56 protein-coding genes and 1 riboswitch (2 of these 57 running past the window's edge) are annotated in these 57,671 nt (G+C 63.8%); of the genes, 31 read left to right on the forward strand and 25 right to left on the reverse strand.

The genetic code is table 11. The features are described from left to right. On the reverse strand, window positions 1-702 hold the 5' end (the start) of the coding sequence (locus I7X09_RS20020) for a leucyl aminopeptidase (RefSeq protein WP_095969848.1). The gene continues 816 nt to the left of window position 1, outside the view; the window shows 702 of its 1,518 coding nt (coding positions 1-702); it begins with the start codon at window positions 700-702; its stop codon lies off the left edge, out of view. A 158-nt stretch (window positions 703-860) separates the two neighbouring features. Between I7X09_RS20020 and gcvT the strand changes: the two genes are divergently transcribed. Together gcvT and I7X09_RS20030 are read left to right on the forward strand one after the other, a co-directional pair. Beyond that, the gene (gene gcvT / locus I7X09_RS20025) at window positions 861-1,961 is read left to right on the forward strand and encodes a glycine cleavage system aminomethyltransferase GcvT (protein WP_200313365.1); all 1,101 of its coding nucleotides are present in this window, start codon (window positions 861-863) and stop codon (window positions 1,959-1,961) included. Between the two features lie 32 nt (window positions 1,962-1,993). Then, complete coding sequence (locus I7X09_RS20030) at window positions 1,994-3,097, forward strand: branched-chain amino acid aminotransferase (RefSeq protein ID WP_095969850.1); 1,104 nt, start codon at window positions 1,994-1,996, stop codon at window positions 3,095-3,097. Here I7X09_RS20030 and I7X09_RS20035 read toward each other — a convergent pair. From I7X09_RS20035 to I7X09_RS20060, 6 genes are all read right to left on the reverse strand, one after another. Then, window positions 3,091-3,912: a dienelactone hydrolase family protein gene (locus I7X09_RS20035; RefSeq protein ID WP_200317944.1), complete on the reverse strand. Its 822-nt coding sequence runs from the start codon at window positions 3,910-3,912 to the stop codon at window positions 3,091-3,093. The two genes, I7X09_RS20030 and I7X09_RS20035, sit on opposite strands and share 7 nt — an antisense overlap. 127 nt (window positions 3,913-4,039) lie before the next feature. Continuing rightward, window positions 4,040-5,014, reverse strand: coding sequence for a GlxA family transcriptional regulator (locus I7X09_RS20040; RefSeq protein WP_200313366.1), 975 nt, complete (start codon window positions 5,012-5,014; stop codon window positions 4,040-4,042). Between the two features lie 9 nt (window positions 5,015-5,023). Next, complete coding sequence (locus I7X09_RS20045) at window positions 5,024-5,791, reverse strand: adenosylcobinamide-GDP ribazoletransferase (RefSeq protein WP_234036641.1); 768 nt, start codon at window positions 5,789-5,791, stop codon at window positions 5,024-5,026. Between the two features lie 2 nt (window positions 5,792-5,793). Beyond that, entirely contained in the window at window positions 5,794-6,942 is a 1,149-nt protein-coding gene (gene cobT / locus I7X09_RS20050) for a nicotinate-nucleotide--dimethylbenzimidazole phosphoribosyltransferase (RefSeq protein ID WP_200313367.1), read from the reverse strand. Then, complete coding sequence (gene cobU, locus I7X09_RS20055; protein WP_234036642.1) at window positions 6,939-7,526, reverse strand: bifunctional adenosylcobinamide kinase/adenosylcobinamide-phosphate guanylyltransferase; 588 nt, start codon at window positions 7,524-7,526, stop codon at window positions 6,939-6,941. The genes cobT and cobU overlap by 4 nt, the downstream gene beginning before the upstream one ends. A 2-nt stretch (window positions 7,527-7,528) precedes the next feature. Continuing rightward, window positions 7,529-8,185, reverse strand: coding sequence for a DUF3043 domain-containing protein (locus I7X09_RS20060; protein WP_007730051.1), 657 nt, complete (start codon window positions 8,183-8,185; stop codon window positions 7,529-7,531). A gap of 134 nt (window positions 8,186-8,319) precedes the next feature. Here I7X09_RS20060 and I7X09_RS20065 point away from each other — a divergent pair, with 134 nt between their 5' ends. The 3 genes from I7X09_RS20065 (at window position 8,320) to I7X09_RS20075 (ending at window position 11,061) form a co-directional block, all read left to right on the forward strand. Beyond that, window positions 8,320-9,387 carry a glycerate kinase family protein gene (locus I7X09_RS20065; RefSeq protein WP_200313368.1) on the forward strand — a complete coding sequence of 356 codons (1,068 nt, stop codon included), beginning with the start codon at window positions 8,320-8,322 and terminating at the stop codon, window positions 9,385-9,387. Window positions 9,388-9,536: 149 nt separating this feature from the next. Beyond that, window positions 9,537-9,887 carry a HesB/IscA family protein gene (locus I7X09_RS20070; RefSeq protein WP_007730053.1) on the forward strand — a complete coding sequence of 117 codons (351 nt, stop codon included), beginning with the start codon at window positions 9,537-9,539 and terminating at the stop codon, window positions 9,885-9,887. Between the two features lie 196 nt (window positions 9,888-10,083). Continuing rightward, window positions 10,084-11,061 (forward strand): carbohydrate kinase family protein, encoded by a 978-nt coding sequence (locus I7X09_RS20075; RefSeq protein WP_095969856.1) that lies wholly within the window; start codon window positions 10,084-10,086, stop codon window positions 11,059-11,061. Between the two features lie 63 nt (window positions 11,062-11,124). Here I7X09_RS20075 and asnB read toward each other — a convergent pair whose 3' ends face one another. Continuing rightward, the gene (gene asnB, locus I7X09_RS20080) at window positions 11,125-13,050 is read right to left on the reverse strand and encodes an asparagine synthase (glutamine-hydrolyzing) (protein WP_019748911.1); all 1,926 of its coding nucleotides are present in this window, start codon (window positions 13,048-13,050) and stop codon (window positions 11,125-11,127) included. Between the two features lie 319 nt (window positions 13,051-13,369). Here asnB and ctaC point away from each other — a divergent pair, with 319 nt between their 5' ends. Continuing rightward, the gene (gene ctaC / locus I7X09_RS20085) at window positions 13,370-14,434 is read left to right on the forward strand and encodes an aa3-type cytochrome oxidase subunit II (RefSeq protein WP_007730054.1); all 1,065 of its coding nucleotides are present in this window, start codon (window positions 13,370-13,372) and stop codon (window positions 14,432-14,434) included. A 39-nt stretch (window positions 14,435-14,473) separates the two neighbouring features. Next, window positions 14,474-14,890 (forward strand): cytochrome c oxidase subunit 4, encoded by a 417-nt coding sequence (locus tag I7X09_RS20090; protein ID WP_003941723.1) that lies wholly within the window; start codon window positions 14,474-14,476, stop codon window positions 14,888-14,890. 102 nt (window positions 14,891-14,992) lie between these two features. Here I7X09_RS20090 and I7X09_RS20095 read toward each other — a convergent pair whose 3' ends face one another. Beyond that, window positions 14,993-15,382, reverse strand: a complete 390-nt coding sequence (locus tag I7X09_RS20095; protein WP_095969857.1) for a DUF3224 domain-containing protein — start codon at window positions 15,380-15,382, stop codon at window positions 14,993-14,995. 66 nt (window positions 15,383-15,448) lie between these two features. Here I7X09_RS20095 and I7X09_RS20100 point away from each other — a divergent pair, with 66 nt between their 5' ends. After that, window positions 15,449-15,745 carry an antibiotic biosynthesis monooxygenase family protein gene (locus tag I7X09_RS20100; protein WP_166810517.1) on the forward strand — a complete coding sequence of 99 codons (297 nt, stop codon included), beginning with the start codon at window positions 15,449-15,451 and terminating at the stop codon, window positions 15,743-15,745. 149 nt (window positions 15,746-15,894) lie between these two features. On the opposite strand, the gene qcrB is transcribed toward I7X09_RS20100, so the two are convergent. From qcrB to ctaE, 4 genes are all read right to left on the reverse strand, one after another. After that, a complete protein-coding gene (gene qcrB, locus I7X09_RS20105) occupies window positions 15,895-17,499 on the reverse strand; it encodes a cytochrome bc1 complex cytochrome b subunit (RefSeq protein ID WP_007730057.1) in 1,605 nt (534 codons plus the stop codon). Window positions 17,500-17,558: 59 nt separating this feature from the next. After that, window positions 17,559-18,701, reverse strand: coding sequence for a cytochrome bc1 complex Rieske iron-sulfur subunit (gene qcrA, locus I7X09_RS20110; protein ID WP_007730058.1), 1,143 nt, complete (start codon window positions 18,699-18,701; stop codon window positions 17,559-17,561). Then, entirely contained in the window at window positions 18,698-19,549 is an 852-nt protein-coding gene (qcrC, locus tag I7X09_RS20115; protein WP_003941682.1) for a cytochrome bc1 complex diheme cytochrome c subunit, read from the reverse strand. Before qcrC ends, qcrA begins: the two co-directional genes overlap by 4 nt. Before the next feature lie 64 nt (window positions 19,550-19,613). After that, entirely contained in the window at window positions 19,614-20,225 is a 612-nt protein-coding gene (ctaE, locus tag I7X09_RS20120; RefSeq protein ID WP_095969859.1) for an aa3-type cytochrome oxidase subunit III, read from the reverse strand. A gap of 127 nt (window positions 20,226-20,352) precedes the next feature. Between ctaE and I7X09_RS20125 the strand changes: the two genes are divergently transcribed. Together I7X09_RS20125 and trpD are read left to right on the forward strand one after the other, a co-directional pair. Continuing rightward, window positions 20,353-20,841 carry a hypothetical protein gene (locus tag I7X09_RS20125; RefSeq protein ID WP_200313369.1) on the forward strand — a complete coding sequence of 163 codons (489 nt, stop codon included), beginning with the start codon at window positions 20,353-20,355 and terminating at the stop codon, window positions 20,839-20,841. Window positions 20,842-20,953: 112 nt separating this feature from the next. Further along, entirely contained in the window at window positions 20,954-22,045 is a 1,092-nt protein-coding gene (gene trpD / locus I7X09_RS20130) for an anthranilate phosphoribosyltransferase (protein WP_200313370.1), read from the forward strand. An 8-nt stretch (window positions 22,046-22,053) separates the two neighbouring features. Here trpD and I7X09_RS20135 read toward each other — a convergent pair whose 3' ends face one another. Both I7X09_RS20135 and I7X09_RS20140 read right to left on the reverse strand, forming a co-directional pair. Then, on the reverse strand, window positions 22,054-22,329 hold the full coding sequence (locus tag I7X09_RS20135; RefSeq protein ID WP_003941677.1) for an Lrp/AsnC family transcriptional regulator: 276 nt from the start codon (window positions 22,327-22,329) through the stop codon (window positions 22,054-22,056). A gap of 78 nt (window positions 22,330-22,407) precedes the next feature. Then, the gene (locus tag I7X09_RS20140) at window positions 22,408-24,090 is read right to left on the reverse strand and encodes a DEDD exonuclease domain-containing protein (protein WP_234036965.1); all 1,683 of its coding nucleotides are present in this window, start codon (window positions 24,088-24,090) and stop codon (window positions 22,408-22,410) included. A gap of 599 nt (window positions 24,091-24,689) precedes the next feature. Further along, window positions 24,690-24,868, forward strand: a riboswitch (cyclic di-AMP (ydaO/yuaA leader). A gap of 14 nt (window positions 24,869-24,882) precedes the next feature. Here I7X09_RS20140 and I7X09_RS20145 point away from each other — a divergent pair. The 4 genes from I7X09_RS20145 (at window position 24,883) to I7X09_RS20160 (ending at window position 29,512) form a co-directional block, all read left to right on the forward strand. Next, entirely contained in the window at window positions 24,883-25,440 is a 558-nt protein-coding gene (locus I7X09_RS20145; protein ID WP_003941754.1) for a C40 family peptidase, read from the forward strand. Window positions 25,441-25,764: 324 nt separating this feature from the next. Beyond that, a complete protein-coding gene (locus tag I7X09_RS20150) occupies window positions 25,765-26,817 on the forward strand; it encodes a C40 family peptidase (protein ID WP_095969862.1) in 1,053 nt (350 codons plus the stop codon). Window positions 26,818-26,891: 74 nt separating this feature from the next. Next, window positions 26,892-28,250, forward strand: a complete 1,359-nt coding sequence (locus I7X09_RS20155; protein WP_234036643.1) for a hypothetical protein — start codon at window positions 26,892-26,894, stop codon at window positions 28,248-28,250. 134 nt (window positions 28,251-28,384) lie between these two features. Beyond that, complete coding sequence (locus I7X09_RS20160) at window positions 28,385-29,512, forward strand: glycosyltransferase family 4 protein (RefSeq protein WP_200313372.1); 1,128 nt, start codon at window positions 28,385-28,387, stop codon at window positions 29,510-29,512. Window positions 29,513-29,594: 82 nt separating this feature from the next. On the opposite strand, the gene I7X09_RS20165 is transcribed toward I7X09_RS20160, so the two are convergent. Next, complete coding sequence (locus I7X09_RS20165) at window positions 29,595-31,406, reverse strand: AMP-dependent synthetase/ligase (protein ID WP_200313373.1); 1,812 nt, start codon at window positions 31,404-31,406, stop codon at window positions 29,595-29,597. Between the two features lie 159 nt (window positions 31,407-31,565). Between I7X09_RS20165 and I7X09_RS20170 the strand changes: the two genes are divergently transcribed. The 8 genes from I7X09_RS20170 (at window position 31,566) to I7X09_RS20205 (ending at window position 38,196) form a co-directional block, all read left to right on the forward strand. Then, on the forward strand, window positions 31,566-31,952 hold the full coding sequence (locus I7X09_RS20170; RefSeq protein ID WP_095969865.1) for a polyketide cyclase / dehydrase and lipid transport: 387 nt from the start codon (window positions 31,566-31,568) through the stop codon (window positions 31,950-31,952). 63 nt (window positions 31,953-32,015) lie between these two features. Further along, the gene (locus I7X09_RS20175; protein ID WP_003941701.1) at window positions 32,016-32,453 is read left to right on the forward strand and encodes an SRPBCC family protein; all 438 of its coding nucleotides are present in this window, start codon (window positions 32,016-32,018) and stop codon (window positions 32,451-32,453) included. Then, on the forward strand, window positions 32,454-33,704 hold the full coding sequence (locus I7X09_RS20180; RefSeq protein WP_200313374.1) for an ArsA family ATPase: 1,251 nt from the start codon (window positions 32,454-32,456) through the stop codon (window positions 33,702-33,704). Beyond that, window positions 33,701-34,096: a hypothetical protein gene (locus I7X09_RS20185; protein ID WP_200313375.1), complete on the forward strand. Its 396-nt coding sequence runs from the start codon at window positions 33,701-33,703 to the stop codon at window positions 34,094-34,096. The genes I7X09_RS20180 and I7X09_RS20185 overlap by 4 nt, the downstream gene beginning before the upstream one ends. A gap of 124 nt (window positions 34,097-34,220) precedes the next feature. Further along, window positions 34,221-35,261 (forward strand): ROK family protein, encoded by a 1,041-nt coding sequence (locus I7X09_RS20190; RefSeq protein WP_200317948.1) that lies wholly within the window; start codon window positions 34,221-34,223, stop codon window positions 35,259-35,261. Between the two features lie 94 nt (window positions 35,262-35,355). After that, complete coding sequence (locus tag I7X09_RS20195; protein ID WP_095969868.1) at window positions 35,356-36,162, forward strand: lysophospholipid acyltransferase family protein; 807 nt, start codon at window positions 35,356-35,358, stop codon at window positions 36,160-36,162. A gap of 66 nt (window positions 36,163-36,228) precedes the next feature. Next, window positions 36,229-36,720, forward strand: coding sequence for a polyadenylate-specific 3'-exoribonuclease AS (locus I7X09_RS20200; RefSeq protein WP_003941683.1), 492 nt, complete (start codon window positions 36,229-36,231; stop codon window positions 36,718-36,720). A gap of 90 nt (window positions 36,721-36,810) precedes the next feature. Next, window positions 36,811-38,196, forward strand: coding sequence for a class II 3-deoxy-7-phosphoheptulonate synthase (locus tag I7X09_RS20205; RefSeq protein WP_200313376.1), 1,386 nt, complete (start codon window positions 36,811-36,813; stop codon window positions 38,194-38,196). Between the two features lie 81 nt (window positions 38,197-38,277). Here the strand turns inward: I7X09_RS20205 and I7X09_RS20210 are convergent, their stop codons facing one another. Both I7X09_RS20210 and pknB read right to left on the reverse strand, forming a co-directional pair. Next, window positions 38,278-38,706, reverse strand: a complete 429-nt coding sequence (locus I7X09_RS20210) for a protein-tyrosine phosphatase family protein (protein WP_200313377.1) — start codon at window positions 38,704-38,706, stop codon at window positions 38,278-38,280. Between the two features lie 27 nt (window positions 38,707-38,733). Next, window positions 38,734-40,797, reverse strand: a complete 2,064-nt coding sequence (pknB, locus tag I7X09_RS20215) for a Stk1 family PASTA domain-containing Ser/Thr kinase (protein WP_124569350.1) — start codon at window positions 40,795-40,797, stop codon at window positions 38,734-38,736. A 318-nt stretch (window positions 40,798-41,115) separates the two neighbouring features. On the opposite strand from pknB, the gene I7X09_RS20220 reads away from it, so the two are divergent. Then, window positions 41,116-41,484, forward strand: coding sequence for an Rv2175c family DNA-binding protein (locus I7X09_RS20220; RefSeq protein WP_095969872.1), 369 nt, complete (start codon window positions 41,116-41,118; stop codon window positions 41,482-41,484). Between the two features lie 20 nt (window positions 41,485-41,504). Here the strand turns inward: I7X09_RS20220 and I7X09_RS20225 are convergent, their stop codons facing one another. The 4 genes from I7X09_RS20225 to I7X09_RS20240 all read right to left on the reverse strand — a co-directional run bounded on the left by I7X09_RS20225 (window position 41,505) and on the right by I7X09_RS20240 (window position 46,876). Beyond that, window positions 41,505-42,449: a phytoene/squalene synthase family protein gene (locus I7X09_RS20225; protein ID WP_200313378.1), complete on the reverse strand. Its 945-nt coding sequence runs from the start codon at window positions 42,447-42,449 to the stop codon at window positions 41,505-41,507. A gap of 19 nt (window positions 42,450-42,468) precedes the next feature. Then, on the reverse strand, window positions 42,469-44,043 hold the full coding sequence (locus I7X09_RS20230) for an alpha-(1->6)-mannopyranosyltransferase A (protein ID WP_200313379.1): 1,575 nt from the start codon (window positions 44,041-44,043) through the stop codon (window positions 42,469-42,471). Window positions 44,044-44,141: 98 nt separating this feature from the next. Continuing rightward, window positions 44,142-45,734 (reverse strand): phytoene desaturase family protein, encoded by a 1,593-nt coding sequence (crtI, locus tag I7X09_RS20235; protein WP_200313380.1) that lies wholly within the window; start codon window positions 45,732-45,734, stop codon window positions 44,142-44,144. 2 nt (window positions 45,735-45,736) lie between these two features. After that, complete coding sequence (locus I7X09_RS20240; RefSeq protein WP_200313381.1) at window positions 45,737-46,876, reverse strand: polyprenyl synthetase family protein; 1,140 nt, start codon at window positions 46,874-46,876, stop codon at window positions 45,737-45,739. Window positions 46,877-47,046: 170 nt separating this feature from the next. Here I7X09_RS20240 and I7X09_RS20245 point away from each other — a divergent pair, with 170 nt between their 5' ends. Further along, window positions 47,047-48,036 (forward strand): methylenetetrahydrofolate reductase, encoded by a 990-nt coding sequence (locus I7X09_RS20245; RefSeq protein WP_020908084.1) that lies wholly within the window; start codon window positions 47,047-47,049, stop codon window positions 48,034-48,036. Between the two features lie 43 nt (window positions 48,037-48,079). On the opposite strand, the gene I7X09_RS20250 is transcribed toward I7X09_RS20245, so the two are convergent. The 3 genes from I7X09_RS20250 to I7X09_RS20260 all read right to left on the reverse strand — a co-directional run bounded on the left by I7X09_RS20250 (window position 48,080) and on the right by I7X09_RS20260 (window position 51,130). Further along, complete coding sequence (locus I7X09_RS20250; RefSeq protein WP_234036644.1) at window positions 48,080-48,859, reverse strand: LppM family (lipo)protein; 780 nt, start codon at window positions 48,857-48,859, stop codon at window positions 48,080-48,082. Window positions 48,860-48,929: 70 nt separating this feature from the next. Further along, window positions 48,930-50,528 (reverse strand): phytoene desaturase family protein, encoded by a 1,599-nt coding sequence (locus I7X09_RS20255; protein ID WP_200313382.1) that lies wholly within the window; start codon window positions 50,526-50,528, stop codon window positions 48,930-48,932. After that, the gene (locus I7X09_RS20260; RefSeq protein WP_200313383.1) at window positions 50,525-51,130 is read right to left on the reverse strand and encodes a GNAT family N-acetyltransferase; all 606 of its coding nucleotides are present in this window, start codon (window positions 51,128-51,130) and stop codon (window positions 50,525-50,527) included. The genes I7X09_RS20255 and I7X09_RS20260 overlap by 4 nt, the downstream gene beginning before the upstream one ends. Window positions 51,131-51,277: 147 nt before the next feature. On the opposite strand from I7X09_RS20260, the gene I7X09_RS20265 reads away from it, so the two are divergent. The 7 genes from I7X09_RS20265 to I7X09_RS20295 all read left to right on the forward strand — a co-directional run. Beyond that, window positions 51,278-51,829 (forward strand): SAV_6107 family HEPN domain-containing protein, encoded by a 552-nt coding sequence (locus I7X09_RS20265; protein ID WP_234036645.1) that lies wholly within the window; start codon window positions 51,278-51,280, stop codon window positions 51,827-51,829. A 237-nt stretch (window positions 51,830-52,066) separates the two neighbouring features. Then, window positions 52,067-52,513, forward strand: a complete 447-nt coding sequence (locus I7X09_RS20270; protein WP_003941660.1) for a DUF3040 domain-containing protein — start codon at window positions 52,067-52,069, stop codon at window positions 52,511-52,513. A 595-nt stretch (window positions 52,514-53,108) separates the two neighbouring features. Next, window positions 53,109-53,540, forward strand: coding sequence for a division/cell wall cluster transcriptional repressor MraZ (gene mraZ, locus I7X09_RS20275; RefSeq protein WP_003941779.1), 432 nt, complete (start codon window positions 53,109-53,111; stop codon window positions 53,538-53,540). Window positions 53,541-53,730: 190 nt separating this feature from the next. Further along, entirely contained in the window at window positions 53,731-54,744 is a 1,014-nt protein-coding gene (gene rsmH / locus I7X09_RS20280) for a 16S rRNA (cytosine(1402)-N(4))-methyltransferase RsmH (protein ID WP_007730079.1), read from the forward strand. Next, window positions 54,741-55,385 (forward strand): hypothetical protein, encoded by a 645-nt coding sequence (locus tag I7X09_RS20285; RefSeq protein WP_095969880.1) that lies wholly within the window; start codon window positions 54,741-54,743, stop codon window positions 55,383-55,385. The genes rsmH and I7X09_RS20285 overlap by 4 nt, the downstream gene beginning before the upstream one ends. Next, window positions 55,382-57,256: a peptidoglycan D,D-transpeptidase FtsI family protein gene (locus tag I7X09_RS20290; RefSeq protein ID WP_095969881.1), complete on the forward strand. Its 1,875-nt coding sequence runs from the start codon at window positions 55,382-55,384 to the stop codon at window positions 57,254-57,256. The genes I7X09_RS20285 and I7X09_RS20290 overlap by 4 nt, the downstream gene beginning before the upstream one ends. A 202-nt stretch (window positions 57,257-57,458) precedes the next feature. After that, window positions 57,459-57,671, forward strand: partial view of a UDP-N-acetylmuramoyl-L-alanyl-D-glutamate--2,6-diaminopimelate ligase gene (locus I7X09_RS20295; protein ID WP_124569357.1) — the beginning only. 1,422 nt of this gene lie beyond the right edge of the window; 213 of the gene's 1,635 nt are visible here — the first part of the coding sequence; it begins with the start codon at window positions 57,459-57,461; the stop codon falls past the right edge of the window.

Genomic DNA, 57,671 nt, shown 5'->3' on the forward strand with positions numbered 1-57,671 from the left:
GCCGTAGCCACCCTTCTCGAGTGCTTTCTCGTCGAGAACCTGGACGGTGAGCCCGGCTTCGACGCCCAGTGCCTTCGCGCGAGCGGCGAACTCGGCGGGGTAGAGGTGGCTGGGGGGAGTGTTGACGAACTCGCGTGCGGTGGCGACGGCTTCGGCGATGGCAGCCGACCGTGCCAGCGTTGCCTTGGTCTCCTTCGTGCGCGGCGAGGGCACCAGGAGTTCGACGCGAGCGAGTGGCTGCGAATCAGGCCCGGGAGCCGTCATCGAGGACTTGAATTCGGTGAAGCTGTACGCGCCCAACGCAAATCCCTCGGCAGCGGCACCGAGGTCGAGGATCGAGAGCGTGGTTGCGACGGTGTCGATGCCGGACAGCGAGCGAGCTGCAGCGCCGGCGGACTTGCGGATCTGCTCACTGCCGAGCCTGTCGGCGGAGCCGAGTCCGACGGCGAGGACGCTGGTGACCGACAGCGCGCTCGGTGCCGGGACGCGAGTGAGCTGCTCGGGCTTGCCGGTGGCGCCGACGGCGATGAGGCTGTCGAGGATCTCGGCAAGCACGTCCTCGTCGACGATGCCTTCGCTGAGTGCGATTTCGGGGCCGTCCGGACCCGACGTCAGGCCGACGACCAATATCTCTGCGCGCTTGGCGACTGTGCCGGCGAGAACGAGGTCGGGTCCCAACGATCGGGCTGTGCGAGTGCTCAAGGTGTCTCCTGTGAGGTGAGTGTGCGATGCGTCCGGTTCTGGCGGATGCCTGAGTCGATGTTAGGCCCTTTGCAGTTTGCGGACGGGCGATCGTCTCGGCCGGGTGAGCTCTCGCTGCGGACATGTTTCGATCGGCGAAGTCCGATAGGTTGTGGGCCATGACCGACGAACAACTGTTGCAGGGCCCGATCCACCCCGTCCACGTCGAACTCGGTGCGACGTTCGCGCCGTTCGGGGGGTGGCAGATGCCGGTTTCCTACGCCGGCGTCGTGGCCGAACACACCTCTGTGCGTGAGAATGTCGGACTCTTCGACGTCAGTCACCTCGGCAAGGCCGTCGTGCGTGGCGCGGGCGCCGCAGAATTCGTGAACTCCGCACTGACCAACGATCTGAACAAGATCGGGCCGGGCAAGGCTCAGTACACGTTGTGCTGCAACGAGTCCGGTGGCGTCATCGACGACCTCATCGCGTACTACGTCAGCGACGACGAGATCTTCCTCGTCCCGAATGCTGCCAATACCGCGGACGTCGTTGCGGCGCTGGTCGCTGTGGCACCGGACGGAATCACCGTCGAGGATCAGCATCGTGCCTACGGTGTGCTTGCTGTTCAGGGTCCGAAATCGGTGGCTGTTCTGATGGCGCTGGGACTGCCCACCGAGATCGAGTACATGGCGTACGAAGATGCGGAATGGAACGGCGTGCCCGTGCGTGTGTGCCGCAGCGGTTACACCGGTGAGGTCGGCTACGAACTCCTGCCGCGGTGGGAGGACAGCGAGCCGTTGTTCCGCGCGCTTGTCGAGGCAGTGCGCGCCGAGGGTGGGCAGGCCGCCGGACTCGGCGCCCGTGACACTCTTCGTACCGAGATGGGTTATCCGCTGCACGGGCATGAGCTTTCGCTCGAGATTTCTCCGCTCGAAGCGCGCTGCGGATGGGCGATCGGTTGGAAGAAGCCGACATTCTGGGGCAAAGAGACCTTGACCGACGAGAAGGCTGCCGGCCCGGCTCGCAAACTCTGGGGGATCAAGGCTCTCGATCGCGGTGTGCTGCGGGCCGGCCTCGGTGTTCTGCGTGACGGCGAGGCAATCGGCGAGACCACCTCGGGAACGTTTTCACCGTCCCTCAAAGTGGGAATTGCGTTGGCGCTCCTGGATTCCGGAGCCAATGTCGCGGCCGGTGACGAGATCGAAGTCGACGTCCGTGGTCGCGCTCTTCGGTGCGTCGTGGTCTCTCCTCCGTTCGTGGAGACCAACACCAAGTAGAGAGCTTTTTCACGTTCGATAGGATTGCGCCCATGACAGGTGCCGCCGATTTCGTTCGTGTTCAGAGCTCGTCCCCGAAGTCCGACGCCGAGCGCCGCGACATTTTGGCGGCGCCCGGCTTCGGGCGGCACTTCACCGACCACATGGTCTCGATCGACTACACCGCGGGCAAGGGCTGGCACGACGCCCAGGTGTTGCCGTACGGAAACATCGAGCTCGATCCAGCCGCAATGGTTTTGCACTACGGACAGGCCATCTTCGAGGGCCTCAAGGCATACCGCCAGCCGGGTGGCGAGATCAGCTCGTTCCGCGTCGAGGCCAACGCCGAGCGTTTCGCAGCATCTGCGCGCCGTCTCGCCATGCCCGAACTGCCGGCGCAGATGTTCATCGATTCCATCACCGAACTGATCGACGTCGATCTCGACTGGGTTCCCGCTGCCGGCGGCGAGGACGCGCTCTACCTCCGTCCGTTCATGTTCTCCACCGAAGCCGGACTCGGCGTCCGTCCCGCCGACGAGTACCGCTACCTGCTGATCGCCTCGCCCGCCGGGGCGTACTTCCCGCGTGGGGTGAAGCCGGTCAGTGTGTGGCTGTCCACCGAATACGTTCGCGCAGCCCCCGGCGGGACCGGCGCAGCCAAGTTCGCAGGCAACTACGCCGCTTCGCTCCTCGCCCAGGCGCAAGCTGCCGACGAGGGTTGCGACCAGGTGGTCTGGCTCGACGCGATCGAGCGCACGTACGTCGAGGAAATGGGTGGAATGAACCTGTTCTTCGTCTTCGGTTCCGGTCCCGACGCTCGCCTCGTGACGCCGTCGCTGTCCGGTTCGTTGCTGCCCGGCATCACGCGCAACTCGCTGCTCGCCCTCGCTGCCGATTCCGGCTTTGCCGTCGAAGAGCGCAAGATCAGCACCGACGAATGGCGGACCAAGTGCAAGAGCGGAGAAATCACCGAGGTCTTCGCTTGTGGCACAGCAGCAGTCATCACCCCCGTCGGACGCGTGAAGTCCGCCGAGGGTGAGTTCACCATCGCCGACGGCGAGCCGGGTGAAGTGACGATGGCACTGCGCGACACCCTCACGGGTATTCAGCGCGGCACCTTCGCCGACACTCACGGCTGGATGACCAAGCTTCACTGATCGCTGGTTCGTTCCGCGAGCAATCGCTCGCGGAAGAACAGCAGAATCTCGTCTCGAGCGACGGTGGTGGGCGACCCTGCCTCGTCGACGAGATGAGCCGTCACCACGCTGTGTGGATTGGCGATGACGTGTTCGAAGAACGGTGACGTTGTCGCGTTGGCCGCTTCGTCGGGGAGCACCGTCCCGACGAAGCGCTCGCCCAAGGCCTTCGAGTAGGCCGCGAATCGTTGTGCGCGGCAGAACGGGTCACCTTGAAAGCGGTATGCCAGCACCGTGAGGTCTTCGGCCTCGAGTCTGGAGCGCACGGCTTCGAGTTCTTCTGGCCCGCTGTCGGTTTCGTCCGGTCGATCGAGCGGTAACGACGGTTGGGCGAGAACCGGTGCAACGACCGAAGGTTCTAGCATCATCGACAACGCGAAGTTACCGGTGAAGCACATCCCGATCACGCCGACGCCAGGGCCTCCGCATTCCGCATGGGCCGAAGCGGCGAGTGAACGCAGCCAACGGACCGCCGGGCTCGGTTCGTCGGCAGCGAGGGCGCGAAACTCCGCACTGACGCAGGCCCTCTTGAATACCGTCAGACCCTCGTCCACTGTGGGGACTGCTCCGTCGCGGCCGAACAGTGACGGAACAAAGACAGTGAAGCCGGCGTCGCGCACCCAGCGGGCGAATCGTGCAACATGCGGGCTGATGCCTGGCATTTCCGGCATGACGATTACTGCGGGACCGGTGCCGGCCACGTACACGGACTTCGACACTGCGCCGATCGTGATCGTTCGACGGTCGAAGTCTTCGAGTGGATCATCTTTTGTCATACTTCGGTTCGGCACGATGAGCCCTCCCAAGTAGTCGAAGTAATTCCTCTGCACAGTCTTTCGGTGCGGGATCAACTACAGAAGAGGGCGGTTCGCCACGTTTTCGGGCGGGCTCGCCACGCAAGGCCTATCCGGCGCCGCCGTTGCGGAATCGCTTTCGATAGTCGGCCGGGCTGATGCCGACGCGGTCGGTGAACAGGCGACGGAAGGTTCCAGGATCCTGATAGCCGATGTGCCTCAGGATCTTTCCGAGAGACCAGTCGGTCGATTCCAACAACCGTTTCGCTTTTCGGATCCGTGCACGCTGCAGATAACTGCGCGGCGATTCCCCGGTCTCGTCCTTGAACTTCCGAAGCATGGTTCGGGTGCTGAGGTGAAAAGCATCCGACAGCAGATCCAAGTCGTATGGCTCCGCGATCCGTTCGACCAACCAACTTCCGACGTCGTCGGCGAACTGTGTGTGATTGACGGGCAGCATCGAGTCGACGATGTACGGAGATTGACTGGTTCGATTTTCCGGCGCCAGAGTGATTCTTGCAGTCGTTCGCGCAATCTTGTCGCCGAGAAGCTCGCGCACGAGTGCTGTTGCGAGGTCGAGCGCGGCAGTGAACGCCGCAGTGGTGGTGACGCCGTCGTCCTGGACGATCAACGAGTCGGTTCGAACCGTCGCACCGGGGTACCGACTCGCGAGGTCGGTACCGTACAGCCACGACGTCGTACATCGGCGTCCGTCGAGCAGTCCGGCCTCACCCAGGAGATACGCGCCGACGCAGACCGACGACACCCGAACGCCGCGAGCCTCGCTGGCACGGATGAACTCGATTTCTCTGTCCCACAGGGACAAACGCGTCGCGGGGTCTTCGGACGGTACGAGCTCGAACCCTGGCACCACCAGGTGATCGAAGTCGTGATGCCACTCCTGTGCGCCGATCGAAAATCCGCCTGCCGCAACGACGGACGTGCCGGACGCCGAGATGACCGATACCGCGAAGGGGTCCGTGGACGCTCCGTCAGCGACGCGATTGGCGATCAGGAGAAGGTCGGTGAGAACGAAGATCTCGGCCGCCAGGCAACCTTCGTACGCAAGGACTCCGACTCGCACGACGTCGGATCACAGTCCGAGAGTGAGGCCGACGGCCGTCAGCGTCACCGTGAGTTCGAGCGCGAATCCGAGAACATCTCCGTTGAGTCCGCCGAATCTGCGGACGCAGTGACGCACGCACAGCACACTGACCAGCAGCGCCGACGCGGTCACGAGAGGGCCGAGCCACCACCGGTCGGTGGCAAAGGCAGAAGCGGCGATCAGCGGAACCGACCATACGATTGCGACCCACAGCGGTTGCGAATTGGCGACGAGCGCACCGAATCCGCTCGGGCTCGACGCGAGAATGCCTCGGCGGCAGGCGAACACGACGGCCACACGACCCGCGGCGACAGATACGAGCACCGCGATCCACTGCGTGGGGGAGTCGGCAACAGCGAGGACGCCGAAGGAGACCGATTGCAGCCCGAGGAAGATGAACAGTGCCGCGACCCCGAACGGTCCGGCACCGCCGCTGTGCATGACCTCGCGGGCGCGCTCCGGGGGACCGTAACAACCCAGTCCGTCGACGGAGTCTGCCAGTCCGTCCACGTGCATCCCGCGGGTACCGAGAGCGAGCGCACCTACCGTCAGCAAGCCTGCGAGATAGGGATTCAGGCCGATACTTGTTGTGCCCCAGAGGACAAACGCCGCGGCAATGCCGAGAGCGATTCCGGTGAGCGGAGCTGCCGCGATGGCGCGACGACCGGCCGTGCGATCGATGTCGGAGGGGCCGCGAACCGGAAGAACCGTCAGCCACGAGAATGCGAGCGGCACTCCGGACAGCGGGCCCGCCACGCTCACTCCGCCGTATCGGTCTTGGTCAGGTCGATCGACTCGGATTCGTCGGCAGGTGCGCTGCCCTGAGTGCTGACACCGGCTTCGGAGAATGTCGCCATCTTGCTCAGGATTGCCACGGCGCCCTGAAGAATCGGGAGCGCAGTCACTGCACCTGAACCCTCGCCGAGTCGCATGTCGAACTCGACGATCGGGTCGAGACCCATTCGCGTCAATGCGATGGTGTGTGCGGGTTCGGTGGAGCGATGCCCGGCAACCCACCATTCACGTGCGCCGAAAGCCAACTCGTCGGCGACCATGGCGGCTGCGGTGACGACAACACCGTCGAGGATCACCGGTGTACGACGCGAAGCTGCCTGGGCCAGGAAGCCGGCCATTGCAGCGAGGTCCGCACCCGAAGACGTGCGCAGCAGCGCGACTGTGTCGCGAACGTGCGGACGGGCGCGCCGGAGAGCGTCGCGAATTGCGGCGGTCTTGCGGATCCAGCTGGCGTCGTCGATACCGGTACCTCGACCCACGACCGCGACAGGTTCGCTGTCCGTGAGGGCGGCGATGAGTACGGTGGCGGGCGTCGTGTTGCCGATGCCCATGTCACCGGCGATGAGAAGATCTGCGCCCCCGTCGATTTCCTCGTCCGCGATCGCTCGGCCGGCGGCGATGGCCTGGAGTGTTTCCTCGTTCGACATGGCGTCTTCGCGGTCGATGGACCCGGAAGATCTGCGTACCTTGTGGTTCGAGACGGACGGATCGGTATCGCCGTCCACTGCGATGTCGACGACGCGAACAGTGGCGCCGGCAACCTCGGCGAGGACGTTGACTGCCGCGCCGCCCCCGAGGAAGTTCGCGACCATCTGTGCGGTCACTTCCGGGGGATAGGCGGAGACACCGTTGCGGGCGATTCCGTGATCGCCGGCGAAGACGACGACGCGAGGCCGGGTGAAAGCATGTGGGGGACAAACACCTTGGCAGGCTGATGCCCAACCGGCGAGTGCCTCCAATCGGCCCAACGAGCCGGCCGGCTTGGTCAGATCACGCTGTCGTGCGTCGGCCTGCGCGCGCACGTCACGGTCGGGTGGGGTGACGGGTTCGAAGTCGGCGCTACTGACAGGAGCGACGTCAGGGTTGGCATCTGGACTGGCCTCGGTACTCACATCGCGCCTTCCGGTTGTGCAGCAGTATCTTTCAAGATGAGCGGTAACCCCGCAACCACTAGTACGACACGATCGCACACCGCGGCGATACGAGCGTTGAGGGTGCCGATCTCGTCGCGGAACAATCGTCCCGACCGAGTCTCGGGGATGACGGCCAAACCCACTTCGGGGCTGACCAGCACCAGGGGACCGCGGTAGTTCTCGACGCTGGCGACAAGGCTGTCCGCCGCGGGAGTGATGGTGCCGCGCGGTGCGTCCCAGGCGCTCTGACGATCAAGTTCCGTGGTCAGCCACGTTCCCAGATCGTCGACCAACGTCGCTGTGTGTGAATCGCTTTCGAGTTGCGCCGCGAGGTCACCTGAGTCTGCGGTTTCGACCGTCGACCAATGAGAAGGCCGTCTGTTGCGGTGCTGGTCGATCCGGCTTTCCCAGTCTGCGTCGGAGACATCGCGTCTGGCTGTCGCCAGGTACCGGATCGGCACCGAACGCTCGGGTAATTGGCCTGCACAAACCAAATCCTCGGCGTGCGCGGACTTACCAGACCGCGCGCCGCCGAGGACCAAGGTTCTATACGTGTTCGTCACGCTCAGATTGCGTCGCCCGGCCCCACACGAGGCTTCGGTGCGCGCAGCTTACGGATCTGCGACGCGCGAACGAATGCGTACCAGCCGAGCTTGAATCCGCCGTCGGTGCTGTCGGGGAAGCGCTCGGCGACGCGGTTGTTGATCATGCGACCGAGCCAGATGCCTTCACCGACCATGAAGAGCATCATCACGAGCATTGCCAGCGTGACGATCTGCTGGAGCGCCGGCGTGACGAACATCGTCATGATGAGGATCAACGCGAGCGGCATGAACAGCCCGACGAGGTTGCGGCGAGCGTCGATGAAATCACGGACGTAGGCGCGAACCGGTCCCTTGTCGCGGGGGAGCAGGTACTTGTCCTCGCCGGCGAGCATGCGGGCGCGGCGGTCTGCCGACGAAGCGCGACGCTCGGCGGCTTCGGCCTTGCGGTCCTCCTTGGAGCCGCGGGTCGCCTTGCGGCGGGCGCGGGCTTCCTTCGCGGTCAGCGGGGCAGGAGCAACGGGGCCACGCCTCTTCGCCTCGGCGTCGCGACGCTTGGGTGTAGGGCGGCCCTTGCCCACCTGCTCGATGGGCGCCTCTTCGGAGGCCGAGGATGCCTCAGTGCCCTCGACGTCACGTTTGTCGGAGTTGTCTGAGTCACCGCGGCGTAGCAATTTCACACCTCCAGGCTATTGGATAAGTGCATGGTCTGGGAAACCGACCTCGGTCTTTCTGAAAAACTCGATCGCCCGAGACGTTGAAACGCGCGAGATCGTGAAACATCGGGGTCATTCGGGACTCTTAGACTTCGGTTATGCGGGTAATAGTTGCTCCGGATTCATTCGGCGAAACCCTGACTGCCGTCGCGGCGGCCGAGTCCATTTCTGCCGGTTGGCGGCGCGGTCGACCCGGCGACGACGTCGTCACCGCGCCACAATCCGACGGCGGACCGGGATTCGTCGACGTGTTGGCAACAGCCGGAGGGGCCGTCCGGTCCGCGCGGGTGTCCGGACCGTTGACCTCGAGCGTCGACGCGCAGTGGCTGTTCGATTCGGGCACGGCATACATCGAGTCCGCTCAGGCCGTCGGGCTCGGTCTACTCGAAGGACCGCCGACGCGCGAGAGTGCGCTCGCAGCGCACAGTCGCGGTGTCGGAGAACTGATCGCGCTCGCCCTCGATGCCGGCGTGAGGACGATTGTGGTCGGACTCGGCGGGAGTTGCTGCACGGATGGGGGACGTGGACTGGTGGAGGCGCTGGGCGGCTTGGAGGCGGCGACGGCGGCCACGGAGGGCGTTCGGTTGGTCGCAGCCACCGACGTCGAGCACGTTCTTCTCGGCGAGCATGGTGCGGCAGCGGTGTTCGGCCCGCAAAAAGGTGCCGACGCCGCGGCTGTTGCCGTTCTCGAAGCGCGGAATGCGACGTGGGCCGAGCAATTGGAGTCCGTCACCGGACAGCGAGTGTCGGAATTTCCGGGTGCCGGCGCCGCGGGTGGTATCGGTGCTGCGTTGTTCGCGCTCGGTGCACAGCGGCGATCCGGGGCCGACGTCGTCGCCGAGCGCACCGGGCAGGCAGCGCTATTGGCATCGGCTGACCTGGTGATCACTGGTGAAGGTAAGTTCGACCACCAATCTCTGCGAGGCAAACTCGTCACTGCGCTCGCGTCGGCCGGGGCGGCGCATAGCGTTCCGACGCTCGTCTTTGCCGGTCAGGTGACGCTCGACGAGACGGACTATGGGTCGACCTCGATAGCCGCGGCGAAATCGGTGACGGAGTTCGCCGGGTCGGTGGACCGTGCGATGAAGGAAGCGTCGGCGTGTCTCGAGGGACTCGCCGAACACACGGCACGCGAGTGGAACATCTGGCGTGGCGCCCCGAGCTGAGGATCCACGAGCGTCGACGCGCCGTTGCCGTGTCGGGAAGACCGGATAGGATGAAGACGAATCGCACCCGGTAAGGACTGGCGGGAATAAGTCGGCAGCGGCGTACCGTTGAAGCGTTCACGGGTTGGTACGAACATTAGGGAGAGCCCATGACTGTGCAGAACGAGACCGCCACCCACGGCGTCAAGATGACCGAGGCCGCATCCGCCAAGGCGAAGGCCCTCTTCGATCAGGAGGGGCGCGACGACCTCGCGCTGCGTATCGCAGTGCAGCCCGGCGGCTGTGCCGGACTGAAGTACCAGCTGTTCTTCGACGACCGCACACTCGACGGTGACCTCACCGTCGACTTCAACGGCGTCAACCTGGTTGTCGACCGGATGAGCGCGCCGTACGTCGAAGGTGCGTCCATCGACTTCCTCGACACCATCGAGCAGCAGGGCTTCTCGATCGACAACCCCAATGCAACAGGCTCTTGTGCCTGCGGTGACTCGTTCAACTGAGTCCGTCGATCACAACTCAATTCACGAACAACTGACGCGGAACCGACATTCGGTTTCGCGTCAGTTGTTTGTGGTGACTCGTACGTAGACCGTTCCGAACTGACGGCTCGGGCGCCGAAGACGGCGCTACGGGCGGTAACGTGAACTTTTGCTTCTCTTTCATTCTTGTACTCACTTCGCTGAAAGGCCACGATCCGTGACTATTGCGGTAACCGGTTCCATCGCCACCGACCACTTGATGCGCTTTCCCGGCCGCTTCGCCGATCAGCTCCTCGCCGATCAGCTCGCCCACATTTCTCTGAGTTTCCTGGTGGACGACCTCGTGATTCGCCGCGGTGGCGTCGGCGGCAACATCGCCTACGCCATGGGCGTGCTCGGTGGATCGCCGCTGCTCGTCGGCGCGGTCGGTGCGGACTTCGCCGAATACCGCACGTGGCTCGAGGACAACGGCGTCGACTGCAGTGCCGTCCGCATTTCGGACAAGGCGCACACCGCGCGTTTCGTGTGCACCACCGACGAGGACATGGCGCAGATCGCGTCGTTCTACCCCGGTGCGATGAGCGAGGCCCGCGAGATCGAACTCGCTGCGGTGTCCAAGACCGCGGGTGCGCTCGATCTCGTACTGGTCGGCGCCAACGACCCCGAGGCCATGGTTCGCCATACCGACGAATGCCGCGCGCTCGGGATTCCGTTCGCAGCAGATCCGTCGCAGCAGCTTGCCCGCTTGTCCGGTGACGAGGCCAAGGCGCTCATCCACGGCGCGAAGTACCTGTTCACCAACGAGTACGAGTGGGGTCTGCTTCAGCAGAAGACGGGTCTGAGCGAAGAAGAGATCCGCGCGCAGGTCGGTATCCGGGTCACCACCCTCGGCTCCAAGGGTGTGGAAATTGTTGATGCCGAAGGCAATTGGGTGCGCGTCGACGTAGTGCCCGAGACCGGCAAGGTTGATCCGACGGGCGTCGGCGACGGCTTCCGTGCCGGCTTCCTGCTCGCCCACGGTGCCGGCCTGAGCTTCGAGCGTGCCGCACAGCTGGGATCTCTTGTTGCTGTATTGGTCCTCGAGACCGTCGGAACCCAGGAGTGGGTGTTCAACCGCGACGAGGCGCTCAAGCGTCTCACGGAGGCGTACGGCAGCGCGGCAGCGGACGAGATCGCGACGATCCTGCCGAAGTAGCGCTCCGCCCCGTGAGTGGTTGAGGAGTCCGGAGACTCCCTAACCGCTCACGGGGCCGAAGGCCTAGATGTTGACCGGGTACACCGGTTCCTGGATCTGCGGCACGATGCGCTTCTCGACGAAGATTCCGTGCCAGACCATGAAAGTCAGGACGGTCCACAGGCGTCGGCTGTGGTCGGACACGCCCTCTCGGTGATCGTTGAGCATCTTCACCACGGCCTGCTTGTCGAAGATGTGGTCGGTTCCCGACTCCTCGATCTGCAGATGTGCCCAGTCGAAAAGCTCGGTGCCGCGCAGCCAGTGGCGAAGCGGAACCGGGAATCCGAGCTTGGCGCGGTGCAGAACATGGTGCGGCACAATGCCTTCCAAGGCCTGACGCAGCGCGTACTTGGTTGTGTCCTTCGTGATCTTCTGATCGAGCGGTACGCGTGACGCGACGTCGAAGACCTCGGGATCGAGGAACGGCACACGCAGCTCCAGCGAGTTGGCCATCGTCATCTTGTCGGCCTTGACGAGGATGTCGCCTCGCAGCCACGTGAACAGGTCGAGATGCTGCATCCGGGCAACCGGATCCCAGTCCCGGGACTGCGCGTAGATCGGCGCGGTGACGTCCTGGTGAGTCCACTCGGGACGGAAATCGCGCAGGACGGCGCGGAGCTGAGCGTCGTTGAAGCTACGAGCGTTGCCGTAGTAGCGCTCCTCGAGGGTTAACGAACCGCGGTTGAGCAGACTCTTGCCGCGGGTGCCGTCCGGGATGCGTTCGGACAACTTGCCCGCAGCCCGACGCAATCCCTTGGGAAGGTACTCGAAAGGCTTGAGCGACAACGGCTCACGGTAGATCGTGTAACCGCCGAACAGCTCGTCGGCGCCCTCGCCGGACAGCACGACCTTGACGTGCTTGCGTGCTTCCTTCGCGATGAACCACAGCGGAATCAATGCCGGATCGGCCACCGGGTCGTCGAGGTACCAGACGATCTCGGGAATGGCAGCGGCGAACTCGGCGGGGGAGACCACCTTGACGACGTGCTTCGCGCCGATCGCTGCGGCGGATTCGGCCGCGACGTCGACCTCGGAATAGCCCTCACGTTCGAAACCGGTCGTGAAGGTGATCAGGTTTGGGTTGTGGCGCATCGCCAATGCCGCGATCGCGGTGGAGTCGATACCGCCGGAGAGGAACGAGCCGACGGTGACGTCGGCGCGCATGTGCTTGGCGACCGAATCCTCGAGTGCTTCGGCGATTTCCTGGTAGCGCGCCTTCTCGGTGCCCGGTGCGAAAGGCTTGGCCGGGAACTTCGGCGTGAAGTACCGCGTGAACGTGGGCTCCTCGCCCGGACGCACCCGAGCGAAGCTGCCCGACTCCAGGCGTCGGATCTCCTTGTGCAGTGTTTCCGGCTCCGGTACGTACTGCAGAACGGTGTAGTGCTCGATGGCTCGCGGATCCAGCTCGGTGCCGATGCCGATCAGATCGGTGAGTTCGAGCAGACTCTTCTTCTCACTGCCGAACGCGGTGCCGCCCGCTCCGGTGGCAATGAAGAGTGGCTTGATACCGAACGGATCGCGTGCGATGAACAGCTCGCGTGTGTCGGTGTCCCAGATCGCGAACGCGAACATTCCGCGCAGGCGCCGGACCGCATCCTCACCCCAGTAGTGGAATGCAGCGACGATGGCCTCGGAGTCGCCCTCGGTGAAGAACTTGGCGTCGTGGTCCTTGACCAGTTCGGCACGGATCTCCAAGTAGTTGTAGATCTCGCCGTTGAACGTGAGCGCATAACGCTCCGGGTTCTCCGGCGGGCCCCAACGCAGCGGCTGGTGGGAATGAGCGATGTCGATGATCGCCAGGCGGTTGAACCCGAAGACGAGGTGGTCGTCATTCCACGTCCCGTGTTCGTCCGGCCCGCGGTGACGAAGGCAATGCATCGCCTGGTCGACCCGCGAGACGGCGTCCTCGCTGGTTCCGCCAGATGTCAGTAGCCCGAGCAGTCCACACACAGCGTCCGGTTCCTCGATTCAGAATTTTTGTACAGAAGGCTCCCGGACACGAGTGTCGGGGAGAGGTCAACGAACTCTTGTCGAAAGTATGCCGCAGATCGACGTCCCTGCCGATCGCGGCGGAACGAATCGACGTGATGTGCGTCGCCGAAACGACCTGAGCCGTTCCTGAGCAGCACCTGAGAGAGCTGTGTGACGTCCGCCGCGACACGGGCGAGGACCCGAGGATGGATAGCGCCCGGCTTTGGTCTACGCTGCGTAGTAATTGGGCCTTCCCTCCGGGCATGCCCTAGTTGAATTTTGTGGCGATCAGGAAGGCGTGAACGTGGCGCAAGGTCGGATCCTTCGGCGAGCGGGGCTGGCAGTATCTCTGGGCATTGCTGCCTTGCTGCTGTCGGGTTGCTCCATCGACAACGAAGTGCTTCGTTTCGGGTGGCCTTCGGGCATCACCCCGGAGGCGACGCGCATGCGTGAGCTGTGGACGTGGTCGGTTGTAGCCGCCCTCGTCATGGGTGTGCTGGTGTGGGGGCTGGTCTTCTGGGCCGTCATCTTCCACCGTAAGAAGAAGGACTCGCCGGAATTCCCGCGCCAGACGGCATACAACGTGCCGCTCGAACTCGGTTACACGGCAGTTCCCTTCGTCATCATCGCGGTTCTCTTCTACTTCACCGTCATCGTTCAGAACCATGTTCTGGACAAGACGGACAATCCTGACGTCGTCGTAGACGTCACGGCCTTCCAGTGGAACTGGAAGTTCGGCTACCGCTCCATCGAGTTCGGTGACGGCTCCGCCAAGTACAACGGAATCGACGTCGAGGCCGAAGAGGCTGCCAAGACCGAGGGCTCCACTGTCAACGATCACGGCGAAGAAGTTCCCGGCCCGATCCACGGCAACAGCACCGAGGACCTGAGCTACCTGCACTACGACAAGATCGAGACCGTCGGCTCCAGCCAGGAGATCCCGATCCTCGTTCTGCCCACCGGCAAGCGGATCCAGTTCGAACTCGCTTCCTCGGACGTCATCCACGCTTTCTGGGTGCCTGAGTTCCTGTTCAAGCGCGACGTTCTCCCGAACCCCAAGGAGAACCACTCGGACAACATCTTCCAGATCAGTGAGATCGAGAAGGAAGGCGCGTTCGTCGGGCGTTGTGCAGAAATGTGTGGCACGTTCCACGCGATGATGAACTTCGAGGTTCGTGCGGTTTCGCCCGAGGACTTCGCCAAGTACATCGAACTGCGCAAGGGTGACGCGGAGGGCAAGGGTGGTCTGACGACCGCTGAGGCTCTGCAGGCAATCGGTCAGTCGCCGGTGGCTACGTCGACCACGCCGTTCAACACCGACCGCGAGTACCGTCAGGCAACCGTCGCCACTGCAGGCAACTGAGCCGGCCAGCCTCTTCACTGAACAAGGACAAGTGCTGATATGAAGATCGAAGCCAAGCTCTTCGAGATCCTGACGATGTTCTTCATTCTCGTCGCGATCATCTACGGAGTGTTCACCGCTCTGTCACGCACAGGTATCGAGTGGGCCGGACTGACGGCCATCGTCCTGTCTGCAGGTCTGACGCTCATCGTGGGTACCTACTTCCGCTTCGTCGCTCGTCGTCTGGACACCCGTCCCGAGGACTACGACGACGCTGAAATCTCGGATGGTGCAGGAGAACTGGGCTTCTTCAGCCCCGGTAGCTTCTGGCCGATCCTGCTTGCTGCCGCCGCTGCACTCGCAGCAGTGTCGCTGGCCTACTTCCAGCCGTGGCTCATCGCAGTCGCAGTTGTCTGTGTGCTGGCCGCCGCTGCAGGCCTGGTGTTCGAGTACTACACCGGACCCGAGAAGCACTAGTTTCACCCGCACTTGAACAGAGGCGCCGCACCCACCCGGGTACGGCGCCTCTGTTGTCGTATATGAGAGTTTCGGTGGTACGAGGGTGCGATCGACAACCGCTCAATGGTGGAGCACGTATTCGAGGTCGTAGCGATGCAGCCCGTCGACGATCTCGAGCTCGAGAGTGCCCGAGATACCCTTCAGCTCACCGGTTCCGGACCCCGGCACGATCTCGTACAGAAGCTTCTGCGTTCCGTCGATCATCTGACCGAACTGCTGCAGTGCGAACGATCCCACAGCTTCGTCGACCTGCCCGGTGACTACCTCCAGGGCGACGTAGCCGGCTTCACCGCTGCTCGGATCGCCGGCGGACAGCATGAGGCCGGTCGATGTACCTTCGATGCCGCCGATGAACGTCTTGTCGAACTCGAAGCGCCCGACGCGCCCGGAGAGCTCAGGATCGGCAGGTCGAAGATCGATCTCGAAGGTGCCGCGTGCATGAGATGTCATGGTCCGAGTATCTCACCAGCCGGCAAGGCTTCGAGGGGACTCGAGAGAACGTGCAACACTCCGTAGATGATCCTCGAACATGCCGTCCTGCAGGTCGATCCGTCGCAGTCAGCGCAATTCGAGGCCGCGTTCGACGTGGCCCGAACCATCATCGCCGAGGTTCCCGGATTCATCAGGCTGCGGCTCTCGCACTGTCTGGAAGCGCCGGAGCGGTATCTCCTGCTCGTCGAGTGGAGCGACCTGGAATCGCACACTGTCGGGTTCCGTCAGTCCGCGGGCTACCAGCGGTGGCGAGAACTCCTCCATCACTTCTACGAGCCGTTCCCGACAGTGGAGCACTATTCGCCGGTGCTCGAAGCCTAGAAGGGTGTAAATCCCGCTGCTGCCGGGACTCAGACGTCGCGGCGGGGGAGTGGTGACCCACTGGGGGTCGTCCATACCGAATTGCTCAGAGAACGAGTGAGGCCCCGAACCGGATTCCGGTTCGGGGCCTCACTGGTCAGCTGTCGTTCCTAGTGGAGTTCTCCACTGGAACCATCGGACTTGCCGTTGGTTCGGTTCTGGTAGTCAAGAAGGATCTGAAGCTGCTCGTGCTCAGCTTCGTGATGAGCGGCTTCGAGAGCCTCGCTCTCCTCGACTGGGTCAGCGGTGATCAGGCTACCGCTGCCGGGCTTGCCGGCGAGGCCGAGCTTGTTCATCTTCTTCGGGACGGCAGCACCCTGGTACTCGAGCGGGATCGGGTGTCCGTGCTCGTCGACGGGGCCGAGCGGCTGGTGGATCTCGATGTACTGGCCGTTCGGCATCCGCTTGATGATGCCGGTCTCGATGCCGTGCTCGAGTACTGCACGGTCACTGCGCTGCAGGCCGATGCAGAACCGGTACGTCACGAAGTACGCGATGGGCGGAAGGATGACCATGCCGATACGGCCGATCCACGTCATTGCGTTCAGCGAGATGTGCAGGTGGTACGCGATGATGTCGTTGATGCAGGAGATCGTGAGCACCAGGTAGAACGCGATGGACATCGCACCGATAGCGGTACGGACCGGCACGTCGCGCGGGCGCTGCAGGATGTTGTGGTGAGCGTCGTCTCCGGTGAGACGCTTCTCGATCCACGGGTACGCGATCAACAGTGCGAAGACGAGACCCATGATCAGGGCGACGGCGAACACCGCGGGGATCGTGTAGCGGTTGAACAGGTAGATCTCCCACGCCGGCCACAGTCGAGCGAGGCCGTCCGTCCACATCATGTAGATATCGGGCTGGGAACCAGCCGAGACCTGAGACGGGTTGTACGGACCGATGTTCCACACGGGGTTGATCTGGAACAGACCACCGAGCAGTGCGAGCACGCCGAAGGTCATGGCGAAGAACGCGCCACCCTTCATTGCGAAGACCGGGAGGATGCGGACGCCTACGACGTTCTGTTCCGTACGGCCGGGGCCGGGGAACTGCGTGTGCTTCTGGTACCAGACCAACGCGAGGTGGCCGGCGATCAGGGCCAGGATGATGCCCGGGAACAGCAGCACGTGAGCGACGTAGAGGCGCGGAATGATGAGGTCGCCGGGGAAGTCGCCGTCGAAGATCAGCCAGTGCATCCAGGTACCGACGATCGGGATACTCATCGTGATACCACCGAAGGCGGCGCGAAGGCCGGTGCCCGAGAGCAGGTCGTCGGGGATGGTGTAGCCGAAGAAGCCTTCGAACATCGCCAGGATGAGCAGCAGGCAGCCGATGACCCAGTTCGCTTCACGCGGGCGACGGAATGCGCCGGTGAAGAAGATGCGAGCGAGGTGAACGATGATCGACGCCGCGAACATCAGTGCAGCCCAGTGGTGAATCTGGCGAACGAAGAGACCGCCGCGCACCTCGAAGGAGATGTTCAGGGTCGTCTCGTAGGCGCGAGACATCGTGACACCGCGAAGCGGCTGGTACGCGCCCTGGTAGACGACGTGTGCCATCGACGGATCGAAGAACAGCGTCAGGAACACACCGGAGATCAGCAGGATCACGAAGCTGTAGAGCGCGATCTCGCCGAGCATGAAGGACCAGTGCGTCGGGAAGACCTTGTTGATCTGCCGGCGCATGCCTGCAGCGAGGTGGTAGCGGGAGTCCATAGCCTCCGCTTGTCCAGCCGCTGCCGCGCTGATCTTGGACGGTTTGGTTGTTGTTGTGGTCACGGTCGACGCTCCCAAAATGCCGGGCCGAGTGCTTCGATGAAGTCACCGTCGGCGACCAGGAAGCCCTCTTCGTTCACTGTAATAGGCAACTGCGGAAGTGCGCGAGCAGCGGGACCGAAGATCGGCTTGCCGTAGGTCAGTGCGTCGAACTGCGACTGGTGGCAGGGGCACAGAATACGGTTGCTCTGCTGTTCGTAGAGCGAGGTGGGGCAACCCAGGTGGGTGCAGATCTTCGAGTACGCGAAGTAGTCGCCGTAGTTGAAGCTTTCCTGGCCCTTGCGCTTGGTGACACGTGCGGTGTCTTCCGTGCGGAGGCGGATGAGCATCACCGAGTTACGAATGCCGCGCAGTGCTGCGAGCAGGGCATGCTCGTCGCCACGGTCGGACTCGCGGAACGGGAAGACCGTTTCCATCGAACCGGCATCGAGATCTTCCGGGCGAACGAGGACGATGTCCTCGGGACGGCCGGTGTCACGACGCAGGTAGATGGTCTCTCCCGGGTAGTTCGGGGTCCAGCCGGACACCCACAGTGGTGAGTCGTCGCCCTTGGCCCACGGGTTCTTGATGAGTCCGCCGAGAGGCATGACCATCATGACGCCGAGTGCGCCACCACCGAACATCAAGCTGCGCTTGATGGCCTTGCGGCGGGGGAGGGTGGACGTCTCGAGGGTGTCGCCGAGTTCGGCGACGATCGTGCGACGATCGACCTCGGTGGAACCACCGTCGTGGCGGTCCTGGATCGAGACCTCTTCGGGGATGAACTTCTTGGTGAACTGAACGGCACCGATGCCGACGCCGAGGATGGCAAGACCCATGGTCAAGCCGATCAGCGGGGTGTACAGGCTGTACTTGCCGTAGTTCTCGTCACCGGCGCCTGCGTACTCCCAGGGCCAGAACAGGTAGATCGCGATGAACGCGATCGCCGAAACGCCGGCGAGGCCGAACCAGAAGGCGACGTTGCGCTCGGCGCGCTTTTCCGCCCTGGTGCCCTTTACCGACCAACGATCACGGCGGTAGACGACGTCGACGCCATCGAGATTGGTACCCAGCTTGACCAGGTCGTCGCGTGACATCGCGTCGAGCTCTTCATCTGTGTACTTCTTAGGCGTATCGCCGCCATGCTGGCCAGCGTCGCTCATGACCTTGCTCCGATCCACAATGCTGCACCGACGACAGCGATGATTCCGACGGCCCACATGGCGAGACCCTCAGAGGCCGGACCGAGGCCACCGAGCCCGTACCCACCGGGGTCCTTCGACTCGCCCGACGACTTGACGTAGGCGATGATGTCCTTCTTCTCCTCGATCGTCAGCTGACGATCCGAGAACTTCGGCATGTTCTGGGGGCCGGTAACCATGGCAGCGTAGATCTGCTGCTCGCTGGCCGGATCCAGGACCGGGGCGTACTTGCCCGAGGACAGTGCGCCACCGCGGCCGGTGAAGTTGTGGCACGACGCGCAGTTGAGCCGGAAGAGCTCACTGCCGCGTCCGACGTCGCCACCGCGCAGCGAGGACTGGGCGATTTCGCCGTTCTCGTCGCGGATGAGCGTCGGGCCGCCGCCGTTGGCCTGGATGAAAGCGCCGAGGGCGTCGGTCTGCGCAGCATCGAACTTGGGGTCCTTGCGTGCAGCCTGGGCCTCGTTGCGAGCTGCGGGCATACGACCAGAGGAGACCTGGAAGTACACGGCTGCTTCGCCGACGCCGATGAGGCTGGGACCGCGGTCCTGCACGCCCTGCAAGTTCGCGCCGTGGCACGTGATGCATGACGTGTCGTACAGCTGCTTGCCTTCACGAATCAGGGCTGCTGAATCGTCACTGGCGGTCGCAACCTGCGGAGCTGGTGTCAACGCCGAAGCGAGGAAACCTGCGCTGATCAATCCCATCATCAATACGAGCGCGCCAGTGACGCGCCGGCGGATTTTCCGCTGGCGACGCGACTTCGCGGCATTCGCTGAGTTATCGGATGCGGGAGGGGGGGATGAACTCATCTGTATCCCTTTGGTATGTCGGGACGGAACTGGACGTCAGGGGCTGCCTGGGGCGTACAGCTGATTAACGGATGAAATAAATCGTGGCAAACAGCGCGATCCACACGATGTCGACAAAGTGCCAGTAGTACGAAACAACGATCGCGGCGGTGGCCTGGGCGGGCGTGAACTTGCTGACCCGGGTACGTGCGATCAAGAAGACGAAGGCGATGAGACCGCCGATGACGTGCAGACCGTGGAAGCCGGTGGTCATGTAGAACACCGAGCCGTACACGCTGCTCGAAATCGTGGTGCCCTCGTGCACGAGGTGGTAGTACTCGTAACCCTGGCCGGTGACGAAGAACGCCCCCATGACCAAGGTGATGGTGTACCAGCGACGAAGTCCGAAGACGTCGCCACGCTCAGCCGCGAAGACACCCATCTGGCAGGTGAACGACGATGCGATAAGCACCAAAGTCACCGGCACGGCCAGATACAAGTTCAATTCGGTTGGCTCCGGCGGCCAATTTCCGTTCGCCTGAGCTCGTGCCACGAAGTACATGGCAAAGAGCCCTGCGAAGAACATGAGCTCACTTGACAACCACACGATGGTGCCAACGCTGACCATATTCGGCCGGTTCAGCGAGTGCACGCGTTGGGTGATTGCCGATCCTGAAGTCCCTACTGCGCTCGTCACAGACAGAAGTATGACGCTTCGTCGTAAGAGACGACCACTCGGGTCCACCATCGGCGCGTCGCTCGGCTCGAGTTCGCGGGATCGGGCGGCGAACGCGCTGGTGGCGTGGTCGGAATATGCTGGCGCGATGGCAGCTACACACAAGAGTAGACCGTGGTTCCTGAGAATTTTCGGCACGAAGATTCCGACACCGCTCGATGCAGGGCGGTCGGATCTGGTCGTCGTCGCCGAAGGCTTCGACGACGCCGAGGCGAGCTCGACGGCTCTCGAACGTGCCGCCTCCACCGAGCCGGAGTTCATGGCGGAGTCCGAAGTGGTTCTGCGGCACCATCTCGACCTTCCGGAGGACTTGGTTGCCGATGCCGAGAGCATCGTCGCCCAGGACGGATACGTGCGAGGCGCGAGTCGGCCCGAGGACGTGGCTCAGGCGGTCGAGAATTCGGTTCGCGTCATCTTCGAGCGGGTCCAGGTGCTCGACGCGCTGCATTGCTCCCAGGAGCGTTCACGAATGGCCGGTCTGGCGCAGCGGCTCGGTGGTTCGGTCGCCGGGTGGGACGCGCTCCAGCCCCCGGTTCTCGCGGAGGCGCCGCCCAAACGCGGTCGCCGAAAGTCCTGAGCGGCCCTATTCGGTTTCCTCGCTACCTCACTGACTAGGCTGCGAGGGTCATCGACAGCTCGAAATGACAGCACGAACACAGCCCACATGGACGACAGGGGACCAAGGCACTATGGCCGGCACCGACGCAACCAACGCCGTGAACGTCGATTCGAGTGCAGTGGTGCGGTCATGGCCGATGATTCTCGGATTGCTCACGGACGGCAGTGACTTGTCGGAAGCCGACAGTCGCTGGGCGATGGGCGAAATCATGTCGGACAATGCCACCTCCGCTCAGATCGCTGCTTTCGGCGTCGGCTTGAAGATGAAGGGCGAAACCCCCGCGGAGTTGGAAGGGCTCGCCGCCGCGATGCTCGAACACTCCAGACGCGTGCCGGTCGATTCCGACGTCGTCGACATCGTCGGCACGGGTGGTGACCGCTCCAACACGGTGAACATCTCGACGATGGCCTCGATCGTGGTTGCCGCGTCCGGTGTGCGAGTCGTCAAGCACGGCAACCGCGCTGCTTCGTCCAAGAGTGGTGGCGCTGACGTGCTCGAGGCGCTCGGAGTTCGCATCAACCTCGGGCCGGAGCAGGTTGCGAGGTGCGTCGAAGAGGTCGGCATCGGCTTCTGTTTCGCGCCGGTCTTCCATCCCGCACTGCGCTTTGCGGCGGTACCTCGCAAGGAAATCGGCATCCCGACGGCATTCAACGTGCTCGGTCCGCTGACCAATCCGGCTCGTCCGCGTGCCGGGCTGATCGGGTGCGCATTTCCGAAGCTGATCTCGGTCGTCGCGGGAGTCCTTGCGCAGCGCGGTAATTCGGCGTTGGTGGTGCGTGGCGACGACGGACTCGACGAACTGACCACATCGACGACTTCGACGGTTCACATCGTCGGAGGTGGAAGTGTGCGAACTGTCACGCTGGATCCGCGTGACCTCGGAATCGACCGCGTTCCTCTCGAAGAGTTACGCGGAGGAGACGCCGACGTCAACGCCACCGTCGCTCGAACGCTGCTGTCCGGGCAGAAGGGGCCGGTCCGGGACGCGGTCTTGCTGAACGCGGGAGCCGCCATCGCGGCGTTCAACGGTGTCGGTGACGATCTCGAGGGTGCGATCTCGGCCGGGATGACTGCAGCCGCTGCCGCGATCGACAGCGGCGCGGGCGCTGAACTGCTTCACAAGTGGGCGGCACTCACCGCCCAGCTGGCCGACCAAGCCTGATCGACGGACTATTCACCCAGAGAGAATCCGGCCTCGACGTCTGCGCTGGAAAATGACTGGAAGGCAATGTGTGTGGCGGTTCGGAGAACGCCGGGCACCTTGTTGATTCCTCCGGTGACGACGTCGGCGATCTGGGCGTGGTCACGTACCTTCACGATGGCGATCAAGTCGACGTCACCTGCGCACGAGTAGACCTCCGTCACCCCGGACAGGTCGGCGACGGCCTGCGCGGTTTCCGGGATCCGAGCGGACTCGGCGTGAATCATGACGATGGCGTTGATCATTTCTCTCCTCGATTTCCCGGTGGGTTGTGATGACCCGGTGGTTTCGATCGAGCTTAGGGGTGCCGCCACCTCGTTACGTCATCGATGTTCGGATTCGGTACCGGCCCGCGCGAGTCGGCACCAGGCTTCCCACTTGCCGGCGCCGCCTACAGGTTCGACGTAGCCGGACGTCGCCGACACGATTCGGACACCGTCCGACGCGAGCCACCGTGCGATCAGTCCCAGTTCTTCGGGTGACGCGCCGCGAAACGGTGCGTCGTCCGGTAGGACGGTTTCGGCCGCCGCGGTGATGGCGTCGACGACGGGCATCGGGTGAGTCCCACGTCTGGCGAGCCCGGCCGACGCGAGACGCCCGGAACGGATCACCGACAGCTCCCAGCCGCCGTCCCCGGTGGGTCGGGCGAGTACGAGTTGTTCGATCGCAGCGACTGCGGCGAGTCGCTGAGTGCGCCGCACCGCGGTAGCGACTGCGACCGTTCGGTCACGCAGACGAGCAGCATTCTCGAACAACGCGTGTGCGGACAGCTCGTCTATCCGGGCCTGCATCTGTCGAAGGGGAGCGTCGTTTGATCCTCGAAAGAAACCACGCACGGCCTCAGGGGCGGCCGCGTAGTCCTCTGCGTTGATTTCCGGGGTCCAGGAGGCCGGACACGCCCCCAGCTCACGAGCGGGGCAGTCAGGGCCGTGAACGGCGCCGCGCCCGAGGCGCTTGGTGCACGTGCGGAGACGACTGAACTCTGCGACGGTGTCCGCGACGTCGACTGCGTCGGCGCGAGAGGTGAACGGGCCGATCGAATCGGTCGTGGGCGTGCGAACCACGGACAGTCTCGGAAACGCCTCGTCGGTGAGGGTGATCCACCAACCTCGCTTGGGAAACTTGGAGCGACGGTTGTACGGCGGCGCATGCGCGCTCAGCAGTCGTAGTTCACGCACCCCGGCTTCGAGAGCGTGCGCGCACTCGACATGGTCCACACGGGTGGCCAGCGCGACCATTTCCTTCATTCGGCCGCGGGTCTCCGAACCGGTGAAGTAGTTGCGGACGCGGCGTCGAAGGTCGGTAGCAGTTCCTATATAGAGGGCTTCGTCGGAAGGGCCTCGGAAAAGGTAGACACCGGGGCTTCGCGGCAGATTTGCGGCGAAGGACCGTTTGGCCCGCTGATGTGAGGAAATGTTGGGCAGGTAGTCGACGAGTTCGCTGTAACTGTGGACGCCTTGGTTCCCGACTCTGTCGATCAACCCGTGGAGGACATCGACTGTCGCACGCGCGTCGTCGAGCGCGCGGTGCGTCGGTTGGGTGGTTACCTGGAAGAGATGGGCGAGTGCGGAGAGTTTGACCGAAGGCGCCTCGTCGCGGGTAAGCACGCGCCTGGCGAGCTTGACAGTGCACAGCACACGGAACGCAGGCCACGGGCGCGCGCTGCGTGACGCCGCTGCTTTGAGAAAGCCGATGTCGAAGGGCGCGTTGTGTGCCACCAGCACCGCGCCCTCGGCGAATTCGAGAAAAGCGGGTAGGACACGTTCGATGGGAGGTGCGCCGATCAGCATGGCCGTGGTGATTCCGGTCAGTTCGACGATGTACGGCGGAATGGACCGGCCTGGATCGACGAGGGTTGCCATTTCACCGAGTACCTCGCCACCGCGGATCTTGACGGCGCCGATCTCGGTGATGGAGTCCTGGTCGGCGCTTCCACCTGTGGTCTCGAGGTCGACGACGACGAACGTCGTCTCGCTCAGCGGTGTGTCCAGCTCGTCGAAGCTCAGTTGCCGCCCGACGTCTACTTTCTCCCCGTCGGAGAACGGGGGCGGAGACGGAAATTCTCGGGCCGAGGCGGGACTCACATCGCAGACAGTAGAAGGACCCCCCGACAGGAATTGGAGAATGCCGACGCGGAATCCGGCTCACTCCGACTTCCATTGCGAAAGCAGCGGATCGGCCCCCGACAAAAGTATGAGAGACGAGGATCACACTTGCGGTGGGAACTCGCGAATGCGGACTCCTGCCTACTTGCCGGTAGGGCGATTCGGAGGGCCTTTGCTGCGTTGATCGGTGGCTGACTTCGCGCCCGTGAACGGAACAGGTTCTAGTTTCAAGTAATTGTCGTTGAACTGCGCGGAAGATCGGATTGTCGGGTTTGGTGAGCCTTGGCAGTGGGTAACGGGTGCACGTTTGCGGGCCGAGGGTGGGGCGCCGAACCGACCTGTTGTTATCTCCTCGTGACCCGCCGGGCGTATCGCGGGCGCGGCACCACGATTTCCGGCGAATCGGGCGCGATTGTCACGAAGCGGTCGACATCGTCGCGATCATTTCGTAACCTTCCTGAGACCTAACGAAGTCTTGCCGGACCAAACAGGACCGGCATCGTCAGGAACCGCCTAATCGGGATCTCCGCGAGGAACCCGAACCGGGAACCCAAGTTTCCACTGGGGTGAATCCCGCCTGGGGTGCAGCACGCAGGATCGCTGCAGACCACGCGGGTAGGGCTGATCTTCCCAGCCCGAACCCGTCAGCTAACTCGGTCGGCGGATGAATGGAAGAAATGGAGCACCCCTTAAGTGGCGTCACAGAGTTTCAAGCGTTCAGCGCAGTTGGCGGTAGCCGGCGCGCTCGCAGTCGGAGCATTCGCTGCAACCGCTGCACCTGCCTCGGCAGACCCCATCACCATCCCCGGCGTCGGCACGTTCGAGGTTCCGGGCGTTTCTATTCCTCAGTTGCCGGTCATTCCGGGCATCACCGACATCGCACCGGCTGCACCGGCCGCTCCCATCTCCAGTGTTGGTGAGCAGGCAGTTCGCGCCGCAGAGAGCAAGCTGGGCTCCCCGTACGTGTACGGCGCAGCCGGCCCGGACGCATTCGACTGCTCCGGTCTCGTCCAGTGGGCATACAAGCAGGCCGGCCTGAACCTGCCTCGCACGAGCTACGACCAGGCTGCAGCCGGCGTCGCCGTCGCACAGTCCGATCTTCAGGTCGGCGACGTGATCTCCTTCTACGGCGGATCGCACTCGGGCATCTACGCCGGCAACGGCAATGTCATCCACGCGTCGACCGCTGGTCAGCCCGTGAAGCTCGCTCCGGTGTCCTCGATGCCGTACGACGGTGCTCGCCGTTACTGATTTCTGATCACGCTCGACGGCTGTCTCCGGTAGGCAGTCGGAACGATCCGCCGCTGCAAGGTGGCGGAGCTCGGGGGAGCTCCGGATCTTCGAATGTGGGCCTCGAATCTTCGATTCGAGGCCCACATTTCTATTTCTCGACAATTCGCCCGGTACTTCACCCCGACACGCCTACCGGCGAGTAGACACAAACGTATGCCGTTCCGTAACCTTATCGAGACATTACGCGGGCGAGACAGGTACTGTAGATAGTTGACAGCGAGCTAACAGATCGTCGACCGGTCCCGGTCGACGTCGCTTCACCGAGACGGAGAGTTGCATTCCGTGGTTTCATCGAAAAACAACAGTCGAGTACGCGCCGCAGTGACCGTGGGAGTGCTGGCGTTCGGACTCGTCGCAGGGCCTTCGATGCAGGCCGGTGCCGACCCCGTCATCACCAACCCGACCGAGGCACTCGACAAGCTCGGTGAACTCTCCCGGGTATCCGAGCAGACCAACGAAGCGCTGCACAACGCGCAGATCGATCTCGACGCGAAGCTGGGCGTCGCCAACGATGCGGACGCGCGATCGGCAGCCGATCAGGGTGTTCTCGACGAGGCTTCGGCGCGTGTCGCCGAATTCGCTCCGGCGGTAAACCGCATTGCCACAGCGAATTACCAGGGTGCACGAACCAATCGCCTCTTTGCGTTGATGGTCAGCGATTCGCCGCAGCAGTTGCTCGACCAGATGTCGGCGCTCGACGTGATTTCCAACGACGCGGCAGTGCAGGTCTCCCAGTTCAACGAAGCCACTGCCGCTGCCCGTGCGGCCTCGGAAGCATCGAAGCGCTCGGCCGAAGAAGCGCGGACCGCCGCCGATCAAGCCCGCGCACTCAGTGACGACTTGCAGCGCAAGCAGAGTGAACTGCAGACGCAGATCGCCGACGTGACCAAAGCGTTCCAGAACCTCACCGACGACGAGCGTAACCAACTGAGCGGTACGCCGTTCCCTCCTGACGTCGATCTCAGCAAAATTCTAGCTAACCTTACGCCCGGCTCCGGTGCTGCAGCGCTTCAGGCAGGCCTCACGCGGATCGGTGACCCGTACGTCTGGGGCGCGACCGGCCCGAACGAGTTCGACTGCTCAGGTCTGGTCGTGTGGGCCTACAAGCAGATCGGAAAGACTCTGCCGCGTTCGAGCCAAGCGCAGGCGCAGGGCGGTGTACCGGTGTCGCGGGATCAACTACAGCCCGGTGACGTCGTGACTTTCTACAGCGACAACTCGCATGTCGGTATCTATGCCGGCGACGGAAACATTCTGCATGCGTCGACGTTCGGCGTACCGGTGAAGGTTCAGTCGATGGCAGGCATGGAGTTCTCCACTGCGCGTCGTTACTGACGGCTTGCTGCGCCCGAGCGGCGTGTGGCCAGCCGCCGTGAAGCGTCGAGTCGAGTTCTCCTACACTCGGCACCGTGCCGACTGAACCGATGACGACGCCCGACGTCGGCGCAGATCGACCACGCCGTTGGGAGTATTCGGCCCTCGTGGCGCTCGGCGTAGCCGTGGTGCTCGTTCTCGGTTTGACGATCTTCCTGACGAACAGGTCCGATTCCGACGAAAGTGCGGCCAGCGAGCAGGACGCCGAACGAACCGCGCAGGTACAGGCATTTCTCGACGCATGGGCTGCAGCGCAGATGTCCGACGATCCGTCGGGGCTGGCGAAGTTCGTCGACAATGCTGCCGCCCCCGGTGTGCTCGAGGCGGAAATTCGACGAGCCACTGCAGCGGGAGCGCTCGATTTCTCCGACTGGGGATACGAGATCCCCAGCGGCGGCCTGACTCCGGCGCCGCGAACCGGTGCACCGGACGGAGACGTCGAAGTCTGGAATGCGCAAGTTCTGTTTCGGTACGCCCTCGACGGCGTCGACGCATTGCCCACTCGCAAGGCAGTGTCCATGACGCTCGCGAAACGCGGCGATCAGTGGTCGGTTCTTGCGGACGGGTCGATCGTCGGACTGGACGGCGCCCGAACGGCAGGCGAATCCTGGAACGGCCCCTGGGACTTCGGCCCGCTGGCCGTCGCCGAAAACACCGCGCGCAATGCACTCGTGATCGGTCACCCGGGTCAGCAGGCGTTCGTCGACGCTTTGGCTGCAGATGTGGACTCAGCCATCGAGAACACAACGCAGTTGTGGGGGCCGTGGTGGTCCGAGCGCGCGGTGCTCATGGTGGCGGGGTCCTCGGAGGAATTCACCGCACTGGTCGGCTCTCATCACGACGGCGCTTCGATTGCCGCAGTGTCGGTCGCGGATGCAACGACGGACGGGTCTTCCGACGTGAGCGGCCAGCGGGTGGTCTTCTCACCCGCCGCGGCTTCGAGGTTGACCGACATCACCAGGCGAACGGTATTGCGCCACGAACTCATGCACATAGCCGCCCGATCGAAAACCCGTGACGGGTCGCCGATGTGGGTGTTGGAAGGGTTCGCCGAGTACGCGGGAAATCGTGGATCCTCGCGGGCCTGGGGTGAGATCGCGCCGACTCTGGCAGCAGCGGTCCGTGCCGGCGACACACCGACGGAGTTTCCGGACGACACACAGTTCGGCGGTGTCCCGGTTGTGAGTTCGCTGGCGTACGAATCGGCGTGGTCTGTCAACGCGTATATCGCCGATCGATTCGGCGAGGCCAAGCTGACCGACCTCTTTCGCGCCCTCGCTTCCGGAAAGATGACGGCCGAAGATCTCGACTCGCGAATCCGAGCGGTCCTGGGCGTCGGAACCGAGGAACTGCGACTCGGATGGGTCGACTGGACCGACAGCCATCTGGGCTGAGCAGTTCGCGGCTGGTTGACAGCAGCGGCGGAGTGACCCTGGCATGTCTCGAAGCGCAGCGTGCCCTTGTCACGTCTCGATGCGCAGCGTGCCCTTGTCACGTCTCGAAGCGCAGCGTGCCCTACGGTGGACGAATGCGCCGGACCCTCTTGGTGACCAACGACTTTCCTCCTCGCCCCGGAGGTATCCAGTCTTATCTCCACACGTTCGCCGGGCATCTGCCGCCGGACAAGTTGGTGGTGTACGCACCGCGGTGGCGGGGCGACTCGCACAAGAAGTTCGATGCGGCACAGCCTTTCGAGGTCGTTCGGCACCCGACGACACTGATGTTGCCGTCGCCCTTCGTCGCTCGTCGGGCTGCGAAGCTGGTCAAGAAGCACGACTGCGAGTCGGTCTGGTTCGGTGCGGCAGCGCCGTTGGCGTTGTTGGCGCCGGTTGTTCGGCGCGCCGGAGCGAGCCGAGTGATCGCGAGTACTCACGGCCACGAGGTCGGATGGTCGATGATTCCCGGTGCGCGGCAGTCGTTGCGTGTGATCGGTGATCACACAGATGCGGTGACGTTTGTCAGCAAGTACACCCGTGGGCGGTTCTCGGCGGCTTTCGGCCCGCAAGCGGCGCTCGAGCACCTTCCATCCGGAGTGGACACGTCGGTGTTCCACCCGGACTCGGTTGCCCGTGCAAAACTGCGTAAGCGATACGGGTTGGGAGAGCGGCCCACGATCCTGTGCCTGTCGCGGCTCGTGCCACGCAAGGGGCAGGACATGCTCATCAAAGCGCTGCCGACGATTCGGAAGAGCATCGACGGAGCAGTGCTGGTGATCGTCGGGGGTGGGCCGTACGAGGACCATCTCCGTCAATTGGCGCGCAAGACCGGCATGGACGATCACGTCGTCTTCACCGGCACGGTGCCTGCCGCAGAGTTGGCGGCTCACCACACTGTTGCCGACGTGTTCGCCATGCCGTGCCGCACCCGAGGCGCCGGATTGGACGTCGAAGGACTGGGAATCGTCTACCTCGAGGCCTCGGCTACCGGTGTGCCGGTCATCGCCGGGCGCAGTGGTGGCGCTCCGGAAACCGTGCAGCAGAACAAGACCGGGCTCGTGGTCGACGGCACCTCTGTTCGTGACGTCGCCGAATCCGTGATCGAGGTGCTGTCCGATCGTGATCGAGCGGCCGCGATGGGAGCAGCCGGCCGGGCGTGGGTTGCCGAGGAATGGAAGTGGGACACGCTCGCTTCGAAGCTGCGTAATCTCCTCGGCTGAGCTACCGGGACTCGAACGCGAACGGCCCGCACCGAATTCGGTGCGGGCCGTTCCTGTCGGCAGAGGACTGATCGACGAAAGGCTACTTGGCGTAGATCTTTTCGATGTCGGCGGCAAAGCTCTCGTGCACGACGTTGCGCTTGAGCTTCATCGTGGGCGTGAGTTCGCCTGTGTCCTCGGAGAAGTCGACCGGAAGAATGCGGAACTTCTTGATCGCCTCGGCGTGTGAGACGAGCTTGTTGGCCTCGTCGATGGCGTCCTGGATTTCGCCGACCAGTTCGCCGTCCGAAACCAGGTCGGCAGCTGTGGTTCCCGCGGCCTTGTTGTTGCGCTCGTTCCAAGCGGGAAGAGCTTCGGCGTCGATGGTGATGAGGGCGCCGATGAAAGGCTTCTGGTCGCCGACCACGATGGCCTGGCTGATCAGTGGGTGGGCGCGAAGGGAATCTTCGAGCTGAGCGGGGGAGACGTTCTTGCCGCCCGCCGTGACGATGATTTCCTTCTTGCGGCCGGTGATGGTGATGTAGCCGTCCTTGTCGACGGTGCCGAGGTCGCCGGTGTGGAACCAGCCGTTCTCGATCGACTCGGCAGTCGCCTTCTCGTTGCGCCAGTAACCGGTGAAGACCACCGGTCCCGAGAGGAGGATTTCGCCGTCTTCGGCGATGCGAACGGAGTTGCCGGCCAACGGCTTTCCGACCGAGCCGACCTTCTGTGCGCCGATGGTGTTGACGGCGAACGCTGCGGTGGTCTCGGTCAGTCCGTAGCCCTCGTAGATCGTGACGCCGATACCGCGGAAGAAGTGGCCGAGTCGAGCGCCCAGAGGTGCACCACCGGAAATGGCCAGCTGGCACTGCCCGCCGAGTGCAGCGCGAAGCTTCGAGTACACGAGCTTGTCGAAGAGAGCGTGCTTGGCCTTGAGAACGATGCCGGCGCCGCCTTTGTCCTGCGCCTCGCTCCAGGCAACAGCGGTGTCTGCGGCCGCGTCGAAGATCTTTCCCTTGCCGTCGCCGTGCGCCTTGGCACGTGCGCTGTTGTAGACCTTCTCGAACACTCGCGGCACCGAGAGGATGAAGTCGGGCTTGAACTCGCCGAACGTCGGAACGAGGTTCGGGATGTCGCTCGTGTGCCCCAACGTTGCACCGGCGTCGAACGACGCGATGCTGACTGCGCGAGCGAGAACGTGCGCGAGCGGCAAGAACATCAGGGTGCTGACGCCGGGAGTCTTGAGCAGCGTGCCGAGGTTGGAGTCGAGGATGCCCTTCGACTCGGCAATGAGGTTGGAATGCGTCAGCTGGCAGCCCTTGGGTCGGCCTGTGGTGCCCGACGTGTAGATCAGGGTCGCGGGATCGGATGCCTTCAGTGCAGCGACGCGGGCGTGGACGTCCTCGTCGGAGATGTCGGCGCCCAGTGCGGTCAATTCCTCGACAACACCTTTACCGCCTGCCGCCGCATCGATCTGGTAGACCGTACGCAGCGCGGGTGCCGCTGCAGCGACGTCCTTCACGGTCGCGGCATGCGCGTCGTTCTCGACGATGAGGTCGATTGCTTCGGAGTCCTCGAGAATCCAGCGAACCTGCTCGGCTGCGGAGGTTTCGTAGATCGGAACCGTCACGCCGCCGGCCGCCCAGATGGCGTAGTCGACGAGCGGCCATTCGAAGCGAGTCGCCGACATGAGGCCGACGCGATCGCCCTGCTTGACTCCGATCGCGATCAGGCCCTTGGCGACGGCAGTCACCTGAGCGGCGAAATCGCCTGCAGTGACATCGACCCATGCATTTCCGACTTTGCGCTTGTAGACAACCGCCGCCGGCTTCGTCTTCGCGAAGGCGAAGACCGAGTCGACCGCGGAGGCATCCTCGGGAATGGTGAACGTCTGGGGTGCGCTGAACTCAGGCACGAAATACCTCCGACACTGCGAAATACTGACGAGTAGGGTTTTCGTCTCCTACTGTAGTCGCATGTCCGACGCAGTTGTGGCCAGGCTTACAGTCTGTCCGGTATGTAGTGTTGCGACACCCCTCGACGCTTCGCCGACGCGATATGTGAAGCTACTTCGGTGAGCAGCATTCAGGTCGCAGACCAGACTTTCATCGCCGCCCCGCCCGAGCGGGTCGCCGAACTGTTGTCCTCGCGCGCGCAGTGGCGTCGCTGGTTCAGTGATCTTGCGCTCGAAGTCCGGGAAGATCGCGGTCCCGCGGGATTCCGGTGGGGAGTGTCCGGTCAGCTGGTCGGCACCATGGAGGTGTGGCTCGAACCGGTGATGGACGGGACGATCGCGCACTACTTCCTGCACTGTGAACCGGTCGGCGTATCACCGTCCGATCTGGCGAACCTCGACCTCGCCGGGATGAACCGCAAGCGTCGGGTCGACGGCAAGGTCATGTCGTTCCAGCTCAAGCGCGAACTCGAAGCGGGACGCGCCGCCGGCGTAGCACCGGACTGATAATCGAAGCAGTGCACGTTGTGCAGGTTCTGGACTCTTGACGAAGGAAGGTAGCGCAGTCGTATGGCCGAGAAGACCAAGGGGTTGATCAGCATCGACGCTCCTGCCGACGCCGTGATGGACGTCATCGCCGATTTCGAGCGATACCCCGAATGGGTGGCCGCGGCGAAGTCCGTCGAGGTGACGGCGCCGGGGCAGGGCGGCCGCGCGGACCGAGTACGTTTCGTCCTCGACGCGGGGATGGTGAAGGACACCTACGAACTGCAGTATTCGTGGGCACCGGACGGTATGGCGGTGAGTTGGGAGCTGATATCGGGTGAGATTCAGAAGTCCCAATTCGGTTCGTACACACTCGAGCCCGGCCCGAACGGCACCACGTCGGTCACCTACGAGTTGACGGTCGACCTGACGATTCCGATGATCGGTCTCTTCAAGCGGAAGGCCGAGAAGATCATCACCGACACAGCTCTGAAAGAACTGAAGAAGCGAGTCGAGGGCTGAGTGCCGGAGCAACGATCGCGCGTCCAACTGTTCGTCGGTAAAGGTGGAGTAGGCACGACGACGCTTGCCGCGGCGACGGCTGTGTCGGCGGCGACCTCCGGGGCCCGAGTGCTGCTGGTGTCGATCGACCAGGCAGGTTCTCTCGCGGATGTCCTGGGCGTGCCGAATCCGCGAACGACTACACCTCTCACCGAGCGCCTCTACGTCCGGCAACTCGACACGTCAGCGCTCCTCGAGGACAAGTTCCGAGGATTGTCGGGTTTGATCGATGCTGCAGGAACTTTCGGAGCGGGAGATCACGAACACGGTTCGTCGTTCGAGGGGTTGGAACCGGAAGAGTTGACGGGATCCCTGGGAATCCAGGACATGCTCGGGCTCGCCGAAATCGTCGACTTCTCGGACAGCGGTGACTACGACCTCGTGATCGTGGACTGTCCGGCTGCAGCCGAAGCGCTTCGGATACTGGGTTCGCCGTCGATGGTGTCGGAGTATCTCGAGCGATTGTGGCCGCGGCACAGGCGGATGGTCGCTGTGACGGGTACGGACATGCGGTTGCTCTTACTCGTGTCCGTCGTCGAACGTGTGCTCGCGTCGGTGGATCGAATCGCGGCTCACCTCTCGGATCGCGCGAACACCAGCGTGAGTGTGGTGACGTCGGCCGATGGCGTGTCGGTCGCGGCGACTCGTCGGACGTTGTCCGGGCTGGCTCTTGCCGGTCTGCGAGTAGGCGGGATTGTGGTCAACAACCTTGTCCCGCAGTTCAACTCGCCGGCTGGGAAGGCGGTCGACGATTCGCCGGCGGCGCGGTGGCTCGCTTCGATCCAGGCGTCACAGGCGCTCGTCGTCGACGAATTGCGTAAATCAACCGATGGAATGTCCGTCACAACGGTCGAACGCGTCTGCGCCGAACCGGTAGGGTTGGCCGCTCTGGGTGAGATCGCGGCCACGTTCGAGGGTGGAACGGGCACGGATTCGGGCACCGTCGGCACCGCGGACAACATCGTGGTGTCCTTGGAGTCGGGGACCGGAGTCGATTCGGTGTACGTGATGCGGATGTACCTTCCGCTCGTGGATCCGTCGTCGTTGTCGTTGGGCCGGGTGGAGGACGATGTGCTGGTGGGAGCAGACGGCGTACGACGCAGAGTTCGTTTGGCGTCGGTGCTGCGTCGTTGTGTCGTGAACGGGGCGGAGTTGGACGGCAGTTACCTGATCATTCGGTTCAGCCCGGATCCCGCGGTGTGGCCGGTATGAGCGAAGAGCACGAGCGCCTCGTCGCGGAATTTCGCGCGCTGGCGGAAACCGTTCTGACGCGCCTGGAACCGGTGTTGCTCAAGGCCGCAGCAGCGACGGCCGATGTTGCGAGTGACTCGGCGTCAGCGGACACGCAGCCGGTGTTCACTGGCTGCAGTTGGTGCCCGGTGTGCGCCCTCGCTGCACTGGTTCGCGGTGAGCACCACGAACTGTTGGCATTCCTCGCGGGTCAAGCAGCGGTATTCCTTGCGTTGCTTCGCGAGATTCTCGACGAGTTTCTCGGGGGGCCGTCAGGCCCCGATCGTGGACCGGACAGCGGCCCGACGGCGCCGGGTGCGGAGCGAACTCGGACTGCGGCATTTGTCCCGATCAACGTGACGGTCAAGGACTGACTTCGTACCCCGGGTAGAGCGAACGGTCCGCGATGAGCACAATCGACACAATGGTCACCGACGCACGAGGCACCGATACAGGGTGCGCACTCCAGCGGGCGACGCTCGCGCGGGAATTGTCGCGATGAGCGCGCGCCGCTTGAAAGCGGTCTCCGAGTCCACCATGGACGACATCTTGACGGTCGGCATCGACGTCGGCGGGACGAGCATCAGAGCCTCCGTCGTGGACGTGGACGGACAAGTGCTCGAGATGATTCAAGCCCCGACCCCGCAGTCGGCCAGGGCACTCGAAGACGGTCTCGATCGCGTCGTGCGCGAATTGGTCACCAGGCACGAGGTGTCGGCCGTGGGATTGGCGGTCGCCGGCTTCATCACCTCCGATCGAAGCTCTGTACGGTTCGCGCCGCACTTGCCGTGGGTGGACGCGCCGGTCGGAAGTGACCTGAGCAAGCGACTCGGGCTGCCGGTCGTGCTCGAACACGACGCCAACGCAGCAGCCTTCGCGGAGCACCGATTCGGAGCGGCCGCCGGGGGCCGCAATGTCGTGATGGTGGCAATCGGGACCGGAATCGGTGGTGCGCTGCTGATCAACGGTGAGCTGTACCGGGGGAGTCACGGCGTCGCCCCCGAACTGGGCCACATCCAGGTCGTGCCAGGCGGGCGTCAGTGCGCGTGTGGCAAACGTGGGTGTTGGGAGCGCTATTGCAGCGGAACGGCGCTCGTCGACACGGCCATCGAACTGCTCGCCGCCGACCCCGCCGCGTCGACCGTTCTGGCGCGTGAGGTAGCGGTGGATCCAGGTTCCCTCACCGGCCGCCGGATCGCGAATGCCGCGCAGGACGGTGACCCACTCGCGCTGGCAACCATCGCCGAGTTCACCCGTTGGCTGGCCGTCGGACTCGCCATGGTCGGTGACGTCTACGATCCCGATCTGGTGGTGATCGCCGGTGGCGTCGCGAGTTCTGCCCCACTGTTTCTCGACGACGCCCGTGAGCAGTACGCGACATTGCTGACCGGGGCGAAGCACCGACCACTGGCCCGAATCCGTTCCGCTCAGCTGGGCGAAGCTGCGGGCATGGTCGGCGCCGCCGCTTTGGCCCGATCGGTGGTGCCTCAGGATCTCGGTGGGGTCGACGGCGCTGGAACCACGTCTGCCGGACTGTGATCGGGTCGATCCTGCAGGGGCGTGTGTAGCGGGGGTTACGGGTCGGCAGTAAGGTCGTACTCAGCGAAATTCAGCTGTGAATGGGAGGGACGCCGTGTGGTATTGGCTCTTCAAGTATGTGTTGCTGGGGCCGATTCTCTGGCTGCTCGGGCGTCCGACGGTCAAGGGTCACGAGAACATTCCGACTGACGGGGCGGCCATCCTGGCCAGCAATCACCAGGCGGTTCTGGACTCGTTCTACCTTCCACTTCGCGTCAACCGCCGCATCACGTTCCTTGCCAAGAGCGAGTACTTCACCGGTTCCGGTCTCAAAGGCGCATTCCAGAAGTGGTTCTTCACCGCGGTCGGACAGGTCCCCATCGACCGAACCGGCGCGGACGCAGCGCAGGATGCGCTCAACGCCGGTCTCAAGGTTCTCGGTTCGGGCAGTCTGCTGGGTATCTACCCCGAGGGAACGCGTTCGCCTGACGGTCGCCTCTACAAGGGCAAGACCGGAATGGCGCGCCTCGCGCTCGAATCGGGCGTCAAGGTGATCCCGGTTGCGATGGTCGGTACCGACAAGATGAATCCGATCGGCTCTCGGATGTGGCGTCCGGCCAAGGTCACCGTGATCGTCGGCGAACCTATCGATTTCTCCCGCTTCGAAGGCATGGGCGGGAACCGCTTCGTCGAGCGCGCTGTGACCGACGAGGTGATGTACAAGCTGATGAAACTCTCCGGCCAGGAGTACGTGGACATCTACGCGGCCAGTCTCAAGAACCAGGCACCCACGAAACCCGAAGCTGCCGTCGACGTTCCGGCGGAAAGCGGCGAGTCGGTTGTCGATCTCGTGGCCTCGGCCGAGTCCAAGGAATCCGCGAAGACCGACAAGGATTCGCTCCCGGACGCACAGGCCAGCTAGAGATTTCCCACACCTGCCGCACGCGCATTGGCCCCAGAGCCTGCGCGTGCGGCATAGTTTTCGGACGTGCGCTACTTCTACGACTGCGAATTCATCGAAGACGGTCGAACCATCGATCTCGTGTCCATCGGCGTCGTCTGCGAGGACGGCCGTGAGTACTACGCGGTCTCGACCGAGTTCGATCCTGCCCGCGCCGGTAGTTGGGTGCGCAAGAACGTGCTGCCGAAATTGCCGCAGCCGTCGTCTCCGCTGTGGAAATCACGCGAGAAGATCCGCGACGATCTCTTGAAGTTCTTCGTTCCGCGGCCGATGGTCGTTCCGGAGCTCTGGGCGTGGGTCGCCGCCTACGACCATGTCGCGCTGTGCCAATTGTGGGGCGATATGACCGAACTACCGCAGTCGATGCCTCGGTACACCCGCGAACTCCGACAGTTCTGGGAAGACAACGGCAGTCCTGCCCTCCCGTCAGCGCCCGCCGACGCACACGACGCACTTGCCGACGCCAGGCACAACCTCGTGAAGTTCGACGCGATTTCGGCAGCTCGTTCACTTCGCTGACCCAGGTTTCGGTGCGCGGGAAGTGTCCCGATTGGGCTGCGATCGAGAGCCTGTGTGACGCGCCGGCGGGCGAGCGAATATCCTGTAGAGGTGAACTGGACTGTCGACGTGCCGATCGACCGCTTGCCCGAACTCCCGCCGCTGCCTGCCGGACTGCGTAAGCAGCTCGACGAGGCGCTCGCGAAGCCCGCTGCTCAGCAGCCCTCGTGGCCCGCTGACCAGGCGGCCGCCATGCGGACTGTGCTCGAGAGCGTGCCTCCCATCACGGTGGCCAGCGAAGTCGAGGCGCTGCAAGAGCGTCTCGCGCAGGTCGCGCGTGGTGAGGCGTTCCTGCTCCAGGGCGGTGACTGCGCCGAGACCTTCGCGGACAACACCGAGCCGCACATCAAGGGAAACATCCGCACGTTGCTGCAGATGGCCGTCGTCCTCACCTACGGTTCCTCGATGCCCGTCGTCAAGGTTGCGCGCATCGCCGGCCAGTACGCCAAGCCGCGCTCTGCCGACATCGACTCGCTTGGTCTGAAGTCCTACCGCGGCGACATGATCAATTCGCTCGTCGCCGACGAGGCTGTCCGCGCCCACGATCCTTCGCGTCTGGTGCGTGCGTACGCCAACGCCAGCGCCGCGATGAACCTGGTCCGCGCGCTCACCGGTGCCGGCATGGCCGATTTGCACAAGGTGCACGACTGGAACCGCGAGTTCGTCGCGGCCTCGCCCGCCGGTGCACGGTACGAGCAACTCGCTGCCGAGATCGACCGCGGCCTGCAGTTCATGAACGCGTGTGGCGTCACCGATCCGAGCCTGCACCAGGCACAGATCTTCGCCAGCCACGAGGCACTGGTTCTGGACTACGAGCGTGCGATGCTGCGTCTCGACAACGACAGTGACCACCCCAAGCTCTACGACCTGTCGGCTCACTTCCTCTGGATCGGCGACCGCACCCGTCAGCTCGACGGCGCGCACATCGCCTTCGCCGAGTTGGTGTCCAACCCGATCGGCCTCAAGATCGGTCCGAGCACGACACCGGAAATGGCGGTGGAATACGTCGAGCGTCTCGACCCCACCAACAAGCCGGGTCGACTGACTCTGATTTCGCGCATGGGCAACGGCAAGGTCCGCGACCTGCTGGCGGCGATCATCGAGAAGGTCCAGGCCACCGGCCACCAGGTCATCTGGCAGTGCGATCCGATGCACGGCAACACCCACGAAGCCTCCACCGGATACAAGACGCGCCACTTCGACCGCATCGTCGACGAAGTTCAGGGCTTCTTCGAGGTGCACAACGGTCTCGGCACGCATCCAGGTGGCATCCACGTCGAGCTGACCGGCGAGAACGTCACCGAGTGCCTCGGCGGCGCACAGGACATCTCCGACCTCGATCTCGGTGGTCGCTACGAGACGGCTTGTGACCCGCGCCTGAACACCCAACAGTCGTTGGAGCTCGCCTTCCTCGTGGCCGAGATGCTGCGTGGCTGACACTGCGGTCCGGCGAATCTGATTCGCGACGCTGATTTTTCAGTAAACGCCCTCACCTGCTCGCGCAGGTGGGGGCGTTCGTCATGGTGTGAATCGTGTGACGAATCGGCGCTGCCAGGGCATTTCGACGGCGCGGGGTGAGTAGTGTGCGCGAACGTACGCGGTGGCGTCCTTACTCGACACACCGCCCATGATGGCGAGAGCAGCCAAAGCTGTCCCGGTGCGGCCGTATCCACCTCCGCACGCGATCTCGACTCTTTCGCTTTCCGAACGCACCCACACTTCGTGCAGGGCGCTGCGCAGCGCATCGGGATCGCTGGGCAACCAGAAATCGCGCCAGCGGACCCACACCGAATCCCACACGGTGGTGGGGGGTTCTTTACCGGTCAGGTAGACGCCGAAGGTGGGGAGGGGTCCGGAAGGAAGTGGATTGCGGAGCCCTCGACCCCGAATCGATCTTCCCGACGGCAAGTCGAGTATCCCGAGGCTCTCGGGTTCCCACGTGGCCATGAATTCAGACTAGGCCGAAGCGGACTGTCAGGGAATTGCGACGACGCTGATATCGGTGCCCTTGGCAACCAGGTCGTTCTTCACGCTCTGGCTGATGATGACCGAGCTGTCGTTCTGGGTGAGCTGACGCACGGTGATCTCGAGGCCGAGGCGGCCGAGTTCTTCGCGTGCGGAGGAGACGGAGCGTCCGATCAGGGAGGGGACCTTCACGGAGTCGGAGATCAGGAGAACTACGGAGGTGCCGGCGTTGACGGAGGAGCCGACTGCGGGATCGGTGCCGATCACGTTCCCGCCCTCGACGGCGTCGTCGAACGTAGTTCTTGTGGTGCTGACGGAGATGCCAACCTTGTCGAGGGCGGCGCGTGCAGCGTTCTCGGACATGCCCTTCACATCGGGAATGTCCACGGGCGGTGACCCTTTGGACGTGATGACCTTGACCGAGGAGCCCACGGCAACCTCGGTTCCCGGTGCCGGGTCGAGCGCTGCCACGCCGCCGATCGGGATCTTGGAGCTGAAGGTGTCTCCGCCGTCGACCGCGACGAGAGTGCGGTCGGCGAGTTGTGCGCCCAGCGCCGAGACGTCACCGCCCGCCGGAATGGGCGGAACAGTCGGACGCCCGAGCGACGTCAGCAGCGCGACGGTCGAGCCTTTGGTGACCCTGGAGCCGGAGGCCGGATCTGTCCCGATCACCGTGTCGATGGGTTGAGCGTCGGAATACTGACCCTGGACGTCGGGGGAGAGCCCGGCGTCCTGCAGTGCGGTGACCGCAGTGTCCTTGGTCAGGCCGTCGATCGAGGGAACAGCTGTATAGCGGCCCGAGCCCATCCACCATCCGCCGAAGCCCAACGCAAGCGCCAGGACCGCGATGACGAGCAGCCAGATCAGAGTGGCTCTTCGCGATTTGCGTCGTGCCTCGACAAAATGAGCGTGCGGATCGTCGGGCACCAGTTGGTCGTCGCCGAAATCGGAACCGTCGTCGAAATCCGAGTCGCCGCCGACAGTCGCCGGACGAGCAGTTTGTGCGGTGACCGCGCGAGTGTGCTGAATGCCGCCAGGGGGAGGAGAGGCCGTCCCGAGTGCCGTGGTGGCTGCCGCAGCCGGGGCCACGCCGGACGCCAATACCGTCGTGGCAGCAGGGTTCGGGCGCGCAGCAGAGTTCGGGTGTACATCCGTGGGGGGCGCAGGCGCCGGTTGTGGCCGGGCCGGCGCAACCTGCGCGCTCTGGTGCTGGGCGCTTCGACGCGGAGCCGGAACACGGTACGACGGAAGTTCCAGCTGCTCGCTCACACTGCGAAGTGCAGCTGCCATCTCACCGGCGTCGGCGAAACGATGTGCCGGCTCACGGTGAGTGGCTTCGGCAACCAGACGATCGAACTGCGCCGGTACACCAGGGATACGTGAACCTGGGCGCGGGACATCGTCGTGGATGCGTTGGTAGGCGATGGAGAGTGACGTATCGCCGGTGAACGGTGTTGTACCAGTGAGAAGTTCGAACATCAACACGCCGGTGGAGTAGACGTCGCTTCGAGTGTCGGCAATTCCTGACGTCACCTGTTCCGGCGACAGATAGGCCGCGGTGCCGAGAATCACGCTGTTGGAGGTGGTGGTTGCTGCCGCAGCTGCACGCACCAATCCGAAGTCGGCGATCTTCACCTCGCCTGTGTCCGAGATCAAGATGTTCTCGGGTTTGACGTCACGGTGAACCAGTCCCGCTCGATGCGCCACCGCCAACGCGTCCAGGACAGGTGCCACGACTGCAGCGACGGCGTGTGGCGGCATCGGTCCGCGCTCACGAAGGAGCTCACGCAAGGTTCCACCGTCGACGAGTTCCATCACGAGGAACACGTGATTGCGATCGCTGCCTTGGTCGTAGACGGCCACAAGGGCCGGATGCTTGAGTCGGGCCACGGCCCGGGCCTCGAACTCGAAACGAGTCAGGAACGCTGGATCGCCGGCGAATTGCGGGTCCATCACCTTGATCGCGACAGGTCGATCCAACCGTGTATCGAGGCCTCGATACACGGTCGACATACCGCCGCGCGCGATCGGTGCGTCCACTCGATAGCGGCGCTCGAGCATTTCGCCGATCAACCCTCGACCTCCGTAATGACTATTCCTCCGTGCTTGCGATCTGCGTGCTTGCGATCTGTCTGCTTGCGGTCTGGGTGGTAGCTGTCAGCAATGTGGGTGGTTGTATACCGCGTACTGGCTCCCGCAGTGAGGCACCGATTCACATCCACCGCGAAATCCCGGTTACTGATACGCCGCATCCCGTCCATCGTAGCCAGCGATACCGACGCGGAAGTCTCGAGAACGTCACAGAGCATGGTGGCCGTACCGGAGTGGCGGTTTCGAGCACTGCACCGGGCGGTACACAGCGGGCTCGTCGGACCGGATAAACTTCTCGCGGTGAGCGCGATTCCTTATTGTGATGATGTCCTGGATTCTTCGGTGTCCCTGTTCCAACTGGTGGATGTGGCGAAGAACGTCGGGTTGCCGGTGAGCAAGGTTCACCAGCTACTTCGCGATCACAAGATCATCGCAGTCAAGCGTCACGGTGTTCTCGGCGTTCCCGAAGTGTTCTTCGGTGAGGACGGCCAGATCGTCAAGTGGCTGCCCGGTCTCCTGGCGGTGCTGCACGACGGCGGCTACACCGACGTCGAAATCCTTCGCTGGTTGTTCCTGGCCGACGACTCCCTGCCCGGTCGCCCGGTAGACGCACTGCACGGCCATCTCGCGCGTGAGGTCATCCGCCGCGCACAGGCCATGGCTTTCTGAGATGCCGGCCTTCTGACAACTCACCTCATGCGGTTTTTCGCCGCGTAGGTTGCCGACCGGACCAGACCCGGCGCAGCGACTCGAAGTCGCGTGCGTCCGGGAACGGACACACGTCGATGCAGTATCCGGAAGTCGGCGCGCTCGACCTGGTCGAGAATTGCTCCGTACAACACGAAAGCCGTGCGGATCGACGGCTGGACCCGCCGATCGAGCATCGGGATGCCGGATTCGGCGGACCGATACCGCCCCCGCGTCACGGCAATGAAGTGTGCCAGCGCGCGCTTGACCCGAACGTCCACAGTTCCGGTTCTGCGCCCGTGCTCGAGCATCTCGATGTCGACCCCGAATGCAGCGAACTCGCCCGCCGGGAGATACAGACGTCCCCGGTCGAAGTCTTCACCGACGTCGCGGATGAAGTTGGTCAGCTGAAATGCCTCACCGAGATTCGACGCGGGCACTACAGCTTCTTGCTGCGGGACGCTCACTCCGAGAATCGGAAGCATCTGCAAACCGATGACGACGGCGGAGCCGTACATGTACTCGGTAAGCTCGTCCATCGTGTTGTAGACGGGTCGAAACTTCGCCGTGTCGGGGGCGTCCATTCGCATGGACTCGAAGAAGGCGTCGAAATATGCGCGCGGGATGTCGAACGTCTTCACGGCATCGGCGAATGCCGGGAGTACGCGTGTCAGGGCGGCGGGAACCGTCGACGGAAATTCAACTGTCACAGTGGCGTTGTCGAGTGCGGTGACGGCTGCACGTTCGACGTCGGCGAGCACCGTGCCGCGTTCATGCGGACCCGACGGTTCGTCGACGATGTCGTCGACGACGCGAGCAAATGCGTAGAGTGCGTGAACTGCGCGGCGTCGAGGCTCGGGTAGCAACCGCGCGGCCAGATAGTACGTTCGGCCGTGTTCCCTCGTCACGCCCTCGCAGAATCCGTAGGACGCGGACAGCGCGTTCATGACACGTGAATCACGCGGATCATGACGTCGACGTCGACGTCGCCGAGGCCGCTGTCGGGACTTCGACCGGCTTTTCATGCCGGCGACCACGAAGCCGGAGTGGATCTTCCGTCTGCAAGGACATCGCCGCGACCACAGCGGCGAAGACGGCCAGAGCCACGTGCGGGAACGTGTAAAGGCCGATGGATCCGTCCGGCTGGAATACCAGCATGAGCCAAGTGGACAGTCCGGTCAGGACTGCGAGGGTGGTCGGCGACATTGCGAAGCCGGCCGCTACTGCCAGCGGCCAGGAGTAGTACCAGGGGAGTGCGGCGGGGGAGAGAACGACGATGGCGACCATCACGATCACGATGCCCATGACGGCGTCGCGCTCGGTCTTGCGGTAACGCCACCACACGACGGCGATGATCGCGATCAACACAACCGCCGAGATGGTCCGGGAGACTTCGAGGATGTCGTTGAAATGGTCACCGGCGAACCAGGAGGTGGCCATGGTTCCGATGTGCGCCACGATCGTGGGCAGCGAGAGCCAGTTGATGATCTTTGCCGAACCCGAGAGTGCCGTCGTCCAGCCGAGGCCGACTCCGGCGATCAGTGAGGTGGATCCGAGTACCGCCACGAACACGGCAAAACCAGCACCGGCCGTCTTGACGAACGAGCGGATCGGTGACGCCGGTTCCCGCCCGGCGGCCGCGGCATCCTCCCGTTCGTGGATCATCCAGATCCAGACGATGAAGGGAAGTGCGACGCCCGCGGTTGCCTTGATCGCGACGGCGAGCGCGATGAGCCCTATTCCGAACAGGTGCTTACGTTCGAGAGCGAGCGCAATGCCCGCGGCCATGAGGCCGACCATGAGCATCTCGTTGTGAACGCCGCCGATCAGGTGGATCAGAACGAGGGGATTGAGTACTGCGAGCCACAGCGCGATCGAGGTGTTTCCGCCGAGCTTCGTTGCGAGATGGGGGACCGCCCACATCATCAGGGCAAGTCCCGGGAGCATCGTGATCCGCAACAGCATCGTGCCGGCGATGACGTTCTCGCCGGTCAGGCGAACGATGGCGTCGGCAAGGAGAAGGTGAACCGGACCGTACGGAGTCGTTGTCGTCGTCCACACGTTGGAGACGTTGTCGAGCAGGATTCCCGGATTGACGACCGGCCCGACGGCGTACGGGTCGAAGCCGTTGCGCAACAATGCGCCCTGTGCCAGGTAGGAGTAGGCGTCGCGGCTGAACATGGGAACCGCGAACAGGAGCGGAAACGTCCAGACCGGAACGACGTAACGCAGACCGCGCAACGAGACGTCACCGCGCAGAGTCGAGCGACCCAGCCGAACCCAGGCGCCGATCATGCACAGGACGCCGATCCAGACGATCGCTGCCGACAGAATCGATCCGTGTCCGAATCGGAGCCAGGACAGATGCATCGACTCGAGCAGCGGATCCTGGCGCCGGACGCTCCCGGCACCGAATCCGCCGAAAGTGATCATGGCGGCGCCGACGAAGCCGAGCAGTGCACTGTGACCTTCGGGGGTCCGAAGGAAGTTGGCGGCCCTTAGGTGCCACGGTCTTTCAGTGGCTGCGGCAGAGGACGTCATCGGTGCAGGTTCCTCCCCCGAGGAGATCGGTGTCGATCGGCGCGTGCAGCGCCCGAGTCGGTGAATCGTGGATGAATGGTCGGTTACGAGGGGCTAGTTTAGTTGCTCGCACGAGTGCTCACCGCGCTGGCTCGCTCGCGTGTACCGGTAATACGTTCGGCAGCGAGCCGTCCGGACAGCAGAACGGTCGGTACCCCTACCCCCGGAACGGTTCCCGATCCGGCGAGTACGACGTTCTCGAATCCCCGGGCGAGGTTCTTGCGTCGGAACGGCCCCGTCTGGGTGAAGGTGTGTGCTGCCGCGAACGGACTACCAGCGGCCATGCCCTTCTCGAGCCAGGTCTGTGGGGTGTCGACGTGATCGATCTCGAACCCCTCGACCAGTCCCGTATAGCCACGTTCTTGCAGCGTGAGGATGATTTCGCGCACGTAGGCCGGGCCGAGAGTCGACCAGTCGAGCGGCGCACTGTCCAGATTCGGGCACGGCGCGAGGACTGACAGCGGTTCACGGATCCGGCCGTCTCGCGAGAAGGCCAGACTCGGATCGGTCTGTGCCGGTCGGGTGACGAGCAGTGACGGATCACTCATCAATTGCCCGCGGCCGCGGCGTGCCGTGATCTCGGCGAAGGTGCGCTTCCACGCCTCGCCGAAGTCGATCATGTGGTGTCGCTGCGCGGGCCATCCGTCGGCGACCGCAGAGGAAACAGTGCCGTGAATCACGACAGCCGACGGCGATGTCCGCACCGGGCGTGGTCGCAATCGCGTATGGGGACGCAGGAGCGAGTTCGTGACGGCCATGTCGGGAGTCAGCACCGCGGCGTCACAGTGGAAGCGCTCACCGTCGCGTGTGTGGACGGCACGCACGCGACGATCGCTCACTTCGAGGCGTTCGACCGTGCGGCCGAGATGCAGAACCCCACCGGCGTCGGTGAAGGCGTCGGCCATCGACTCGGCGATCGTGTGCATCCCACCTTCGGGGAAGTAGACGCCGAGTGAGGTGTCCATGTGAGCGATCGCGCCGTACACCGCGAGGGCTCGAGACGGAGCAACGCCCGCATACAGCGCTTGGAAGGTGAAGATCCGCCGGAGGCGAGGGTCGCGGATCTTGCGATCCACCTGCCCGCCCAGTTTCCCGAATCCGCCCAGCGCGACGAGTCGGCTCAGATCCTTGATTGCGTCACGCGAATTGACCAGTCCGAGGGGAGAATCGAAGTCGGCGTCCATGAAGCGATCGAATTCGGCGTCGAAGATACGGCTCAGCCATCGGCGCAAGGCGCGGTATCGCTGCGCTTCTTCCGGCCCGCAAACACGGGAGACTTCGGCAGCCATGTCTTCGGGGTCGGCATGAACATCGAGAGCGGTGCCGTCTGCGAATCGCGCGTGGTACGTCGGATCGAGCTTGTGCACAACGAATTTGGGGTTCGTCGAGTCGGGGTCGGCGCCCACGGCCGCGAGGGCGTCGTCGACGAGTTCGGGCATCGTGAGCACCGTTGCGCCGTTGTCGATGCTGTAGTCGCTGCCCTGGTAGACACCGACCCGCCCGCCGACCGAGCTGTTGCTCTCGAGAATCGTGACGTCGCGTCCGGCGCCTCGCAGATACAACCCGGCGGAGAGTCCCGCGAGTCCCGCACCGACGATCACGACTCGATCGGTCGGCGAGCTGACGGTTCGAGTGCGGTGCACGTCTGCCACGGTCAGTAGCTTCGCTTCGTGGCCGCGATCGCCATGTCGGTCAGACGTGACTTGGCTTCTGCCGTTGCCGTGCTCGCGTCGAGGGCGTTCGCAGCTGCCTCGACGAGGGCGTCGATCTGCGTTTCGACGTCGGTGACGGCGCCGAGATCGGTGATCGCCTGGCGCAGGCTGTCGACCTCGTTGTCGGTCAACTGGGTGCCGATTCCGTTGCGGAGCAGTTGTGCGGAGGCCGGGTCTGCGGCGTCGGCGCGGGCGAGCGCCATCGCGAACAGCACCGTCCGCTTGCCGGCAATGAGATCGTCGCCCGACGGTTTGCCCGTGACGGACGGATCTCCGAAGACACCGAGCAGGTCGTCGCGAAGTTGGAAAGCGACACCGATGTCGGTGCCGAACGTCCGGTAGGCATCGATCAACTCGGCGTCTGCACCGAACAGTGCGGCGCCGAGGTGCAGTGGGCGTTCGATCGTGTACGCGGCGGTTTTGTAGCGGTTGACCCGCATGGCTGCCTCGACGGTCTCGTCTCCTCGGGCTTCGTTGCTGATGTCGAGGAATTGGCCACCGAGAACCTCGGTGCGCATTGCCGACCAGACCGGACTGACTCGAGCGGCCGCCTCGGGGCTGATCCCGGATTCTCGGATCATGTCGTCCGCCCAGGCCAAGGCCAGATCGCCGAGAAGTATGGCGACGGCCTCGCCGAAGTGCGCGGAGTCGCCGCTCCACTCCTGGCCTCGGTGCTGGTCTTCGAATTCGACGTGAACGGTCGGGAAGCCGCGCCTGGTCGTTGATGCGTCGATGATGTCGTCGTGGACGAGCGCGCAGGCCTGCACCAGTTCGAGGGCGGCGCACGCACGAATCACAGCGTCTGCGTCCTTACCGTTCGGGTCGCCTCCGGCACCGAGCCATCCCGTCCAGGCAAAGGACGGCCGAACGCGCTTTCCTCCGCGCAGGACGAAGGCCTCGAGGGTACTGACGGCCTTCTCGTAACCACCGCCGATGGTCGAGACGAGTTCGCGGCGTGAATCGAAGAAGTCGCGGAGCGCTCCTTCGAACAGGCCCGGCAGTTCGAGTGAGGTCGGATGCGGTGCGGTGTTGGTCGAACTCTGTCCAACGCGCGCGGTTCCTGCGGACAGGGTGGCCTCCAAGATCGGTATGTTCTCGCGCCGGAGGGTTACACGGAAGCGAGCTTGGGGCCCAGCTTAGTGGGGGTTGGAATCAACGGCGGTTCGGGCCGTGAACTGCGTGATCCTGACATTCGGGATACGCAGTCCTGGGCGATGAGCTTGTTTGCAGGTGGAAAACATATGCTTGACCGGTGACATTCGATCCAGTCAGGGGCCGCTCCAGCGAGGGGTGGGCCACCCGAACACCGTCGATCGTCGATCGGATCGCTTCCTCGACAGGTAGCCGTATTCCGTTCTCGGTCGAGTTTTCGCCGCCGCGTGACGCGGACGCCGAAGCGCGCCTGTGGCGTGCGGTGCGTACCTTCGAGCGGCTCGGACCGGCGTTCGTCTCGATGACCTACGGCGCAGGTGGCTCGACGCGCGATCGTACGGTGCGCGTCACCGGTGAACTGGCCGAAGAGACGACCCTGCTGCCGGTTGCTCACCTGACTGCCGTGTCGCACAGCACCGAAGAACTTCGCGCCATGGTCGGTGCCTACGCCGATCGTGGCATCAGCAACATCCTCGTGTTGCGCGGCGATCCGCCCGGCGATCCCCTCGGCGAGTGGAAGAAGCATCCCGAAGGCGTCGAGTACGCCGAGGAACTCGTGCGGATGGTCCGTGACCTGGGCGACTTCCACGTCGGCGTCGCATCGTTCCCGGAGGGGCACTACCGCGCTCCGGACTTGGCATACGACACGAAGTACCTGGTGTCGAAGTTGCGTGCCGGCGCCGAGTACTCGATCACTCAGATGTTCTTCGACGTGGAGGACTACCTGCGTCTTCGTGACCGGGTGAGTGCTTACGACGCAGAACAGGGCGCCAAGCCGATCATCCCGGAAATCATGCCGGTGACGTCGCTGCGCTCGGTGCGGCGCATGCTCGAGCTGTCGGGCTCGTCGTTGCCCCCCGCTCTCGAGCGTCGATTCGACGCCGCGGCCGGAAGCGGCCCGGAAGAGAACCGTGCAGCCGTCCGAGAGCTCGGCATCGATCTGGCCACCGAGATGGGAGAGCGGTTGATCGCCGAAGGCGCTCCGTGCCTGCACTTCATCACGTTGAATTTCGCGCGTGCAACCAGTGAAGTCCTCGAGCGCCTCGGTCTCACCCCCGACACCTCTGTCGGGACAGCCCAAGCCGTCTGATCTCCGGTTGCCCGATCGACGACATTCGGGCAACCGCCAGAGGCTACTTCGTGGTGTTTTTTGGATTCTCGGGGTCAGCGTGCTTCGTGACAGGTGACTTCATGGCCGGTGCTTTCGCGGCGGACGCGCGCTTGATCGGTGCTCGATTGCGCGCCATCCAGGCCATTGCGCCGACGATAATCGCGACACCGAGCGCCAGCCCGGCCATGATTCCCGCCCACCCGGCGAAGCTTCGGGTGCTGGGGTCCGCGTAGTTGACCTCGGCGCGCATCGTCGACACCTCGCCGGCGGGCAAGGTCCACGACACCCGGGAATCGCCGTCTCGTGTTCCGTTGGTCGTGCCGACCCGTGACGGGAAGGCGATGCTGACCTGGACGTCGGCGCCCTGAGTTGGGACCGTCTTCAGGTCTGCCTTGCCGTCGAGCGTGACGGTGTCCCCGGATCGCTTGAGGGTGATCTGGAACGACCCGGATCCCTCGGCATACATGGAGCCCAGTTGGGCGACGTCACCGAAGGACAGGTCGCTGAAGAACGCCTGGCTGCCGACGTATCCGTCCTTCTTGTATTCCTGAACCCGTATCTTGTCCTCGAGTGACGAAGGCGGGGTCAGCTGCGGACCCTTGTCCGCCTCGTTCGCCGGAATAGCGGCAGCTACCACCTGTCCGGTCACACGATCGTTCGCGGACACTCCCATCGACACCTGCACGCGAATACACCCTGCAAGCAAGGGAACAAGCATGAGGGCGAGCGCGGCAACCGTCAGGAAACGTTTCCGACTGGTCGGCTTGGCGGCGGGATCGGTGGACTGTTGCACAGTGGTCATCGTGCCAGCCGTGGCGTAGCCAGTCGTCGAGGCGGGGGCGTGTCGGCGGGTGAAGTTCGGCGGGTGACCTTCACGACCTGCTCGAACGACGCAGCCACTGACTCGCTTTACCCCGGCGGCTGTCGGACAGTGCGATTCGAGCCGCACTGCGACCACTGGCTCCGGACACACCACCACCGGGATGCGTCGATGCTCCGGTCAGATACAACCCGTCTGCTCCCGGAACGCGATGGCCGGACAGTTCGGGAAGCGGTCGCCACAACATCATCTGATCGAGTGACATCTCGACGTGCATGACATTTCCGCCGATCATCCCCAATTCCGACTCGATGTCTCGTGGAGTTTGAATGAAGCGGTCGAGGACGGAATCGGCGAATCCGGGTGCACAAGCCTCCATCTCGCCGACGATCCGGTCGGCCTCCGCCTCGGCGACCGACGCCCAATCGCGATGACCGCTGAGGCGATACGGCTGCCACTGTGACCACAGCGTCACCTGATGCCGACCGGCCGGGGCGATCGTGGGATCGATTCCGCTGAAACTCATTCCGAGAACCGCAGGGCGAGGAGGAAGTTCCCCCGCCAGCGCTGCGCCGTGTGCAGTGCGCAAGTGGGCGCGATCGGAAACGAGCAATTGCAATCCCGAGGTAGCGTCCCGTGTCGTGGCGTCGCCGCGGTACGACGGAAGCGCAGAAGTCGCCAATCGCAGTACCGCACCGATGCCGGGGCCGACCCTGATTTTCCGCCGCCAGTGATCGAGCGTGGTTCGGTCGAAGCCCCCGCGGCCCAGGAGGTCGAGCGTGGTCAGGATGTGGCACCCGGCGATCACCTTGCGAGCGTGAACTTCTCGACCGCTCTCGGTTGTGGCGGTCCAGTGATTCGAGTTCGGGCGGATCGACGTCACGCCGTCACCGAGCGCGACGGTGGCGCCGTCGACGGCCATACGGGAGGCCAACGCAGCACTCAGTGCGCCGCTCCCACCGACTGCTCGCCCTGGCGGCAAGACGTGCATGAGGGCCGCGAAGCCGACCATCGGAGCGGTTCCCGGTTCCGACATCGGAGGCCCGGACTGGGCGCCGAACCACGCCAGCGCAGCCTTGAGTGCCTCGCTGTCGAAATACTCGTCCAGCAGTGCGTCGCCAGGCGCGAGGAACTGCCGCGACAGTTCGCTGTTGCCGCGTGCGGTGGCAAGACCTCCGAACGCACCGATCAGGTTCGATCCTGTGGGCGGTGCGGAAAACGCTTTCATGACATGTCGACTGCGCTCCGACCAGACGGCGACGAATCGCCGGTAGGAGTCGGCGTCCTTTGTCCCGCATGCTCGTTCGATGGACCGGCAGGTTGCGTCGAGGTCGCGGTGAAACACGATGCCCGGCCCGTCGGTGCCCGGAGCGGGCGGCGCGAACGCCCACGGGTCACAGTCGATGTAGCGCAGTCCGTGCGCGCCGAGTCCGAGTTCCTCGATGATGCCGCTGTGTCGGATCATGAGGTGCGCCGACGAACCCCGGTCCACCTTGTATCCGGGAAATCGCTCGACGGTCGAGACGGCTCCGCCGAGAACCGTGTCCTTCTCCAGAACCTCGACCGACCAACCCTCGCGTGCGAGGTAGGCGGCCGAAACGAGCGCGTTGTGTCCGGAGCCGACGACGACGGCGTCGAGAAGCGCGCTCACAGCGGTAGTCCACGGCCGAGGACTGCGAACGGTCGGTTGTCGCCGGCGAAACGAAATCTGCGGAGCACGTCACGAAAGCCGAGACGGCGGTACAGCCGCCAGGCACGATTGTCCTCGTCGAACACCTCAGGTGTCGACAACAGAACGCTACGTTCGGGTCGATCGACGAGGAGATGACGTAAGAGCGACTCGCCCAATCGGTGACCTTGTCCGTTCGGATGCACGTGAAGTTCGGTGAGTTCGAAGTAGTCGCTCAGAATTGCGTCGATCTCGCTCTGAGGGCGACCCGAGCGCCGAAGCCCGTGCAGTACCTGTTGATGCCACCATTGGTCCGGGCTCCCGCGATACCCGTAAGCGATCCCCACCAGCGGCAGATTTTCGTGTGACGGTTGCTGGGGAACCGCCAATGCGCCGACGGCCTTCCAGCCAGGCCGGTTCGCGTGCTCCTGCCACATCGGTGCGCGATGGAACTCGGTTCCTCGCGGATAGTCCATCGCAGTGACGTACACGGCCAGTGCCTCGTGGAGTCGACTCGCGAATTCTACGCGATCGAGGTCGACCGTATGTGGTGTCCAGGCGATCTGCGGGTCGACCGGTCTCACCTCTTCTCTTGACGGCGTGTCGGTGGGTGCAGCTATATTGAATAGGTCGAACAGATGTTCGATGTGGGTGATCCGGAGATGCCCGAAGGGAAGCGGGCATCTCCGGCCCACCTGGTCTTGGATCCTTACGGTGCAGGAGGTGCCCCGATGTCCGAGCGTGTGAAGCCTGAACGTGTGAAGTGCCAACGAACTCTTCCTGCCGAATTGTCGAGTCCGTCGGATGCCGCAATTTCTCGATTGCCGATGTCGGCGAGGCGGTCCTTCGGCGCGACGGACGCCAGCCACCGCACTGCTCGAGCGGGAAAGTCCGGTGTGGCGTGGGGGTTGCTCCGGAAGGCGGATGCGCTTCTCGAGGAAGCGATTGGGGCGGGCGATCCTGCCGACCGGTTCCGGTGTGCCTACCTGGCCGCGTTACGTGGTACCGGGGCAGTGTTGGCCGCAGCTCCTGCCGGTGCCGGCTCGAAGCGCAAGCGAAGCGGAAACGCGTGGGTTTTGATGGACGCCGCAGCGCCTGCGTTCGGAGCGTGGTCGAAGTTCTTCGCAGGGTGGTCCGCTACGCGTGCGGCCGTGGAAACCGGTGTGTCGATCGTGATCACGGACTCCGATTCCGACGCATTCTTCGCCGAGGTCGGCCGTTTTCTCACGGCGGTCGAAGATTTCATCGGTCAGGACACGTCCGAGCATTTGCGAGCGTCGTGAACAAATGGTCCGTGTCGGCAGTTGTTTCCGGGGAATTTCCTGGTCCGCACGGGCAAATGGTGCCGAATCGGGGCCCTTCGGCACGAATACGTACGCTTGTGGCGGAACTCGTACCCGGAGTTGGTGGTCCGAGACCTAAACTGCTCGTATTATGAAAACAGGTAATCGTCCAACTTGATTACCCGCCGCCCCACACCGTGGGGTGGTTGCCAAACTTCCAGTGCCGGGGGAGGTACCGTGCCACTCTCCGAGCACGAGCAGCGCATGCTCGATCAGATCGAGAGCGCTCTCTATGCCGAAGACCCCAAGTTCGCCTCCAATGTGAGGGGCGGCCGTATGCGGGCGCCGTCGAGTAGACGGCGGTTCCAAGCAGCGGCTCTATTCGTGCTGGGTCTGGTCCTGCTGATCGCGGGGGTTGCCCTCCCGCTCAAGCCGGGCGGTTTTCCGATCATCAGCCTGTTCGGTTTCTTGTTCATGTTCGGCGCAGGGGTGTTGTTCCTCTGGGGTGGTGGACGTAAGTCCGCGCCGGCTGCCGACTCCGCTTCCGAGGGTGGCAATCATCCCTCCGGTCCGCCGGGTAGGGGTAGTGCCGGCGGATCCGGGCGGGGACGCGGCCGCAAGTCCGGCGGCGGATTCTCGTCGCGGATGGAAGATCGATTCAAACGCAGGTTCGAGCAGGACTAGCTCTCCCGCCCTTGGTCGGGCGTACTTCGAGAGTGATGCAGTTCGGACATGACGCCCTGTGTAGGGGCGCGCACGACCACCGTGTGGCGGTCGGCAACCAAGGTTGCCGACCGCCACACGCCGTTGTTGTGGGTGTTGTACGTGTGTGCCGGCAATTCATCGAAGTGAATCAGTGACGCGCGAGCGAATCACTCGCCACCCCGGCCGCCTCCAGCCGTTCCCGCGGGCTTCCTCCACTTCGCTCCACTCGGCCCTCCACTTTCCTCCACCCTGGTCGAACTGCGACGCACGACCAGACATGGTCCCGCTCACGTCTATTCGAAAACCGCGCTTGTACTGCGATTTTGCCTGGGGGAGCGACAAATCGTGGCGTGCAGGGCCGATATGACGGCGGTGTGGGCCGGGACACGGTTACAAATTTCCCCCACGTCTCCCCACCTGCGCTGACCTGCTATTTGTCAGCAAATGATGCTGAATAGGGACCATGTGCTCCTTGTTTGTGGGGGAAAGTGGGGTACTGTGGGTTCGGGCGGAGAGCTGAAGCACGATCCGCTCGATAGGGAGGGTTTCAGCGCAAGCTCGCAGGAGGTGTCGAGTGTTCCTCGGTACCTTCACGCCGAAGCTCGACGACAAAGGTCGGCTCACGTTGCCGGCAAAGTTCCGAGACGAACTGGCAGGAGGATTGATGATCACCAAGAGTCAGGATCACAGCCTCGCCATCTACCCCCGGGACGAGTTCGTCAAGCTTGCTCGAAAGGCAGCGGCAGCTCCACGCAATGATCCGGCAGCTCGGGCGTATGTACGTGCCTTGGCCGCCGGCACAGATGAACAGCACGCCGATGCCCAGGGGCGAATCACCCTCTCGGCTGATCATCGGCGTTACGCAAACCTGTCCAAGGAATGCGTAGTGACCGGCTCCGTCGATTACCTCGAGATCTGGGATCTAGCAGCCTGGGAGAGGTATCTCGGAGACAACGAAGAGGACTATTCGCAGGCAACAGGCGAATCTCTCAGCGAGATCGTCTAGGCGAAGAGCCCCTGGCGAATGCCGCGAGGCCTCTGCCCGGAAAGACCCTGACGCACTTCCCCAGCGCCAGGTTCTCCTTCGGGCAGGGACCTCGAAGCATTCTCCTTCTCGAACAGTCATCGCCTTCTCGGAAAGTCAGCACCTTTTCGAAAAGTCATCGGAAATCATGAAAGTAGGAGCCGGAGCAATCATGGTGGATCACGAGGTGAACGAACCCTCGGATGCCGATGGCTTCGCGCACGTCCCCGTACTACTGCATCGCGCCGACGATCTTCTCGGTCCTGCCATCACAGCCGTTGGCGACGGTGGCGCAGGCGCATACATGATCGATGCGACGTTGGGGCTCGGTGGCCACTCCGAATTCTTCCTCGGCAAGTACCCGGGCCTTCACCTCATCGGTCTCGATCGCGACACCAACGCACTCCGTATCGCTTCCGAGCGTCTGGCGCCGTTCGCGGACCGAACGACGTTCGTGCACACCACGTACGACGGGATCGAGGACGCGCTGGAACAGGCCGGCCTGCCGTCGACGGAGTCGGTTCACGCGATCCTTTTCGATCTGGGTGTGTCGTCGATGCAGTTGGACGAAGCCGACCGAGGTTTTGCGTACTCGATCGACGCTCCGCTCGACATGCGGATGGATCAGACGGTCGGGCTGACCGCGGCAGAGGTCCTGAACACCTACAGTCACGGCGACCTTGCTCGCATTCTGAGCACGTACGGGGAAGAGCGGTTCGCCGGAAAGATTGCGTCCGAGATCCTTCGGCAGCGTGAGCGTGAACCGTTCACCACCAGTGCAGCTCTGGTCGAATTGCTGTACCGAACAATCCCGGCAGCCACACGGCGTACGGGTGGACACCCGGCCAAGCGCACCTTCCAAGCGCTGCGGATCGAAGTCAATGCCGAGTTGGATTCGCTTCGTGCCGCCGTTCCTGCCGGACTCGACGCACTGGCAGTCGGTGGGCGAGTGGTGTTCATGTCCTACCAGTCGCTCGAGGATCGAGTTGTGAAGGCGGAGTTGGTTCCCCGCTCGAAGTCCACCAGCCCCGAAGGTCTACCGGTCGAGTTGCCGGGTATGGGGCCGGAGTTCCGCATTCTCACCCGTGGCGCAGAACGTGCGTCAGAGCAGGAAATCGAAGAGAACCCACGGTCAGCTCCGGTGCGTTTGCGTGCCGCAGAACGCATTTCCAGGAGGCGGGCATGAGTCGTCAGGGCAAATCGGGTGCAGCGCAACGCGCATACGACAAGCGCACCGCACGGGCGGCAGGCCGGACCGGAACTGTCGCTGCTGCCGGCCCGTCTATCTCTCCTCGGGCGATGCTCAAGGGGCGAGTACCGTTCGTGGCCTCCGTTATCGGACTTCTGTCCATCGGTCTCGCGGTGACTCTGCTGCTGACCACCCGCGCTGCCGAGGATTCCTACCAACTGAGCGACGCGCGTGCATACAACCAGTCTCTGGTCGAGCAGAAAGCAGCGCTCGAACGCGACTTCCAGTCGCGTAACTCGGCTCCGGAGTTGGCAAATCAGGCAAGCGCTCTCGGCATGGTCCCCGCCAAGGACCCTGCACGCCTGGTAGTTCATCCCGATGGTTCGGTCGAGGTCGTCGGAACGCCGACTCCCGCGACTGCCGGAGCGATGCCGCCGCTCGATGCGCCCACATCGGTGCCCGCACCGACCGCGACGCCTCCGCGCACAACGACACCCGTTGTTCCGGGAGCCACGCCGAGCGTTCCGAATAACACGCGAAACCTCGCGCAGAGTGAACAATTGGTTCCTGTGATCCCCACGACGACAGCACCCGCCACCACGACGGCGGTGCCTGCTCCGCCTGAGGAACGTCGGTGAGTCAGAACTCCCGTAACAACCCCGGTCGGCGTCCGCGCCGCGCGGCTACCGCTTCCTTCCCGTTTCGTCAGCGAGTCGGTCGCATCACCATGTGTGGTGCGCTCGCCGTTGCGGCATTGCAGCTCTTGTGGATTCAGGGAATCGACGCGCCGAGCCTGGCTGCGGAATCTGCCAATCAACGAACCACGACGCAGGTCGATCCTGCCGTACGCGGCTCGATTACCGATCGCAACGGAAACCCTCTCGCATTCACGATGGAAGCCAAGGCGCTGACCTTCCAGCCGGTGCGGGTACGCAAGGAACTCGAGGAAGCGCGCGCCAAGAGCATCGAGCAGGGTGCCGAGGGTGACAAGCAGGCGCCGGAAGTGAGCGATCGCCTCGCTGAGATCGCCGCCGGAATCCACGCCAAGCTCGGCGATACCGTTCCGGAAAAAGATCTGCTTCAGAAGATGAACAGCAACGAGACGTTCACGTACCTCGCGCGCAGCGTGGATCCGGCAGTTGCTGCCGAGATCTCGGACAAGTTCCGGGAGGTCGGCCTGGAGCGACAGGACATCCGCGAGTACCCCGGTGGCTCCCTGGCTGCGAATCTCGTCGGCGCGACCGGCTGGGACGGGCACGGTTTGCTCGGCCTCGAGGATTCGATGGACTCCACGCTCGCCGGAACCGATGGATCCGAAACGTACGACCGCGGTTCCGACGGCGCTGTGATCCCCGGTAGCTGGCGTGACAAGCAACCGGCAGTCAACGGTTCGGGCGTCGAGCTGACCATCGATTCGGACCTCCAGTTCTACGTTCAGCAGCAGGTCCAGATCGCCAAGGACAAGTCGGGCGCAAAGAACGCCTCGGTGGTGGTCATGGACTCCAAGACGGGACAGGTGTTGGCCATGTCCAACGACAGCACCTTCAACCCCGCGATCGGCATCGACAAGAACGCGCCGACAGCCGAAATGGGCAATCCGTCGGTCAGTACGCCGTTCGAGCCCGGATCGGTGAACAAGATCGTCACCGCAGCAGCGGCCATCGAGGACGGTAAGACAACTCCGGACGAAGTTCTGCAGGTCCCGGGCAGCATCACGATGTCCGGTGCCACAGTCAAGGACGCGTGGGATCACGGTGTGGCTCCGTACACCTCTACCGGTGTGTTCGGAAAGTCCTCGAACGTCGGCACCTTGATGCTCGCTCAGCGAGTGGGCGAGGATCGCTACGCAGACATGCTGAACAGGTTCGGCCTCGGTCAACGCACCGACGTCGGGCTTCCCGGCGAGAGCGCGGGCAGCGTTCCGAGTCGTGACCAGTGGTCCGGCGGAACCTTCGCGAACTTGCCGATCGGGCAGGGTCTTTCGATGACAACCCTGCAGATGACCGGGATGTACCAGGCCATTGCCAACGACGGCGTGCGAATTCCTCCGCGGATCGTGAAGTCGACTGTCGATTCTTCCGGCACTCGGACCGAGACACCGCAGCCCGAGGGCGTCGAGGTGGTCAGCGCCCAGACAGCGGCGACGGTTCGGGACATGTTCCGATCGGTCACTCAGGAAGACACCGGCAACCAACGAGGAACCGGTGTTGCCGCGGGCGTCGAGGGATACCAGGTCAGCGGAAAGACCGGTACCGCGCAGCAGGTGGATCCGGCATGCAAGTGCTACTCCAACTCCAACTACTGGATCACCTTCGCAGGAATCGCGCCTGCGGACAATCCTCGATTCGTGATCGGAATCATGCTCGACGCACCGGTTCGCGGCGTGGACGGCGGCGGCGGTCAATCGGCAGCACCGCTGTTCCACAACATCGCGTCGTGGATGCTCCAGCGTGACAGTGTCCCGATGTCGCCGGACCCCGGTCGCAAGTTGGTGTTGCAGGCGGACTGATTGCGGTGTGTCGGTTTCGACACGGTCTTCGGGTGAATCCCGGACACGGTAATCTCAAACGTCGCAGTAACCTCATTCATCGCAGTGCGCGGAACTTTGCTTGCGCTGCGACCGCCATAGACCTATGACAGCCATAGACCTACGACAGCCTTAGAACAACGACAGCCGTAGAACAACGACAATTGCCAGGAGTCGAGTGACAGTGCCGAATCGTTTGCAATCGTCGAACTCGGACGGCGCTCCCGGGACGCGTCCGACACAACCGGTTGCTACCGCGATCACGGCGCTCTCCGAACTGTCCGGGGCTCGCCTCGAATGGGTCGGGCAACCGGGATCACAGTCGTCCGAGGTCGTCGTCAAGGGCGTGGACCTGCGTGCGCAGGGAATCGTGAGCGATGACCTCTTCGCCGCTCTG

Source organism: Rhodococcus sp. P-2 (genome assembly GCF_016598535.1).
Lineage (GTDB): Bacteria > Actinomycetota > Actinomycetes > Mycobacteriales > Mycobacteriaceae > Rhodococcus_F > Rhodococcus_F baikonurensis.

What these genes read in the sequence shown, in the direction of transcription:
- gcvT (WP_200313365.1), top strand. Translation starts at nt 861, where the DNA reads ATGACCGACGAACAACTGTTGCAGGGCCCGATCCACCCCGTCCACGTC.
- I7X09_RS20030 (WP_095969850.1), top strand. Translation starts at nt 1,994, where the DNA reads ATGACAGGTGCCGCCGATTTCGTTCGTGTTCAGAGCTCGTCCCCGAAG.
- I7X09_RS20035 (WP_200317944.1), bottom strand. Translation starts at nt 3,912, where the DNA reads ATGACAAAAGATGATCCACTCGAAGACTTCGACCGTCGAACGATCACG.
- I7X09_RS20065 (WP_200313368.1), top strand. Translation starts at nt 8,320, where the DNA reads ATGCGGGTAATAGTTGCTCCGGATTCATTCGGCGAAACCCTGACTGCC.
- I7X09_RS20070 (WP_007730053.1), top strand. Translation starts at nt 9,537, where the DNA reads ATGACTGTGCAGAACGAGACCGCCACCCACGGCGTCAAGATGACCGAG.
- I7X09_RS20090 (WP_003941723.1), top strand. Translation starts at nt 14,474, where the DNA reads ATGAAGATCGAAGCCAAGCTCTTCGAGATCCTGACGATGTTCTTCATT.
- I7X09_RS20095 (WP_095969857.1), bottom strand. Translation starts at nt 15,382, where the DNA reads ATGACATCTCATGCACGCGGCACCTTCGAGATCGATCTTCGACCTGCC.
- I7X09_RS20100 (WP_166810517.1), top strand. Translation starts at nt 15,449, where the DNA reads ATGATCCTCGAACATGCCGTCCTGCAGGTCGATCCGTCGCAGTCAGCG.
- qcrB (WP_007730057.1), bottom strand. Translation starts at nt 17,499, where the DNA reads ATGGACTCCCGCTACCACCTCGCTGCAGGCATGCGCCGGCAGATCAAC.
- qcrA (WP_007730058.1), bottom strand. Translation starts at nt 18,701, where the DNA reads ATGAGCGACGCTGGCCAGCATGGCGGCGATACGCCTAAGAAGTACACA.
- qcrC (WP_003941682.1), bottom strand. Translation starts at nt 19,549, where the DNA reads ATGAGTTCATCCCCCCCTCCCGCATCCGATAACTCAGCGAATGCCGCG.
- I7X09_RS20125 (WP_200313369.1), top strand. Translation starts at nt 20,353, where the DNA reads ATGGCAGCTACACACAAGAGTAGACCGTGGTTCCTGAGAATTTTCGGC.
- trpD (WP_200313370.1), top strand. Translation starts at nt 20,954, where the DNA reads ATGGCCGGCACCGACGCAACCAACGCCGTGAACGTCGATTCGAGTGCA.
- I7X09_RS20135 (WP_003941677.1), bottom strand. Translation starts at nt 22,329, where the DNA reads ATGATCAACGCCATCGTCATGATTCACGCCGAGTCCGCTCGGATCCCG.
- I7X09_RS20160 (WP_200313372.1), top strand. Translation starts at nt 28,385, where the DNA reads ATGCGCCGGACCCTCTTGGTGACCAACGACTTTCCTCCTCGCCCCGGA.
- I7X09_RS20175 (WP_003941701.1), top strand. Translation starts at nt 32,016, where the DNA reads ATGGCCGAGAAGACCAAGGGGTTGATCAGCATCGACGCTCCTGCCGAC.
- I7X09_RS20185 (WP_200313375.1), top strand. Translation starts at nt 33,701, where the DNA reads ATGAGCGAAGAGCACGAGCGCCTCGTCGCGGAATTTCGCGCGCTGGCG.
- I7X09_RS20190 (WP_200317948.1), top strand. Translation starts at nt 34,221, where the DNA reads ATGAGCGCGCGCCGCTTGAAAGCGGTCTCCGAGTCCACCATGGACGAC.
- I7X09_RS20210 (WP_200313377.1), bottom strand. Translation starts at nt 38,706, where the DNA reads ATGGCCACGTGGGAACCCGAGAGCCTCGGGATACTCGACTTGCCGTCG.
- I7X09_RS20225 (WP_200313378.1), bottom strand. Translation starts at nt 42,449, where the DNA reads ATGAACGCGCTGTCCGCGTCCTACGGATTCTGCGAGGGCGTGACGAGG.
- I7X09_RS20230 (WP_200313379.1), bottom strand. Translation starts at nt 44,043, where the DNA reads ATGACGTCCTCTGCCGCAGCCACTGAAAGACCGTGGCACCTAAGGGCC.
- I7X09_RS20250 (WP_234036644.1), bottom strand. Translation starts at nt 48,859, where the DNA reads ATGACCACTGTGCAACAGTCCACCGATCCCGCCGCCAAGCCGACCAGT.
- I7X09_RS20265 (WP_234036645.1), top strand. Translation starts at nt 51,278, where the DNA reads ATGTCCGAGCGTGTGAAGCCTGAACGTGTGAAGTGCCAACGAACTCTT.
- rsmH (WP_007730079.1), top strand. Translation starts at nt 53,731, where the DNA reads ATGGTGGATCACGAGGTGAACGAACCCTCGGATGCCGATGGCTTCGCG.
- I7X09_RS20285 (WP_095969880.1), top strand. Translation starts at nt 54,741, where the DNA reads ATGAGTCGTCAGGGCAAATCGGGTGCAGCGCAACGCGCATACGACAAG.